Annotated in this window: 50 protein-coding genes, 5 pseudogenes and 1 other annotated feature (1 of these 56 running past the window's edge); of the genes and pseudogenes, 32 read left to right on the top strand and 23 right to left on the bottom strand. The window is 34.4% G+C overall.

Annotated features, from left to right (window positions below):
- Positions 1–71: 71 nt before the first annotated feature.
- Positions 72–1,061, bottom strand: a complete 990-nt coding sequence (gene trpS / locus CN288_RS18135; protein ID WP_026590455.1) for a tryptophan--tRNA ligase — start codon at positions 1,059–1,061, stop codon at positions 72–74.
- 209 nt (positions 1,062–1,270) lie between these two features.
- Positions 1,271–1,486: a binding site (T-box leader), on the bottom strand.
- A gap of 107 nt (positions 1,487–1,593) precedes the next feature.
- Positions 1,594–1,974, bottom strand: coding sequence for a DUF3899 domain-containing protein (locus CN288_RS18145; RefSeq protein WP_026590454.1), 381 nt, complete (start codon positions 1,972–1,974; stop codon positions 1,594–1,596).
- A 110-nt stretch (positions 1,975–2,084) separates the two neighbouring features.
- On the opposite strand from CN288_RS18145, the gene CN288_RS30065 reads away from it, so the two are divergent.
- The 6 genes from CN288_RS30065 to CN288_RS18175 all read left to right on the top strand — a co-directional run bounded on the left by CN288_RS30065 (position 2,085) and on the right by CN288_RS18175 (position 8,010).
- A complete protein-coding gene (locus CN288_RS30065) occupies positions 2,085–2,297 on the top strand; it encodes a hypothetical protein (protein WP_026590453.1) in 213 nt (70 codons plus the stop codon).
- Complete coding sequence (locus CN288_RS18155; protein WP_098302782.1) at positions 2,294–3,949, top strand: peptide ABC transporter substrate-binding protein; 1,656 nt, start codon at positions 2,294–2,296, stop codon at positions 3,947–3,949. Before CN288_RS30065 ends, CN288_RS18155 begins: the two co-directional genes overlap by 4 nt.
- A gap of 126 nt (positions 3,950–4,075) precedes the next feature.
- Positions 4,076–5,005, top strand: a complete 930-nt coding sequence (gene opp3b / locus CN288_RS18160; RefSeq protein WP_026590451.1) for an oligopeptide ABC transporter permease — start codon at positions 4,076–4,078, stop codon at positions 5,003–5,005.
- Positions 5,002–6,018, top strand: coding sequence for an oligopeptide ABC transporter permease (gene opp3C, locus CN288_RS18165; RefSeq protein WP_026590450.1), 1,017 nt, complete (start codon positions 5,002–5,004; stop codon positions 6,016–6,018). Before opp3b ends, opp3C begins: the two co-directional genes overlap by 4 nt.
- A gap of 20 nt (positions 6,019–6,038) precedes the next feature.
- Positions 6,039–7,082 (top strand): ABC transporter ATP-binding protein, encoded by a 1,044-nt coding sequence (locus CN288_RS18170; protein ID WP_098302783.1) that lies wholly within the window; start codon positions 6,039–6,041, stop codon positions 7,080–7,082.
- A complete protein-coding gene (locus CN288_RS18175) occupies positions 7,075–8,010 on the top strand; it encodes an ABC transporter ATP-binding protein (protein WP_026590448.1) in 936 nt (311 codons plus the stop codon). The genes CN288_RS18170 and CN288_RS18175 overlap by 8 nt, the downstream gene beginning before the upstream one ends.
- Positions 8,011–8,154: 144 nt before the next feature.
- On the opposite strand, the gene CN288_RS18180 is transcribed toward CN288_RS18175, so the two are convergent.
- Positions 8,155–9,546 (bottom strand): MATE family efflux transporter, encoded by a 1,392-nt coding sequence (locus tag CN288_RS18180; protein ID WP_090693270.1) that lies wholly within the window; start codon positions 9,544–9,546, stop codon positions 8,155–8,157.
- A gap of 596 nt (positions 9,547–10,142) precedes the next feature.
- Here CN288_RS18180 and CN288_RS18185 point away from each other — a divergent pair.
- Positions 10,143–11,792 (top strand): peptide ABC transporter substrate-binding protein, encoded by a 1,650-nt coding sequence (locus CN288_RS18185; protein ID WP_098302784.1) that lies wholly within the window; start codon positions 10,143–10,145, stop codon positions 11,790–11,792.
- Positions 11,793–11,826: 34 nt separating this feature from the next.
- Here the strand turns inward: CN288_RS18185 and CN288_RS18190 are convergent, their stop codons facing one another.
- The gene (locus CN288_RS18190; RefSeq protein WP_000225326.1) at positions 11,827–12,030 is read right to left on the bottom strand and encodes a hypothetical protein; all 204 of its coding nucleotides are present in this window, start codon (positions 12,028–12,030) and stop codon (positions 11,827–11,829) included.
- 594 nt (positions 12,031–12,624) lie between these two features.
- Here CN288_RS18190 and spx point away from each other — a divergent pair.
- Entirely contained in the window at positions 12,625–13,020 is a 396-nt protein-coding gene (spx, locus tag CN288_RS18205; RefSeq protein WP_000258267.1) for a transcriptional regulator Spx, read from the top strand.
- A gap of 201 nt (positions 13,021–13,221) precedes the next feature.
- Here the strand turns inward: spx and CN288_RS18210 are convergent, their stop codons facing one another.
- Positions 13,222–13,893 (bottom strand): TerC family protein, encoded by a 672-nt coding sequence (locus tag CN288_RS18210; RefSeq protein WP_026590445.1) that lies wholly within the window; start codon positions 13,891–13,893, stop codon positions 13,222–13,224.
- Between the two features lie 357 nt (positions 13,894–14,250).
- On the opposite strand from CN288_RS18210, the gene mecA reads away from it, so the two are divergent.
- The 4 genes from mecA to pepF all read left to right on the top strand — a co-directional run bounded on the left by mecA (position 14,251) and on the right by pepF (position 19,765).
- Positions 14,251–14,928: an adaptor protein MecA gene (mecA, locus tag CN288_RS18215; RefSeq protein ID WP_026590444.1), complete on the top strand. Its 678-nt coding sequence runs from the start codon at positions 14,251–14,253 to the stop codon at positions 14,926–14,928.
- Between the two features lie 79 nt (positions 14,929–15,007).
- On the top strand, positions 15,008–16,552 hold the full coding sequence (cls, locus tag CN288_RS18220; protein WP_090693262.1) for a cardiolipin synthase: 1,545 nt from the start codon (positions 15,008–15,010) through the stop codon (positions 16,550–16,552).
- Between the two features lie 97 nt (positions 16,553–16,649).
- Positions 16,650–17,891, top strand: coding sequence for a competence protein CoiA (locus CN288_RS18225; RefSeq protein WP_098302785.1), 1,242 nt, complete (start codon positions 16,650–16,652; stop codon positions 17,889–17,891).
- A 47-nt stretch (positions 17,892–17,938) separates the two neighbouring features.
- The gene (gene pepF / locus CN288_RS18230) at positions 17,939–19,765 is read left to right on the top strand and encodes an oligoendopeptidase F (RefSeq protein WP_026590441.1); all 1,827 of its coding nucleotides are present in this window, start codon (positions 17,939–17,941) and stop codon (positions 19,763–19,765) included.
- Positions 19,766–19,967: 202 nt separating this feature from the next.
- On the opposite strand, the gene CN288_RS18235 is transcribed toward pepF, so the two are convergent.
- The 4 genes from CN288_RS18235 to CN288_RS18255 form a co-directional block, all read right to left on the bottom strand.
- Positions 19,968–20,240: a hypothetical protein gene (locus CN288_RS18235; RefSeq protein ID WP_098302786.1), complete on the bottom strand. Its 273-nt coding sequence runs from the start codon at positions 20,238–20,240 to the stop codon at positions 19,968–19,970.
- Positions 20,241–21,006: 766 nt separating this feature from the next.
- On the bottom strand, positions 21,007–21,900 hold the full coding sequence (locus tag CN288_RS18245; RefSeq protein WP_026590439.1) for a ClpXP adapter SpxH family protein: 894 nt from the start codon (positions 21,898–21,900) through the stop codon (positions 21,007–21,009).
- A complete protein-coding gene (locus tag CN288_RS18250; protein WP_026590438.1) occupies positions 21,900–22,298 on the bottom strand; it encodes a globin domain-containing protein in 399 nt (132 codons plus the stop codon). Before CN288_RS18250 ends, CN288_RS18245 begins: the two co-directional genes overlap by 1 nt.
- A 201-nt stretch (positions 22,299–22,499) precedes the next feature.
- Positions 22,500–23,078, bottom strand: a complete 579-nt coding sequence (locus CN288_RS18255; RefSeq protein ID WP_098302787.1) for a CYTH domain-containing protein — start codon at positions 23,076–23,078, stop codon at positions 22,500–22,502.
- 144 nt (positions 23,079–23,222) lie between these two features.
- On the opposite strand from CN288_RS18255, the gene CN288_RS18260 reads away from it, so the two are divergent.
- From CN288_RS18260 to CN288_RS18275, 4 genes are read left to right on the top strand one after another with little or no spacing between them, the layout of a single operon-like run.
- Positions 23,223–23,594: a hypothetical protein gene (locus CN288_RS18260; protein ID WP_026590436.1), complete on the top strand. Its 372-nt coding sequence runs from the start codon at positions 23,223–23,225 to the stop codon at positions 23,592–23,594.
- Between the two features lie 30 nt (positions 23,595–23,624).
- Positions 23,625–24,263, top strand: a complete 639-nt coding sequence (locus tag CN288_RS18265) for a GTP pyrophosphokinase (RefSeq protein ID WP_026590435.1) — start codon at positions 23,625–23,627, stop codon at positions 24,261–24,263.
- 18 nt (positions 24,264–24,281) lie between these two features.
- The gene (locus CN288_RS18270) at positions 24,282–25,079 is read left to right on the top strand and encodes an NAD kinase (protein WP_026590434.1); all 798 of its coding nucleotides are present in this window, start codon (positions 24,282–24,284) and stop codon (positions 25,077–25,079) included.
- Positions 25,080–25,094: 15 nt separating this feature from the next.
- On the top strand, positions 25,095–25,982 hold the full coding sequence (locus CN288_RS18275) for an RluA family pseudouridine synthase (protein ID WP_098302814.1): 888 nt from the start codon (positions 25,095–25,097) through the stop codon (positions 25,980–25,982).
- A gap of 131 nt (positions 25,983–26,113) precedes the next feature.
- Here CN288_RS18275 and CN288_RS18280 read toward each other — a convergent pair.
- A pseudogene (locus CN288_RS18280) lies at positions 26,114–26,277 on the bottom strand (IS3 family transposase); the annotation flags it as partial.
- A 269-nt stretch (positions 26,278–26,546) separates the two neighbouring features.
- Between CN288_RS18280 and CN288_RS18285 the strand changes: the two are divergent.
- Positions 26,547–29,330, top strand: a complete 2,784-nt coding sequence (locus tag CN288_RS18285; RefSeq protein WP_098302788.1) for a dynamin family protein — start codon at positions 26,547–26,549, stop codon at positions 29,328–29,330.
- 119 nt (positions 29,331–29,449) lie between these two features.
- Here the strand turns inward: CN288_RS18285 and prpE are convergent, their stop codons facing one another.
- On the bottom strand, positions 29,450–30,190 hold the full coding sequence (gene prpE, locus CN288_RS18290) for a bis(5'-nucleosyl)-tetraphosphatase PrpE (RefSeq protein WP_098302789.1): 741 nt from the start codon (positions 30,188–30,190) through the stop codon (positions 29,450–29,452).
- 76 nt (positions 30,191–30,266) lie between these two features.
- Positions 30,267–31,427: an FtsW/RodA/SpoVE family cell cycle protein gene (locus tag CN288_RS18295; protein WP_098302790.1), complete on the bottom strand. Its 1,161-nt coding sequence runs from the start codon at positions 31,425–31,427 to the stop codon at positions 30,267–30,269.
- Positions 31,428–31,899: 472 nt separating this feature from the next.
- Here CN288_RS18295 and fabI point away from each other — a divergent pair, with 472 nt between their 5' ends.
- Complete coding sequence (fabI, locus tag CN288_RS18300) at positions 31,900–32,676, top strand: enoyl-ACP reductase FabI (protein ID WP_026590428.1); 777 nt, start codon at positions 31,900–31,902, stop codon at positions 32,674–32,676.
- A 442-nt stretch (positions 32,677–33,118) separates the two neighbouring features.
- Positions 33,119–34,288 carry a glycosyltransferase gene (locus CN288_RS18305; protein ID WP_098302791.1) on the top strand — a complete coding sequence of 390 codons (1,170 nt, stop codon included), beginning with the start codon at positions 33,119–33,121 and terminating at the stop codon, positions 34,286–34,288.
- Between the two features lie 279 nt (positions 34,289–34,567).
- On the opposite strand, the gene pseI is transcribed toward CN288_RS18305, so the two are convergent.
- Genes pseI through pseB form a run of 6 tightly spaced genes read right to left on the bottom strand, consistent with a single transcriptional unit; the run spans position 34,568 to position 40,292 of the window.
- Positions 34,568–35,617, bottom strand: a complete 1,050-nt coding sequence (gene pseI / locus CN288_RS18310; RefSeq protein ID WP_098302792.1) for a pseudaminic acid synthase — start codon at positions 35,615–35,617, stop codon at positions 34,568–34,570.
- 15 nt (positions 35,618–35,632) lie between these two features.
- On the bottom strand, positions 35,633–36,211 hold the full coding sequence (locus CN288_RS18315) for a formyltransferase family protein (protein ID WP_098302793.1): 579 nt from the start codon (positions 36,209–36,211) through the stop codon (positions 35,633–35,635).
- 17 nt (positions 36,212–36,228) lie between these two features.
- Positions 36,229–37,314 (bottom strand): UDP-2,4-diacetamido-2,4,6-trideoxy-beta-L-altropyranose hydrolase, encoded by a 1,086-nt coding sequence (gene pseG, locus CN288_RS18320; protein ID WP_098302794.1) that lies wholly within the window; start codon positions 37,312–37,314, stop codon positions 36,229–36,231.
- A gap of 5 nt (positions 37,315–37,319) precedes the next feature.
- On the bottom strand, positions 37,320–38,057 hold the full coding sequence (locus CN288_RS18325) for a cytidylyltransferase domain-containing protein (RefSeq protein ID WP_003195950.1): 738 nt from the start codon (positions 38,055–38,057) through the stop codon (positions 37,320–37,322).
- Between the two features lie 20 nt (positions 38,058–38,077).
- Complete coding sequence (gene pseC, locus CN288_RS18330; RefSeq protein WP_224796241.1) at positions 38,078–39,271, bottom strand: UDP-4-amino-4,6-dideoxy-N-acetyl-beta-L-altrosamine transaminase; 1,194 nt, start codon at positions 39,269–39,271, stop codon at positions 38,078–38,080.
- Between the two features lie 55 nt (positions 39,272–39,326).
- Positions 39,327–40,292, bottom strand: a complete 966-nt coding sequence (pseB, locus tag CN288_RS18335; RefSeq protein ID WP_018781145.1) for a UDP-N-acetylglucosamine 4,6-dehydratase (inverting) — start codon at positions 40,290–40,292, stop codon at positions 39,327–39,329.
- A gap of 667 nt (positions 40,293–40,959) precedes the next feature.
- On the opposite strand from pseB, the gene CN288_RS18340 reads away from it, so the two are divergent.
- The 3 genes and pseudogenes from CN288_RS18340 to CN288_RS30245 all read left to right on the top strand — a co-directional run.
- Positions 40,960–43,659 carry a glycosyltransferase gene (locus CN288_RS18340; protein WP_255259998.1) on the top strand — a complete coding sequence of 900 codons (2,700 nt, stop codon included), beginning with the start codon at positions 40,960–40,962 and terminating at the stop codon, positions 43,657–43,659.
- 161 nt (positions 43,660–43,820) lie between these two features.
- Positions 43,821–45,056 carry a surface carbohydrate biosynthesis protein gene (locus CN288_RS18345; protein WP_255259999.1) on the top strand — a complete coding sequence of 412 codons (1,236 nt, stop codon included), beginning with the start codon at positions 43,821–43,823 and terminating at the stop codon, positions 45,054–45,056.
- Between the two features lie 469 nt (positions 45,057–45,525).
- A pseudogene (locus CN288_RS30245) lies at positions 45,526–45,660 on the top strand (sugar phosphate nucleotidyltransferase); the annotation flags it as partial.
- A gap of 262 nt (positions 45,661–45,922) precedes the next feature.
- Here the strand turns inward: CN288_RS30245 and CN288_RS18355 are convergent.
- Complete coding sequence (locus CN288_RS18355; protein ID WP_098302797.1) at positions 45,923–46,888, bottom strand: CgeB family protein; 966 nt, start codon at positions 46,886–46,888, stop codon at positions 45,923–45,925.
- Between the two features lie 28 nt (positions 46,889–46,916).
- Entirely contained in the window at positions 46,917–47,156 is a 240-nt protein-coding gene (locus CN288_RS18360) for a CGEA protein (protein WP_098302798.1), read from the bottom strand.
- Positions 47,157–47,933: 777 nt separating this feature from the next.
- Here CN288_RS18360 and CN288_RS29700 point away from each other — a divergent pair.
- Positions 47,934–48,083, top strand: coding sequence for a hypothetical protein (locus CN288_RS29700; protein WP_255260000.1), 150 nt, complete (start codon positions 47,934–47,936; stop codon positions 48,081–48,083).
- A gap of 281 nt (positions 48,084–48,364) precedes the next feature.
- On the opposite strand, the gene CN288_RS29705 is transcribed toward CN288_RS29700, so the two are convergent.
- Positions 48,365–48,580 carry a hypothetical protein gene (locus tag CN288_RS29705; RefSeq protein ID WP_255260001.1) on the bottom strand — a complete coding sequence of 72 codons (216 nt, stop codon included), beginning with the start codon at positions 48,578–48,580 and terminating at the stop codon, positions 48,365–48,367.
- A 29-nt stretch (positions 48,581–48,609) separates the two neighbouring features.
- Entirely contained in the window at positions 48,610–48,840 is a 231-nt protein-coding gene (locus CN288_RS18375; RefSeq protein ID WP_176527697.1) for a CGEA protein, read from the bottom strand.
- 478 nt (positions 48,841–49,318) lie between these two features.
- On the opposite strand from CN288_RS18375, the pseudogene CN288_RS18385 reads away from it, so the two are divergent.
- Positions 49,319–49,598: pseudogene (locus CN288_RS18385) on the top strand (SDR family oxidoreductase); the annotation flags it as partial.
- Positions 49,599–49,709: 111 nt separating this feature from the next.
- Here the strand turns inward: CN288_RS18385 and CN288_RS18390 are convergent.
- Positions 49,710–50,915, bottom strand: a complete 1,206-nt coding sequence (locus tag CN288_RS18390; protein WP_141527983.1) for a glycosyltransferase — start codon at positions 50,913–50,915, stop codon at positions 49,710–49,712.
- A 595-nt stretch (positions 50,916–51,510) separates the two neighbouring features.
- On the opposite strand from CN288_RS18390, the pseudogene CN288_RS18395 reads away from it, so the two are divergent.
- The 8 genes and pseudogenes from CN288_RS18395 to rfbC form a co-directional block, all read left to right on the top strand.
- A pseudogene (locus CN288_RS18395) lies at positions 51,511–52,376 on the top strand (NAD-dependent epimerase/dehydratase family protein).
- Between the two features lie 147 nt (positions 52,377–52,523).
- A complete protein-coding gene (locus CN288_RS30075; protein WP_098302816.1) occupies positions 52,524–52,658 on the top strand; it encodes a glycosyltransferase in 135 nt (44 codons plus the stop codon).
- A gap of 204 nt (positions 52,659–52,862) precedes the next feature.
- Positions 52,863–53,486, top strand: a complete 624-nt coding sequence (locus tag CN288_RS18405) for a CmcI family methyltransferase (RefSeq protein WP_098302800.1) — start codon at positions 52,863–52,865, stop codon at positions 53,484–53,486.
- Positions 53,487–53,890: 404 nt separating this feature from the next.
- Positions 53,891–54,529 (top strand): annotated as a pseudogene (locus tag CN288_RS29710) (glycosyltransferase family protein); the annotation flags it as partial.
- 21 nt (positions 54,530–54,550) lie between these two features.
- A complete protein-coding gene (locus CN288_RS29715) occupies positions 54,551–55,222 on the top strand; it encodes a class I SAM-dependent methyltransferase (protein ID WP_255260003.1) in 672 nt (223 codons plus the stop codon).
- A gap of 575 nt (positions 55,223–55,797) precedes the next feature.
- Positions 55,798–56,466: a glycosyltransferase family protein gene (locus tag CN288_RS18415; RefSeq protein ID WP_098302817.1), complete on the top strand. Its 669-nt coding sequence runs from the start codon at positions 55,798–55,800 to the stop codon at positions 56,464–56,466.
- A 264-nt stretch (positions 56,467–56,730) separates the two neighbouring features.
- On the top strand, positions 56,731–57,480 hold the full coding sequence (locus tag CN288_RS18420; protein ID WP_098302802.1) for a sugar phosphate nucleotidyltransferase: 750 nt from the start codon (positions 56,731–56,733) through the stop codon (positions 57,478–57,480).
- Positions 57,477–57,671: the 5' portion of a dTDP-4-dehydrorhamnose 3,5-epimerase gene (gene rfbC, locus CN288_RS18425; protein WP_098302803.1), read on the top strand. The gene runs 372 nt beyond the window's last position; 195 of the gene's 567 nt are visible here — the first part of the coding sequence; it begins with the start codon at positions 57,477–57,479; its stop codon lies beyond the right edge, outside the window. Before CN288_RS18420 ends, rfbC begins: the two co-directional genes overlap by 4 nt.

Genomic DNA, 57,671 nt, shown 5'->3' on the forward strand with positions numbered 1-57,671 from the left:
CATTAATGGGGTTCACTTTAGGAAAGAACCTTAGCCACCCAGGGCTAAGCAGTCGCCTCCGCTTTTTGTTATTACCTACGTTTTCTGCTTAATCCCATTGCATTTTCAACTTTACGTAGTTGTTTGAATGCAACGTGGTTTGCTTTTTCAGCACCTTTGTCAAGGATTTCATCTAATTCAGGAGAGTTGATTAGTTCGTTATATTTTTCTTGAATTGGACGGATTGCTTCTACGACCACTTGGGCTAAGTCACCTTTAAAGTCGCCGTATCCTTTTCCTTCGTACTCCGCTTCTAGTTCTTCAATTGTTTTGCCTGAGAATGAAGAGTAGATTGTTAATAAGTTGGAAACACCAGGTTTGTTTTCTTTGTCGTATTTTACGATGCCGTCAGAATCAGTTACGGCACTTTTAATTTTCTTTTCGATTGTTTTTGGTTCGTCAAGCATACTAATCATTGACTTTGGATTTGGATCAGACTTACTCATTTTTTTCGTAGGCTCTGTTAATGACATAACACGTGCACCTACTTTTGGAATACGAATCTCTGGAATTGTGAAAATTTCACGGAAACGTTTATTGAAACGCTCTGCTAAATCACGAGTTAATTCCATATGTTGTTTTTGATCATCACCAACTGGCACAATCTCAGTATTATAAAGTAAGATGTCAGCTGCCATTAATGGTGGATACGTAAGTAATCCAGCTGGAATAGACTCTTTACCAGATGATTTATCTTTATATTGCGTCATGCGCTCTAATTCTCCAACATATGCGATAGATTGCATAATCCATCCTAGCTGAGCGTGCGCAGGCACCTCTGACTGTACAAATAAAGTTGATTTTTCAGGATCAATACCACAAGCTACATATAGTGCAGCTAGGCTACGGATATTTTTGCGAAGCTGTACAGGATCTTGGGCTACTGTAATTGCATGTTGGTTTACAATGCAGAAATAACAATCATGTTCATTTTGTAACTCCGTAAATTGTTTCATTGCACCTAAATAGTTCCCAAGCGTAATTGTTCCGCTCGGTTGAATACCAGAAAAAATAACTGACATAAGTAATTCCTCCTTAAATTGGATATGTATTGTTAAAGAGTAGGGAGTCGCTTTTTGAGTAATCTAGCTCCAGCGGCAAGAATGATCGGTGGCTTCGCATCTTCCTGAGAGGCAAAAAACGTCTCTACGTCAGGTGCTCCATCCCCCTCACATTCTGAACGAGCCGCTGCCGCTTTTTAAATACAAAAAAGCCCATTCATCCCAAATGATATAGGGACGAATGGACCGCGGTACCACCCTAATTATTTCACAGTTGTGAAATCTCTTGCATCCATTATAACGTTGGATATAACGCCAAAGCCTACTTCTTTCGGTTCGGTTTGGTGCTCAAAAGCCCATTCCATACTGTACAATTACTTGTTCTCACCAACCACAAGCTCTCTGAAATTGCTGCAATATGTACTCTTCTTTCTCATCGCATAAATATGAATTTATTATAAAATAGCTCTGTTTTTAACAGCTGAGCAAGCCGCCACTTTTTGATATAAAATGTTTTGCAAGTAATTATATCATATAGAAAATCGTTTGCAAACTACATCAAAATAGTGAAGCTAATAAGTGTAGAGATGAGACCTAACAGAATACCTGTAAGGCAGATAGGGTATGTCCATGTGAAAGAATACGTTTTATATATTCTTTCTTTTTTGTTTGTTGCTGGTTCTTCTTCTTCAATTAAAGATTCTACTTTTTTGTTCGTTCCAAATACTTTTTGGAACGCATATATCGTTATGTTGAAAAAACCACTTTGAAATAAGAATAAAAACCCCCCTATAATGATGAAAAAGAGCGCAATATAAAACATAATATTGACAAAATTCAACAAATATTGAGCTGAAGATAAGAATGCTCCAATACTAGAAGCGATTATTGCCAACGATATTAGTATACAAGTATGAAAAGAAAGTTTATTCAAAATATTCCCCTCCGTCAAAATATTACTAGAATTATTATACTATAAAAGTTATAATGAGTACTAGGAATAATTATTTGAAAATTATACGCAATTTCGTATTTTATTTCAATATGATGGGAGCAATGTTAAGTACTCCATTTACAAAAAATAAAAAAAATAAACATTTTATTAAAAATTTTAACAAAAAAACAAAAAACTATATTCACAATCGTCACATTATATGTATAATGAAAATTGTAGAAACTTGGAGATTATTCTTTCAATTCTGCTTTTTAGCAAGTGGGGGTACAGGAAGTGCACTTAGGGGAGGCAGTTCAACATGAAGAAAAAGACGTCGCTATTACTTGCATCGACATTGACTGCAAGTATGTTACTTGGGGCTTGTGGGTATCAAAAAGATGATGCCAAAGCAAAAGGGAAAGAAAAAGAGAACAGCAGTAGTAATGGAAAACAAATTGTTAATTTAACGGAACTATCTGAAATTACGACAATGGATGCGTCTATGACATCAGATTCCGCATCTTCAATGGTATTAAATAACACGATGGAAGGATTATACCGTGTTGGAAAAGACCAAAAGGCTACCCCAGGCGTAGCGGAATCCTATGAGAAACTAGAAGATGGTAAGAAATATATCTTCAAATTACGAAAAGATGCGAAATGGTCAAACGGAGATCCTGTAACAGCACATGATTTTGTTTATTCTTGGAAACGTGCAGTGAATCCGGATACAGGCGCTACATATTCTTATATCATGTTTGATATAAAAAATGCAGAGAAAATTCATAAAAAAGAGTTACCAGATACTGAATTAGGTGTAAAGGCAATTGATGACCATACATTAGAAGTAGAGTTAGACAATCCTGTTCCTTACTTTGTTGATTTAACAGTTTACCCTGTGTTCTACCCATTAAATGAAAAGTATATACAATCACAAGGGAATAAATTTGGTTTAGAGGCAACTACAACACTTTACAATGGACCATTTGTACTGAGTGAATGGAAACATGAAAGAAGCTTCCAGTTTAAGAAAAATCCGTCATATTGGGATAACAAAACAGTTAAGCTTGAAGAAGTTAACTTTAATATTGTGAAAGATACAGCAACGGCCGTTAATTTGTATGAGACAAATGCAATTGATCGAGTAGATTTAAAATCTGAATTTGTGGACAAGTACAAATCAAGTTCAGAATTTAAAGCAACGAAAGAAGCAGGAGTTGCATACTTACGTTTCAATCAAGGAAATAAATTTTTAGCAAATAAAAATTTACGTAAGGCAATTTCAATGTCCTTTGAACGTGAAAATGTTGCGAAAGTTATCTTAAATAATGGAGCTATCCCGGCGTATGGATTTGTTGGTAAGGATTTTGCTGAAGGGCCTAATAAGAAAGACTTCCGAGCTGAAAGTGGAAAACTTGTAGACACGAATGTAAAAGAAGCGAAGAAATTATGGGACACAGCAAAGAAAGAGCTTGGTACAGACAAAGTTGAATTAGAGTTGTTAAACTTTGATAACGAAGATTCTAAGAAAATTGGTGAATTCTTAAAAGGTGAGATTGAAAAGAATTTACCAGGAGTGACAATCAAGATTAAACAGCAGCCATTCGCACAAAAAAATAAATTAGAAGATGCGCAGCAATATGATGTTTCTCTTGGTATTTGGGGTCCAGACTACCCAGATCCAGTGTCATACTTAGATATGTTTGTTACTGGTGGTACACAAAACAAAACAGGGTATTCAAATCCAAAATATGATGAACTAATTTTAAAAGCAAAAACAGATACGAAAGATTTACAAGCTCGTTGGGACAATCTTTTACAAGTTGAAAAAATGTTAGTTAAAGAAGATGCGGTGATTGCACCAGTTTACCAAAAAGGAGCATCTTATATACAAAAGGGTATCGTAAAAGATATTGCCAAACATAATTATGGTGGTAAATATTCCTTTAAATGGGCATCTGTTGAGCAAAACTAATTTTTATTCCATCGTTTACAAGGGTATATGCCTATGATGGGCGTATGCTCTTATTTTAAAAAAATAAAAGTAAGAATATTTCAAACTATCTTATTGCTTTTGAGAAAAATGGGGAGGTGCTTGATTATGGGACGTTATGCATTAAAACGTTTCGTGTACATGGCTTTGACGTTATTTTTAATTACTACGTTGACATTCTTTTTAATGAAATTACTGCCGGGTTCTCCGCTTAAAAACCAAGAGAAATTATCTCCGGCACAAAGAGAGATCATTTTGGAAAAATACGGTTTGAATGATCCGGTACCAGTGCAATATGCGCGCTACTTAGGAAACTTAGTAAAAGGTGATTTAGGAGTATCATTCCAATATGATAACCGTCCAGTAACTGAGATGATTGTTGATCGTATTGGACCATCAGCACAACTTGGATTCCAAGCAATTCTATTAGGAACATTTATAGGCCTAATTTTAGGGATTGTTGCAGCACTTCGTAATAATACATGGGTGGATTACGGGGCAACCATAATTTCCGTACTCGGGATGTCGGTACCATCATTCGTATTCGCAGCATTATTACAATATTTTGTAGGGGTAAAACTTGGTTGGTTCCCAGTGGCATTCTGGAAAGGACCTGAATTTACAGTTATGCCTACGGTTGCTTTATCGATGGCGGTTATCGCAACGATTGCTCGTTTTGCTCGTGCAGAATTGATTGAAGTTATGCAAGCTGATTACATTTTAACAGCGAAAGCAAAAGGGATTAGTCAAGGAGTTATTATTATAAAACACGCACTTCGTAACGCATTGATTCCAGTTGTTACAATTTTAGGACCAATGGTTGCCGGGTTAATTACAGGAACACTTGTTATTGAACAAATCTATGCTGTACCTGGACTTGGGGAACAGTTTGTTAAATCCATTCAATTAAATGACTATACAGTTATTATGGGAACAACAATTTTCTATAGTGCAATCTTTATTTTAGTTATTTTTATCGTGGATATTCTATATGGAATTATTGATCCTCGTATTCGTTTAGCGGGAGGGAAAAAATGATGAAAGATTTACAGAAATTATCTCCAGATCTATTCCAAATAGCTAATCAAAGTAACATTGATAATGAAGTCATTGCCCGTCCGAGCTTAACGTTTTGGCAAGATGTGAGAAGACGTTTGTTTCAACATAAAGGAGCAATGTTTGGACTTGTATTGCTGATCCTTATTGCGCTTTTGGCAATTTTTGGACCGATGGTAAGTAAATATTCTTATAAAGATCAAGATTTAGGCCGTGCAAAAATGCCGCCGAAAATTCCAGTGCTTGAAAATGTTCATTGGTTACCATTTGATGGTACAGACCAATACGGCGTTGATCAATATGAGAAACGTGATATTAAAGAGTATTTCTGGTTTGGTACAGATGATCTTGGGCGTGATCTTTGGACAAGAACATGGGAAGGAACACGCGTATCATTATACATCGCTCTTTTGGCAGCGGCAATTGACCTAGTAATTGGGGTTGCATACGGAGGTATCTCAGCGTTCTATGGCGGACGAGTAGATAATATCATGCAGCGTATTATGGAAATTATTAATGGTATTCCGTATTTAATTATCGTTATTTTGATGGTAATTATTATGGGATCAGGTATTTGGTCCATTACACTTGCGATGGCCATTACCGGTTGGATTGGTATGTCACGGATTGTGCGTGGACAGATATTAAAATTAAAGAACCAAGAATATGTATTAGCATCTCGTACATTAGGTGCAACAAATACACAATTAATCGTAAAGCATTTAATTCCGAACGTAATGGGACCAATTATCGTTATGACAATGTTTACAATTCCTACAGCAGTGTTCGGTGAAGCGTTCTTAAGTTTCATTGGACTTGGTATTCAACCACCATTTGCATCGTTAGGTTCTCTTGTAAATGAGGGGTATAAATCGATTCAAACATATCCACATATGATGTTCATCCCTGCGGTTGTCATCAGTGTGTTAATTTTAGCATTTAACTTAATGGCAGATGGATTACGCGATGCGCTAGATCCAAAAATGCGTAAGTAAACGAGGAAGGAGAGGTAAAAATGAAAACATTGTTAGAGGTAAAAGATTTACAGGTCTCCTTTGATACACACGCTGGCGAAGTACAAGCTGTTCGCGGAGTTACATTTGATTTGAAAAAGGGAGAAACATTAGCGATTGTAGGAGAATCTGGTTCTGGGAAATCAGTTACTTCGAAAGCGCTAATGGGATTAATCCCTAATCCTCCAGGACGCATTAAAGATGGAGAAATTGTATTTGATGGTCGTGATTTAACAAAATTAACGGAAAAAGAAATGCAGCAAGTGCGTGGGAAAGAGATTGCAATGATTTTCCAAGATCCGATGACATCATTAAACCCAACGATGACAATCGGTAATCAAATTATGGAAGGTCTTATTAAACACCAAGGGATGAGTAAAGCGGATGCTCGTAAAGTTGCTTTAGAGCTTCTTGACCTTGTTGGAATTCCAAACCCAGAAGCGCGTTTAAAGCAATACCCACACCAATTCTCTGGTGGTATGAGACAACGTGTTGTTATCGCAATGGCGCTAGCTTGTAATCCGAAATTATTGATTGCGGATGAGCCGACAACAGCACTGGACGTTACAATTCAAGCGCAAATTTTAGAACTTATGAAGGACATTCAGCAGAAAACAGAAGCAGCGATTATTTTCATTACGCATGATTTAGGCGTAGTAGCAAACGTTGCGGACAGAGTTGCAGTTATGTATGCAGGTAAAGTTGTTGAAATTGGTACGGTTGATGAAATTTTCTACAACCCAAAACATCCGTATACATGGGGATTGATCGCATCTATGCCAAGTTTAGATGGTTCAGAAGCTGAGTTATATGCAATTCCTGGAACGCCTCCAGATTTATTAAAACCGCCAAAAGGGGATGCATTTGCACCACGTAACCCACAGGCGTTAAAAATTGATTTCGAAATGGAACCACCGTTATTTAAAGTAAGTGATACACATTATGCAGCAACATGGTTACTTCACGAGCAAGCACCAAAAGTACAACCGCCAGAAGTCGTTCAAAAACGAATTCTTCAAATGAAAGCAGGTGAACAACATGACTAATCAACGTGAGAAATTAATTGAAGTAAAAAATGTTAAGCAGCACTTTAATGTTAGTGGTGGTGTTGTAAAAGCGGTCAACGATATTTCATTTGATATTTATCGCGGTGAAACATTTGGACTTGTAGGGGAATCTGGTTGCGGAAAATCAACAACTGGAAGAACGATTATCAGGTTATACGATGCAACTGGTGGAGAAGTGTTGTTCGATGGTGAAAATGTACATGGTAAGAAGTCACGTGCAGAATTAAAGAAATTTAATCGTAAAATGCAAATGATTTTCCAAGATCCATATGCGTCATTAAATCCTCGTATGACAGTTGGAGATATTATTGCAGAAGGCATTGATATTCACGGTTTAGCAAAAAGTAAAAAAGACCGCATGGATCGTGTGCATGAATTATTGAACACAGTTGGTTTAAATAAAGAGCATGCCAATCGTTTCCCGCATGAGTTCTCTGGTGGACAACGTCAACGTATCGGAATCGCTCGTGCACTTGCGGTAGAACCAGAATTTATTATTGCGGATGAGCCGATTTCAGCACTTGACGTATCGATCCAAGCGCAAGTTGTAAACTTATTGAAACAACTGCAAAGAGAAAAGGGTTTAACATATTTATTCATCGCCCATGACTTATCTATGGTAAAATACATCAGTGATCGCATTGGTGTTATGTATCGCGGTCAAATTGTTGAATTAACAAGTAGTGACGAGTTATACGAGAATCCAATTCATCCGTATACAAAATCACTATTATCAGCAATTCCGCTTCCAGATCCAGATTACGAGCGCAATCGTAAGCGTATCGTATACGATCCATCTCAGCATCAATATGGAAATGAAGAGCCAAAGATGCGAGAAATCCGTCCAGGACATTTTGTTCTTTGTTCCGAAGCAGAATACAAGAAATATAAAGAAATCTATCAATAATAGAAAAGAAGCGGCCTGGGAGGTCGCTTCTTTTTTTATACATACAAATTAGAAAACTGATATAAACTCTTACTTTTTGGATGGGAGAGAGCATCAGCTCATGTAGGCGGTCAGATCCCCATACTTTATGAATTTCCTTTTGTATTAAGCTTGAACAGGTGCTGACTCTTCAGAAGTCTCCGGTTTAACAAGTGCATAATTTTCCCAAGCTCTACTTCTCCAGCGGAAGAACATGATGATCGCGCGCGTCCACTCATCAATGGCAATGGCTAACCAAATACCAGGCAGTCCCATATGTAAATAAAATACAAAAAAGTAGCCAAGTGGTAAACTCATTAAGACCATTGAGAATGCCCCGATTAAAACAGGATATTTTGCATCACCAGCAGCCCGCAAAGAATTAATGATTACAATATTCATTGTTCGCCCTGTTTCTAGCAGAATACTTAATAAAAGAACGGTTGATCCTAAAGTGATAATATCATGGTTATTTGTAAATAGTCCCATTAACTGTGTACGGAATGTTATGACGAGAATGACCATACACAACGTGACACCGATGGCCCATTTTACACTTTTCCACACGCGTATATATGCTTCATCTTTCGCATTTCCACCAACTAGACGCCCAACGATGATTGCTGTTCCCATTCCGATGGCGATAGCAAATAAATAAGTAAACATTGAAATATTTGTCGCGTATTGTCTTGCGGCCAAGGATTCTGTTCCTAAGTATGTCGCATAATATAAAAAGACAATTTGACATGCTTGATACATAACTTGCTCAAAAGCCGATGGGATACCAATTTTTAAGATTTTTCCTACATATTCTTTTGATAAAGTGAAGTAGTATTTTAATTTGACGCGGTATTCCATGACGCGATATAGTAGCCAGAAGAAAACAATGAGTGCGATAAGTCGGCTGAAAGCAGAGGAAATAGCTGCCCCTTGAACACCGAGTTCAGGCATACCGAACTTTCCGAAAATAAGTATATAATTTCCAGCAATATGAAGGATATTCATCCCTAGTGAAATGAACATCGCTTGTTTTGTAAATCCATGAACACGAATAATTGCGGCCAGTGAATTGATAATGGCTTGAAGAAAAATAGCTCCCCCGACAATCGATAAATAATTTTGGGCGTAAGTCAATACATCACCTTGTAAATTCATTGCAGTCATCATATGTTTTGAGAATAAAAGAAAAACTGCGCTTATAACGAGCCCGACTCCTAAATTTAAAGTGATTGCTAATGCGGATATTTTTGATGCTTCCATATATCGTTTAGAACCAAGATACTGCGATACAACAATAGCAGCCCCATTTCCGATTACTTCTAGTACTAAGATTGCGATATGAAGGTATTGATTCGCAGCTCCAACACCTGATACGGCGTCATCTGATAGTGCACTTAGCATAAAAGTATCAGCAATCCCCATTAACATAAAAAGAAACACTTCTAAAAAAATGGGCCATGTTAAGAAGAATAAATTTAACTGTTCTTCTTGCCCTTTTTTGGATGTAACCTCTGTCATATCATCCCTCACTTTACTGATATCTTTTTAAACAAAATGTATCTTAACACACTTTAGCAACACTTGCATTGATTTTGGAACTTGGTTAACAAATATATATTTCAAAGAAAAATAGGACATATATAGGTACAAATATAGAAGCGGTCGGATCCTTTTTTAGCCCCATGCCGAGTGAAGACAAAAGGAGAGAAGAGTGGAGATATCTTTTTTAGATCAGCAACCTATATAGAAAAATCAAAATGGATTTATGTATGGTGCATGTGAAATTATAATAAAAGTTTTGCAGACTTGATGAAAGGGAGAACTAACGTATATGAGAAGGGAATAATCATGCGAAAAATATTATATAATATAAAATTAATTATACTCTGATAATTTAGATAATTAAAAATGTGGTTAAATTTAGTATTTTAGGTGTTTAAATACGCAATATAAAACGTTTGCAAAAAATGTTGTATTAGCAGAAAATTTTAATAAGATAGGAAAATAAATATACAAAGAATGTATTTATGTGTATAATATGAATTATTAGAACATACATATATTTCTTTCTGTTTGAAAATGGAAGGGCTAACATTTTTGGGAGGGGTAGCAGAATGAAGAAAAAAGTACCAGTTTTTGTAGCATCGACATTAGCAATGAGTATGATTTTAGGGGCGTGTAGTAGTTATCAAAAGGACGAGCCACAAGCGAGTGCAAAAGGGGATAGCGGCAAGGCTAACGGGAAACAAGTCATCAATTTAACTGAAACACAGGAAATTCCAACAATGGACCCAGCATTATCAGCTGATGCAGTATCATCACGAGTGATGAATAATACGATGGAAGGGCTATACCGCCTTGATAAAGGAGACAAACTTGTCCCCGGTGTAGCAAAATCAAGTGAAAAATCGGCAGATGGGAAAAAATATACGTTTAAATTACGCGAAGATGCGAAATGGTCAAATGGAGATCCTGTAACAGCGAAAGATTTCGTATATGCTTGGCAGCGAGCGATTAATCCAGATAAAGCTGCAGTATCAGCATATATCATGTTTGATGTGAAGAATGCACAGAAAATTAATAAAAAAGAAATGGCGCCAGATCAATTAGGGATAAAGGCCGTTGATGATTATACATTAGAAGTAGAATTAGAACATCCAGTTCCTTACTTTGAAAATTTAATGATTTATCCACTTTTCTATCCAGTAAATGAAAAGTATGCAAAAGAGCAAGGGGACAAATTTGGTTTAGAGGCAAATACGACACTATATAATGGACCGTTTGTATTAAGTGAATGGAAACATGAAAGAAATTTCCAAATACAGAAAAATCCATCATACTGGGACAATAAAGTAGTGAAGCTAGACGAAGTGAACTTTAATATTGTAAAAGACATGGCAACATCGATTAACTTATATGATACAAAAGCGATAGATCGTGCTATTTTGAGATCTGAGTTTGTTGATAAATATAAAGGGGATAAAGAGTTTAAAACTGAAAATGAAGCTACTATATCCTACCTTCGTTTCAATCAGAAAAATGAAGCTTTAGCAAATAAAAATATACGTAAAGCAATTTCTCTTGCCTTTGAACGTAAACCACTTGTTGAGACGATTTTAAACAATGGCTCTACTGAAGCGACAGGATTAATTCCAAGCAAATTTATTACTGGGCCAAATAAAAAAGACTTCCGAGCTGAAAATGGGGAGTTAGTAAAAGCAAATGCGAAAGAAGCGAAGAAATATTGGGAAGCTGGTAAAAAAGAATTAGGAAAAGATAAGATTGAGATTGAGCTATTAAATGAAGATGTAGATTTATCTAAGAGAACAGGGGAGTATTTAAAAGGAGAGTTAGAAAAGAACTTACCTGGTTTTACATTAAAAATTAAGCAACAGCCATTTGCGCAAAAGCTTAAACTTGAAGAAAGTGGAGACTATGACATGACATTTTCTTTATGGAGTCCAGATTTCCCAGATCCAGTAACGTATCTTGATATGTTTGTAACAGATGGTGCGCAAAATAGAATGAAATATTCTAATCCGAAATACGATGAAATTATTATGAAAGCGAAGACTGACGGTAGCGATGTACAAGCACGCTGGAATAGTTTACTTGAAGCAGAAAAAATACTACTGGATGATGCGGCAATTGCTCCTGTATATCAACGCAGTTCAGCTTACTTACAACGAGGAACAGTGAAAGATATTTATAAACATAATTACGGCGGAGATTTAAGCTTCAAATGGGCATCGGTAGGAAAATAATTTAAAAAGAAGCAGGAGAAATTCCTGCTTCTTTTTAGTATGTTCGTTTTTTATAAATCCCTTTTCCGCCAACTTGCTTCCAGCCGGATTGTACTTCCGCACTTTTATCAACAAATTTCATTTTCTCTTTCCCGCCAAATAGCTTTTCGCCAATGCCATTTGTAATGACACCAATCAATGCTGTAATTCCAATAACGAGGGCAGCGACAATGGCAAAATCAATAAAAAAAGCAACCATATGGAATTCCTCCTTTTGCCTGTCCGTAACTTTATTGTATGAAAAAAAAGAAAGAAAAGAAAGAAAAGTTAGAAAATAAATTTATTTTACTTGAAAATAAGCTAGACAGTAACTAGGGGATTTGATAGAATGGAAAAGAACAAATGTTCTGTGTGCTCGTATGTCTTACATTTCACCTCTGTTTTATGATGAAAAGAGTAAGGAAACGATATCTTTAGCAACTGGTTGATTGGATGGACAGCTTCTATAAACATGTTAAGAAGTAGCACCAAAGGTATATATATTAATAAAGTAGAAGGATTTGTTCCATGAAAAATCCATGACAATTTTAGCTTAATGAAAGATGAGTTTTCCCATTGAGAAAGGAAATTTCCTGTATATTTCTTTCTCAATCTATTGTATAATGATTATAGAAGTTACTTATTTAAAGTAATTGTTGTTTAATAAGAGTTACTTGCTTAAAAGTTGTTGTTTACATGTAAGGCAATTTTTCATTATGTTGTAGGATAAGTTATAGTGGGGAATTGCTGGAAAATAGAAATTTAAACTGTAAGTAGTACAGAATTTGTACTCTTTAAGGAGAGTGAGTCTTGTATGGTAACACTATATAGTTCTCCAAGTTGTACGTCTTGTAGAAAGGCGAAATTATGGCTAGAGGAAAATCATATTCCTTATACAGAACGCAATATTTTCTCGGATCCATTAACGATTGAGGAAATTAAAGAAATTTTACGCATGACAGAAAGCGGAACGGATGAGATCATTTCAACTCGTTCGAAAGTTTTCCAAGAGTTAAATGTTAACTTAGAATCTTTACCACTTCAAGATTTATATAAGATGATTCGTGACTACCCAGGCATTTTACGCCGTCCTATTATGATTGACGAAAAACGCCTTCAAGTAGGTTATAACGAAGATGAAATTCGTCGTTTCTTACCACGTACAGTAAGAACATTTCAGTTACGTGAAGCACAGCGTCTTGTAAATTAATAATAAAAGTTTTGTATATGAAAACCTTCTACTGTAAAGTAGAAGGTTTTCGCATACATATATTCATTTGTATACAACCCATTTTGATTTTTGGCTATATAAATTGCTACTATGCTTGGGAGGATGCTCTCTTCCGCCTAAATAGAAAGGCTTTTCAGTTTGAGTTTATATAAATTTATATCAAATTAGAAAATACAAACTTCACTTTGCATTTCCTAATTTGATATGTTGCACAATAAATCCAATTGTTAATACTGTGAAAATAAAGAGGAAGGGCATACTTGTTGCAAAGATAGGGTTTTGCTGAAAAAAGTTTGTAAGCCGTGTTTCATGGGTGATCATTTTTCCAGCGGTGTAAGCAAGAACTGCTCCTCCGCAATAAATGAGAAAAGGAAAACGCTCCATAAGTAGTAAGATGAGCTTGCTTCCCCAAATAATAATAGGAATGGAAATTAATAATCCGATAATCACGAGTGTGAAATTTCCATGAGCAGCCCCCGCAATCGCAAGGACATTATCAAAACCCATAACGAGATCGGCAAATACAATTGTACGAATCGCTTGAAATAATGTCGTTTTTCCTTGTATAGAAGAAAGATCATCGCTATTATCAGTAAGTAAATTTACGGCAATCAGTGTAAGTAAGATGCCACCAATAAGCTGTAAGAAAGGAATATCGAGTAAGTAGACGGCAAGTATTGTAAGGAGAATTCGCAGTACGATTGCTAGGCCCGTACCAATAAAGATCGCTTTATTTCGTTTCGATTCGGGCAAGTTTCGGCTTGCAAGTGCGATTACAATTGCATTATCGCCGCCTAATACAACATCGATACCGACAATCATTAGTATAGATGTCAAAAAATCTAACTCCATTATTTTGCCTCCATTTATTCTGTTTTAATAAAGAGTACAGGTGTGGATATATGTATAGAATAAAAAAAGCCTGACCAGCTCTATTACAATTGTACGGTGCGAAGTGTAATTGTATGTCCATTTTTTTATTAATGAGGTTTATATGGTAAGTGTATATAATGGAATATATAAGAGTAAGGAATTATACTTGATTTGCGAACAATAATCTAGGCGAATGACTGTTTTTGTAAAATAAAACGATTTTATTTCCATTCTGGAGAATCTTATCATAAAATGAAAGTACAAGAATCTATTGATTTGTCATATGAGTGGGGAATCCCTTCATAACAATTCCAAATAGGAAGGGAGAGTTGTATTTTGGACATTGAAAGAATTAATGATCATACGATGAAATTTTTTATTACGTACATTGATATAGAAGATAGAGGGTTTAATCGTGAAGAGATCTGGTACAATCGTGAACGAAGCGAACAATTGTTTTGGGAAATGATGGATGAAGCGCACGATTATGATGATTTCTTTATTGATGGACCACTGTGGATTCAAGTACAGGCGCTTGATAAAGGCATTGAAGTACTTGTAACAAAAGCGCAGCTTTCAAAGGATGGACAAAAATTAGAATTACCAATAGGTCTAGATAAAATTATTGATATCCCTCTAGATGAGCGGATTGAATCACTATTTCAACAAGAATTAGAGGAAGAGATAGAGGCGGGGACAAACTTTAACGAAGATGGAACATTAGGCTTTTTAATTAAATTTGATGATTTTGAAGATGTCATTTCTTTAAGTCATCGTCTCATATTTGAAGATATAAAAGATGAATTGTATTCGTTTGAAGACCGCTATTATGTATATGTTGAATTCGATGAAGTGCTACACGATGAAGAAGAAATTGACCGTATTTTAAGTATTATTTTAGAGTATGGGGAAGAATCTACATTAACGGTTCACCGTGTAAGTGAGTACGGCAAACAGGTCGTTAAAGAACATGCACTTGAGACGATTCGCAGTCATTTTCCTTCTAAAACTTAGGCCGATTTCAATATTATGAAATCGGTTTTTTATATGCTGGGTATGACAATAGAAATGCTTCGTAAGTAGGGGGGAAGAAATGAAAAATACGCTAAAGTTACTTGTCTTTTTTCTAGGTTTATTCGCAGCGTTTGTTTCGTTACGCATGTTTATTGATGTAGCATTTTATTCGGATGTTATAGGCATAAAAGATATTTCGTTTTTAGGAATTATAAGTATCGTATTTACTGTTTCTGCATTTTTAATTGGGTGTGTTATTTTCTTAGAAAACAGGCATCCATCTAAAACACTGACGTGGTTAATTGTACTAGGCATTTTTCCTGTAGTTGGTTTTTTTGCCTATTTATTATTTGGACAAAATTTTCGCAGAAAACGAATGTTTCAAAAGAAGGCTCTTTTGGACGAACAAGCTTTTTTGCAGTACAAAGGGCATGATGATTATAACGAACGCATTTTGCAAAATCATAAACATCAAGAATTATTATTTCGTTTAGCGGATAGGCTTGGCGCCTTAAATATTTCATTTCAGACAGAAACAAAAGTGTTAACGAATGGTGATGAAACGTTTCAATCGATTTTAGCAGGATTGCAAAGAGCGAAGCATCATATTCATATGGAATATTATATTGTACGTGATGATAAGCTCGGTACACAAATTAAAGAGATTTTAATGCAGAAGGCGCAGGAAGGTGTTACCGTCCGTTTTTTATATGATGCGGTTGGAAGTTTCAAACTGTCAAATGCTTATATTGATGAACTAAACGATGCAGGTGTAGAAATGATTCCATTCTTTCCGGTTCGTTTTCCAATTTTAAACGATAAAATTAATTACCGAAATCACCGGAAAATCGTTGTGATTGATGGAAATGAGGGGTTTGTAGGCGGGCTAAATATTGGTGATGAATATTTAGGGAAAAATAAATATTTTGGATTTTGGCGAGATACACATTTATATTTACGAGGTGAAGCAGTTCAAAGTTTGCAACTCATATTCCTGCAAGATTGGTTTTATATGACAGGTGAAGCTGTATTAGCACCTGAATATTTACAGGCGAAAGCTGTTGATGGAGATCATTGGGGCGGTGTACAACTTGTTGCAGGCGGGCCGGATAATAAATGGGAGACAATTAAGCATCTTTATTTTGCAATGATTGCTTCGGCAAGGAAGTCCATTTGGATTGCTACACCATATTTTATTCCAGATGATGATATTTTATCTGCATTAAAAGTAGCAGCTCTTGCTGGCATTGATGTCCGTTTATTAATGCCGAGTAAACCAGATAAACGGACTGTATTTTATGCATCGAGGTCTTATTTTCCAGAGTTATTAGATGCAGGGGTAAAGATATATGAATATGAAAAAGGTTTCCTGCACAGTAAGATTGTCATTGTTGATTCTGATTTAGCATCAATTGGTACAGCGAACATGGATATGAGAAGCTTCCATTTAAATTTTGAGGTGAATGCCTTTTTATATGATACAAATAGTATTCGAAAGCTTGTTAAAGATTTTGAAGATGATTTACAAGTATCAAGTGAAATTCATGTGGATCGCTTTCATAGACGCCGTCTTCATAGGAGGATTGTGGAATCAGCGTACCGTTTACTATCGCCTTTATTATGAAGAAGAGGATATTCTTACAAGGATGTCCTCTTTTTGTTTAGAAAGGAATTTGTAATAAATTGTAGAATACAAAGCAATATAGAAAGGATGTGGTATGATGTTTGTCGCAAGGAGAGAAAATGGAGGGAAGGTTCACCTTCTTGAAAGCCGAGATGAAAAGGAACTGCTTGCAATGCGAAAGAAAGAGCGCTTTTTTTGTCCGGTTTGCGGGCGGGAGGTACAACTCAAGTTAGGTAAGCAAAAGAGATGGCATTTTGCTCATAAGAAAGTAAATCAGTGCCTCGTTTCATCTGAGCCGGAATCTGCTTATCATATGCGCGGGAAGGAACAGTTATATAAATGGCTTAGGTCACAAGGGTTTCATGTGAAAATCGAACATTACCTCCCAGGGATTCGCCAAAGACCCGATCTTTTTATTGAAATGAAAGAGAGACAGATTGCAATTGAATATCAATGTGCCTCTTTATCCACGGAACAGTTATTAAAACGAACTTCTTCCTATTGGAAAGCAGGAATACAAATCATTTGGATATTAGGTAGAAATCAAATGAAAAAGCACTCTGCTTACTGGATTTCATTATCCTCGTTTCACTTTCTCTGCATACAATCTTATCCTCAGCCTTTCCTTCTCTTTTTTTGTCCAAATACAAAATCATTTATGAAATGCGAACTGCTTACGCCGTTTTCTACAAATGTTTATTTTTCACACATCACTCATTTTTCGGTGCGCACCGTTACTTTTGAGGAGCTCTTTTGCCAAGCAGTCATTACGAAAGAACGATTGGAGCGGGAGTGGCAAAAGAAAAAGATTTATTTTCGAACGAATGTCCTTCCAATTTGGAATTATAGTCATAAATCACTTTTACACCTTTTATATCAATATCATCTTTCACCTTCTTGTTTTCCATCTGAAATTGGTGTTCCTCTTCCATCTGCATTTGCGTTTCAAACACATCCTTTTATATGGCAAGCTCTTCTTTGTATAGATTTCATTGGTAAATTTAAAACTGGAGAATACTTTTCATTACATGCCGTTTTTTCCTATGTAAATAAAAGACGTAATATTCAGCGGCGTACGTTACCTTATTTTTCGCAAAATGTATGGAGGTTAGCGATTCTAGAATATATAACGTTTTTATGTAAAGCAGGAATGATTGAAATGGTGAATGTGCATAAGTACCGAAAAATCAGGCAATTTATGATACTGAAAACGGAAGAGGAGATACAAGAATATGATGCGATTTGTTTGTCGCATGCATTATCGTTATTCGAAACAAAGTACAACATGAGAGAAGGAAAAGCGGATATAATAAGAGAGTACATGGAAGGAATTACATAACAAGAATCGAATTGTACTAAATAGAGATTCGAAGGAGGGTTTATAATATGGCTGATCAAAAAACAGCAAAAGCATTGCCGGACCGTAGTGAGATTGAGGAAATGAACACATGGCGCTTGGAAGATATTTTCCAAACGGATGAAGAATGGGAAAAAGAATTTCAAGCAGTGAAAGAGTTATTGCCGAAGTTAGCTGAATTTAAAGGGAAACTAGGTGATTCTGCTGATTCATTATTAGCGGCTTTACAGTATGAAGATGAAGTTTCGATGAGATTAGAAAAATTATATACATATGCTCATATGCGTTACGATCAAGATACAACAAATTCTGTTTATCAAGCGTTAAATGATCGTGCAAGCAACTTATATTCTCAAGCTGCCAGCAGCACGGCGTATATCGTTCCTGAAATTTTAACAATTGCAGAAGAAAAGTTACAATCCTTCTTACAAGAAAACAAAGAATTAAGTGTATATGAACATGCTTTAGAAGAAATTACACGTCAGCGTCCACACGTACTATCAGAAGCTGAAGAAGCATTGTTAGCTGAAGCATCTGAAGTCCTGAGTGCATCAAGTAATACATTTGGTATGCTGAATAATGCGGACTTGAAATTCCCATCTATTAAAGATGAGAATGGTGAAGAAGTAGAAGTAACACATGGTCGTTATACTCAATTTTTAGAAAGTGATGATCCTCGTGTTCGTCATGATGCATTCCATGCAGTGTATGAAACGTATGGGAAATATAAAAATACATTTGCAAGTACACTTAGCGGTGCGGTGAAACGCAATAATTTTAATGCGCGCGTTCGTAAATATGATTCGGCACGCCAAGCAGCGTTAAGCAATAATAACATTCCTGAAACAGTATATGACCAGCTTGTTAAGACGGTAAATGACAACTTACATTTATTGCACCGATATATTGACATTCGTAAACGTGCATTAGGTCTTGATGAATTGCATATGTACGATTTATATACACCGCTTGTACCAGAAGTGAAAATGAATGTGAAATATGAAGAAGCACAAGACATTCTACTCAAGTCATTAAACGTCCTTGGGGATGAGTATGTTGAAATTTTGAAAGAAGCATATGAAAACCGCTGGGTAGACGTATATGAAAACAAAGGAAAACGAAGCGGTGCATATTCATCTGGTGCATATGGAACAAATCCGTATATTTTAATGAACTGGCACGATAATGTAAACAATTTATTTACACTTGCACATGAGTTTGGTCATTCTGTGCATAGCTACTATACAAGAAAAGTACAACCACATGTTTATGGTGACTATTCAATCTTCGTTGCAGAAGTTGCATCAACTTGTAACGAAGCACTTTTAAATGATTATTTACTAAAAACGACAGAAGATAAGAAAGAGCGTTTATATTTACTAAATTATTATTTAGAGGGATTCCGTGGAACTGTATTCCGTCAAACGATGTTTGCTGAATTCGAGCATATCATTCATAAAAAAGTGCAAGAAGGTCATGCAGTAACGCCAGATATGTTAACGGAAATTTACTATGATTTAAATAAAAAATACTTTGGCGATGCTTTAGTCATCGATAAAGAAATTGGTATAGAGTGGTCTCGTATTCCGCACTTCTATTACAACTATTATGTATATCAATATGCAACAGGATTTAGTGCGGCAACAGCTTTATCAAAACAAATTTTAGAAGAAGGGCAACCAGCTGTAGAGCGTTATATTAACGAATTCTTAAAAGCTGGAAGCTCTGATTATCCAATTGAAGTACTGAAAAAAGCAGGAGTAGACATGGCATCTCCAGAGCCTGTTAAAGAAGCACTTCAAGTATTTGAGGAAAAGTTAAATGAATTAGAAGCATTATTATTTGAAGGGAAATAATAATGAAAGAAGAAGGGCGAGAGGGAAATTCTCGCCTTCTTTCTTTTTAGCCTTGTTACATAATATTGTTGATTTCAGTAAAAAGTAAGGGAACTCCTATTGATGGAGTTCCCTTGTTTTGTTAAGCCCTCGATTATTAAATAGAAAAATCGGTCCAAGTATGTTAAACGATCGTGTTGATTATTTATCAATTTCATCTTAACTACGTTTTTTGAAAGAGTTTCAGTTGTTTCATGTAGTCAACAGCTTTTGTTTTATTCTTTTGTTTAGAAACATATTCTGCCTCGTTTTTATCTCTATAATAGTGATTAAATGTATCTTCACAAAGAGTACCGTCTGAAATGGCTTTTTTAACGGCACAGTGTGGCTCGCTTGTATGTGTGCAATCAGAAAATTTACATCCTCTGGATAAACCTGCTATATCTTCAAATCCAAAATCTAAGTTTTCTTTCGGGTCTATCATTTCAAATCCCATTCTACTAAAATTCAATCCCTCACCTACTTTTAATAATATCTAACAATTGAAATCTTATCTTGCTAGTTCTCTAAAAGAATTTAATTTTGTAAATTCTGATAATTAAAGTGTATCATACGTCATTTCCGTTGAGAACAGATAGTTTTCAAGCATCATTTTACTAACTGTTGTATCGTCATTTCGAGCTCTGATTTGTTCAAAGAACTCTTTCAGGACGTATTGATTTGCTATGCTTAACTTTCTAATTTCTTAGGTGATGTCCTTCAGTGTCATGCGAAACAAACCGCTCTCGTACTTTTTGTATGAAGAACAATCGTCTGTTACTTTCGAATATCAACAGAGAAATTTAACATAGCGTTCTTTTTAAAAACCTTTAAAACGCTTTCTATGATTGAAATAAGAGAGGCTAACGAAGATGATTGCAAACAAAAGCGGCAAGGCAATAATCTTTGGGAATGCTTGTAATAGTGAAAGGATGTACAGGAAAAAAGAAATACAAGTACAAAAAAGAAGAAAGAAGATATGTGTTTTTTTCATCAAATCCCTCCTAAAAAGTTTCTTTTTATAGCTTATTCAGTAATGAAAACGTTTAGAATGTGACAGAAGTGTGAAATTCGACAAAAAGGGTTGTCATCTGACGTCGAATCTTGTAATATAATAGATGTGAACGAATTCACATACAAACATATACCCCTTTGTTTGAACGTGAAAATTTCTCCCATCCCCTTTAATATTTTTATAAGCCGTAAAGAAAAAGACCTGGTGTTTACACCAGGTCTTTTTCTTTTGCAATCCATTTCCAATAACGCTCACATTTTACTTCAACCATTCGTACTTTTCTTTTTAATGACAATTTTTTGAGCTCGCGTTCTATTTCTTGCTCCGAGCAGTCATAGATAAATGCAATTTCTTTAGATGACATAAATTGAGCCATCTCTAGCAATGTCTCTAGTGGTGGTAACGGAGCAGGCTCGATATCAAATTTTACAAGTTCTTTTAAGAGTTGTACGTATACATTATATGAATAAATGCCCGCAATCTTAATGCCTTCCTCATCTGAATTTGCATGGAAGAATACAAGAGAAGGGATTTCGGTGATGTGCATTTCATTTGTGAACTTTAGATCACATTGGAATGCTTTTTTTGCACTAATTGAATGCAAATCTTTTTTAAATTCTTCTACATCAATACCGCTTTGCTCTGCGCAAGCAAGTAGTAATTCTAAATCTGGTTTTGATACATTTTCAAGAAAAATGTATTCTTGGAGTTTCCGCAAAAATTTCGAACCTGCTTTTCGGCCTTGTAACTCAGCTGCTTTAATTGCAATAGAAACTAAATACGGTGTAGATGAGGCATCTTGCATATGCACTTTTCCATCACATGAAAAGCCTTGCAAACTTGTTGTTTTTTCCCACACAAATCGAATATTAGCAGGTTTATTCCATTTGTGTGGGGAGGCGATTGCCCCTTCCACTTTGCCGGTTAATATGTGCCGAATCGAAAAATATGTTCCGTATTCGAGCCATAACTTAATAATAACTGGTTCAATGTCCCAGCAATCTTTGCAGAGCGGATCAATAAACAAATAGGCTTCTACAGATTTATGTTCGCACTTGGAAAGAGAAGGAATGCGTATATGCTTTGCTTCCTGTTTATCCATTACGCTTCACCTGTTTCGTTTGGAGTGTTGACCATATGCTGCGCAGTTAATGTTAAACGTTCAAAAACAAATTCTCGAATCTGCCCGTGTACTCCCGTATCTTCCATCGCTTGTTCCATACATGCTAACCAGGCTTTTGCTCGCTTTGGTGTAATCTCAAAAGGGAGATGGCGTGCTCTTAGCATAGGGTGACCATGTTCCTCTGTATACAAATTCGGTCCACCTAAATATTGCGTTAGAAATTGCTTCTGTTTCCTGGCTGTTTCTGTCAAATCGTCTGGGAAGATCGGAGATAAGTCAGGGTGTTTACTGACATAGGAATAAAACGTATCGACTAATGTTGCAATGGCTTGTTCACCGCCAATTGCTTCAAATGGTGTCATCGGTTGCTTGTTCATCCTGTATAAACTCCTTTTTCCATCAAATGTATATCTATTGTAGCAATGGATTGTCACGAAGAGCAACTAAACAGCTTTCGTACAATCTCTTGCTTAAAATAAAGTGAAACTTTAATCAGTTAGGGTCTTACTGACCGTAAGAGCCCGATTGGTGAGGGCTAACCATCAGTGAGAAAAACGTTCGCTCATGGAAGTTTCACTTTAGCGTGCTTCGTTTTGTTTTGCAAGAAAAAAGCGTTGCACTTTATTTTTTGTATGACGAACAGGTATATGATATTTGTTTAACAAATTGAGGAAAGCCGCTTTGCCCGCTGCTTCATTTTGTACTTCATACTCAAGTTCATAATCATCGTGATTGTAATAGAAACTATGATCAAATACAAGTGTGCCGCCTTCGAATGTAGTTTCTGCTCGCTTTGTTGTTAAGCTTCCCATATAAGCTAAAGTAGAAACAGGGATTTGAAGTTTATGTAATTGATCTAGCACAGGGCCCGTAATGAGCTGATTTGTTTCCATCATTTGCATTGCTTCCTGCTTTGTTACAGATTGATGAGTTTCTAGTAATCCAACTTTAGCGGGTTGTTTTAAAGTGAGTGTATACGCTCCACCTTTATAGCGAATACGAAGAGCAGAGCCCGCTGTTTTTAAAGAGAACTGAGGTGTTTCAAAATAATGATTCACTTGCTCTGCAAGTGATTGAATGGAAAAGGCGTTACATAATACTTGAAATTCTTCTTCTGTGACCATATTTTTAAATTCAATTTCAATTTCTTGTGTCATGGTTTAGGCTCCTTCTTAAAAATAATTCTTTAGACATTATCGCTTTTTCACAAATTTGGTTCAATGTTTTATTTGTTTGCGTCTATGTTATGATACAATAATAGTGTGAAGTAAGACAGGAAGTTGATATGGAGGAGTTAGAGCATGCAGAATAAAATTCAAGTTAAGAGCGTAGAAGAAAGAGAAAATGCTCTTATTTTTTGTGCGGAAAATACTGAAATACAAGTGGAGGAGTTAACAGCACGTAATCACGTACTTGTAGACTCAGATCATTTATCATTTTTATATATTTTAGAAAACGAATCATCTTTCATTTATGTAAGTATTCCGCATACATGCTGGGAAGCAATGCAAGATGCAATGAAGAATGATAAAACGATGTTTGTTCGCGTAAATAATACTGAAATTGAGTTAGAGCAATTGAAGGAAGAAGTAGAATATTTAATTGAAAATATTGAAGGTAATGCAAATTATGGGGAAGAGCTTGTAACGGCTGTAGAAAAAGTATTTTTATAAGCAAATGGATTGACTTTGGTGGTGGTTGAAATGAATCGTAATTGGGAAGAATTTTTAGCGCCATATCACCAGGCGGTGGCAGAGCTAAAAGTGAAATTAAAAGGAATGCGTTCTCAGTTTACAATGTTAACAGAACACTCTCCGATTGAATTCGTAACAGGTCGAGTGAAGTCGGTTGCAAGCATTATTGATAAGGCGGAAAAGCGAAATGTACCGCTTGACCGGCTCGGAGAAGAAATGCAGGACATTGCTGGTCTTCGGATGATGTGTCAATTTGTTGATGAGATTAAGCCTGTTGTTGAATATCTTCGAAAACGGAATGACTTTGAAATTGTGGAAGAACGAGATTATGTAACGCAAAAGAAAGAAAGTGGCTATCGTTCGTATCATGTTGTAATTAGTTATCCCGTTCAAACGATTTGCGGAGAGAAAAAAGTATTAGTTGAAATTCAAATTCGCACGCTAGCAATGAATTTTTGGGCAACAATTGAGCATTCTTTAAATTACAAATATAGTGGGCGTTTTCCAGAAGATATTAAAGTACGTCTTCAGCGTGCGGCAGAAGCTGCATTTTTATTAGATGAAGAAATGTCTTCGATTCGTCTTGAAATTCAAGAAGCACAAAAGATTTTTTCGCGCAAACAAGAAGCGAAAGAGTCCGAATCATAAACTAAAGGGTGTTGGGCGATGAAATTTGCAATTATGTCAAAGGGAGATCAATCATCAAACGCACTTGCAAGTACAATGACCAATTACTTGCAGGATTTTGGATTTACAATGGATGAAGCAAAGCCGGATATTGTCATTTCTGTTGGGGGAGATGGCACGCTCTTACATGCGTTTCATCGCTATTATAACCGATTAGATGAGACTGCATTTGTCGGTGTACATACAGGGCATTTAGGATTTTATGCCGATTGGTTGCCTACAGAGGTAGAAAAACTTGTTATCGCGATTGCTAAAACGCCGTTTCAAGTAGTGGAATACCCGCTTTTAGAAGTCATTATTCGCTATGTGAATGGCGGTAAAGAATCGCAATATTTAGCAATGAATGAAGCGACAGTGAAAAGCGCAGAAGGTACATTAGTAACAGAGGTAGAAATTCGCGGGGAATATTTTGAAACATTCCGCGGGGATGGTCTTTGTATCTCTACTCCTTCGGGAAGTACAGCGTACAATAAAGCGCTAGGCGGAGCGATTATTCATCCTTCTATTGAAGCGATTCAAATTGCAGAAATGGCTTCGATTAATAATCGTGTGTTCCGTACAGTTGGTTCACCGCTCGTTTTACCGAAGCATCATACATGTGTTCTAAAACCAACTGCAGGAATGAATTTACAAATTACAGTGGATCATTTAACGATGGTGCATCAAGATGTAAAGTCAATTCAATACCGCGTTGCAAACGAGAAGGTAAGATTTGTTCGTTTTCGTCCGTTCCCATTTTGGAAACGTGTCCGCGATTCGTTTGTTGCGGGTGAGTAGAGAGGATTTATGCATTTGAGAAGATTTACATTAAAATGGTGTATGACAGAAGCAGAGAAGGGAATGCTCATCCGGGAGTTTCTAAAAGTGAAAGGGATCTCTAAAGCTGCTTTGACAGATATAAAGTTCCAAGGCGGGGCAATTGAAGTTGACGGTAAGCATGCGACAGTGCGGCACGTATTACAGACTGGGGAAGAATTACAAGTGTTCTTTCCAGTTGAGGAGAGAAGCGAAGGAATGCTTGCTGAAAATATTCCTTTACACGTCCTATATGAGGATGAATCTGTACTGGTGATGAATAAAGAGCCATACATGTCTACGATTCCGTCTAGGGAACACCCAGCAGGAAGTGTCGCCAATGCGCTACTTTATCATTATAATAAGCAGAATCTCGCAAGTACAGTGCATATCGTAACGCGACTCGACCGTGATACGTCAGGACTTATGCTGATTGCAAAAAATCGTTTCATTCACCACCTTTTATCAAAACAGCATCAGCAAAAGCAAGTGAAACGAACTTACGAAGCAATCGTTCATGGAGAATTGATAGAAGCATCAGGAACGATTGATGCGCCAATTGGAAGAAAAGATGATAGTATTATTGAACGAATTGTATGTGAAGACGGCCAAAGGGCAGTTACGCATTTTCAAGTGCTAGAGAGATTTTCTGATAAGACGCGAGTTTCATTGCAGTTAGAAACAGGAAGAACGCATCAAATTCGTGTACATATGGCATATTTAGGCCATTCGCTATTAGGAGATGACTTGTATGGAGGGAGTAAGTCGCAGATAGGGCGACAAGCGCTCCATAGTACGAGTTTAACGTTCTATCATCCTATTTTAGAAAAACAGATGACATTTCATGCGGATGTGCCGGAAGATATGAAAGAATTATTGAAATAAGCTGCCTTGAGTATTGAAGTGACCGAAAAAAGTTAGACAGGTTATTTCATTAGGTAGCTTTTGGGGCATGGGCCTGGGTATTGTACCGGGCTCATGCCCTTTCGTTTTGTCTTAATTCTTTTATGGTATGTATGATTTACTTTGTGTCCGCGATTCGTAAGTTCATCACGAATATGACGATAAACATAAAGCCCTTCAAGTTCGTTATAAATGGCTTGAATTACCCCTTTTAGTTCTCCATCTGGATCAGGACGATCGAATTTTTTATCCAATAATAATACGTGCTTCGTGGAATACATATTCACTATATATTGTTTTTATAACGAACTCTACATGGAATATTATATTCATATTAAGTTATTAGGAACACCCAATGTTGTTTCACAACTGAAAGGAATTTGAAAAAAAACTGAAACTTTTCTCATTAAAATTCAATCTTACTTAAAAAATGAAAGAAAAGTGAAATTTTCCAAAAGAAATTCTTTGTTAAAATAAAAAGCATAAATAAAAAAAGTGTTGACATATGGAGAAGAATGTACTTTTCAAGATGTAGTGGGGGAAAAAATGAGATTAGAAAAACAATTAATAAAAAAGACATATTATGAAACATTCCTAATGGAGAATGAAACAAATCCACCTCTTCAAGTACTTGGAGAAGCATATTTAAACGAACAAAAAAATGAGATTTCCGATGGATCTTATATTCGTTTTGCACAGGGTGAATTTTATTATCACCATCAAGATTTTGAAACAGCTATTTTTAAATGGGAGAAAGTCAGTAATGAATTAGCGCCATGGGCACAAAAAAATATTGCGGATGCTTATTTCGAACTTGACCAATTATCAGTTGCTGAAAATGTTTATACCTCGATTACTACTGATAACAAAATACTTATGACTGAAATTGTACTGCAATTACTGTCTCTTTACATCGAGCAAAATAATCTTGATTCAGCTTTCGGTGTTATTAAAGAAGCGGTTTCTTTAAATCCCGATTATCCAAACGTCACAACAATTGCACGTTCCTTTTATGAAGAACAGCAGGATTTTGACAGTGCAGTAGAGCTTGCTGTGAATGAGTTAATTCGAACAGAATCTTTTCCATGGTTTGAGGTTCTAAAAGAATATATCGATAAAGGATTTACTAAAAATCTTTCACCAGACTATTTTTATCAAGTATTAGCTACATTAAATAATGTAGATCAAGTACAATTTACGCAAATTGTTTCATCGCTTTGGCACAGCTATAAAAATGAACAAAATTACTTATTATGGCTTAAAACAATAAATGAATTTTTATTACATATTGAAATACATTCGTCCAATAGATGGGACGAAATTTCTGCTCTTTACGAAGAAACGTACTTTGAATTAATTCAAGGTCAATATATGCTAAGACAATTACAGGATATCATTCCTAACTTTTTAACAAATTGGTTAAAGATAGCCAATCCGTCTCATTCTGTATTTCCATCTGCAGCAGTATTGGCATGGAATGAGAGTTTCCCTTCCAAAATAGATTCAGAAAATATAAAACATGCGGCAAGCCTACTGTCATATTCTATTAATCATGTGAATGGCTTAGAGCATAGTTTACATCTTTTTGAATCTATTACACAGTGGGCACAAAAACATGATTTAGAAATGGGTCATCGATTTAGATGGTTAGTTGGTGAGCTTGCAGATTTAAGAACAAATCGCCTTTTAGTAACTGGAACTTCAGGAAATGGAAAAGCTTCATTTATTAACTCTATACTAGGAGAAAATATATTAGAAAACTCAATCTCAAATGTAGTTGTCTTTAAAAATGACGCTCATACAGAAATTAACGCGATAACAGATGCAGCAATTACAACAACTGAGAATTTCTCGGATTTCTATAACATGATGTCCATGCATCGCCAAACATATAGAGATAGAGCATGTGTTGAATTTAAATTACCATGTAGATTTTTAGGTAAAAATAAACTTACATTCGTTGTTGCACCTAGCTTTAATAGGAACAACGACACTAGAGATGAGATACTCGAATATTTGAATTCTGTAGACGAATTATTATTCGTATTGAATGCGGATTCACCTTTTACTGATAAAGAACGTGACATTCTATTAAGTATCCAAGAACATATACCAAATCTACAAATTCATTTCTTATTAAATAAAATCGATAACATTTATAGTGAAGTAGAAGTGAATAGAGTTATACATGATACGCAAGCGAGAATAAACGCATATTTTCCGTATGCGAGAGTTTTCCCTTACTCTTCGTTATATACAAACAGTCAACAACTAAATGATTTAACTGAGTTTATTCATTTTAACTTTAACCATAAAAACATCGATGCAGAACGTACTGAAAAGCTATTGTTTTTCATTCGAAAAACAATTACATATCTTTTGGATAAACGCGTCGAGATGGAAAATGATCTAGTGGATTCTATTAATTGGAATGAAGATATGTTAGTTAAACTAAATGGTTGTATTAATAACCTTACTGCTTTTGAGAAGGAAAAAATTCATTTAATTACAGAATCATATCGTACAATGAAAAACGAAATTACGAATGATCTTACAGAACATATTCCGAAACTATTGCAGAGTTGTTCTGATTTAATTAGTGAAGAAAGCGATTTTGGGCACATTGATATTGAACTAAATACAGCGATGAACGAAAGAGTTCAAAAATATCTAGAACAAACTGTGTTACCTAATCTTGCTCGCTCTATGCAAAATTGGATTGAAACTTCTAATAACGAGTTCCTTCAAAGTCAATCGTACTTAGAAGAAATCAGTGAAGGACTTAATTCTTTATGTGGAGAAAATCGAATACAGTTAGAATGTGACTTTAAAGTGCTTGATGACTGGCGCAGAGATACTGATAGAATGACAACTAGAATACAAATGGAAGAAGTAAATATCTTACGCCGATTTACACCAGCACAATTTTTACTGAAAAGTGCCGGTAAATTATTTGGAGTTCTTCCTAAAAATAAAGCTATGCTATATAACAAATACAAACAGTATTTAGAAAATGAAGATTATACAGATGTAACGGCTTCTATTATGAACAAATTTTTCTTGCAATTTGAGCTGTTTGAAAACGCACTAGAGCGGGATATTAATATATTCTTTAGAAATCCATTTGGCTCGTTGAAACAAGCTGTAGAAAACACTCATTTAGAAATACAAGAAAAACAAGATACACTGCATAAAATGAAATCAAATCCTGAAGTTTATCATGATTCTATAACGCTCTTTGAATTGAGATTACGTCAATGTGAAGTAATCTTAAATATAGGTGAGGATAATTCCTATACAGATTTAACTTTAGAAACAAGCATAGAATAAACGTAAAGTAACTCCAAAATCTACAATTAAAGTTGATTTTGGAGTTGTTTTTTGTTTCCTTTTCTTTTTTTGGCATTCTGCATTTAGACGGTAAATCCTTTAAACGCGGCAAGACTTTATTATGTAATTGCACGGAATTTTTCTGATACAAACGGCATCGAAGAAGGAACTGAAACAGTTTCCATCTCTGGATAACGCAGTCCTGTTAATTTCCCGCCAAATACAGCACCTGTATCAATATTTACCGTATGATTTACAAAACGGGGTTCTGCGACAGGTGTATGTCCATATACAATCCACGCTTCCCCTTCATAATGCTTCGCCCAATCACGGCGGACAGGTGAACCATCGGGATGTTTTTCTCCTGTAATGTCACCGTATAATACGAAAGTTTGGACTTTCTTATCAGTCCTTCCAATATAATCTTGGCGAATACCAGCGTGACAGACAATGAGTTTACCGTTATCTAATACATGGTAGAGAGGAGATTGTTCATATAAATCAATAAACTTTTTCTGCACTATTTTTTGCTCACGAGTAGGTAATGCTTCATATTCAGCGACAGTTGTTTCTAAACCATGTGATACTTGTACTTTACGTCCAATAAAATAACGATACAGTTTGTTGCAATGATTCCCAGGAGCATAATAGGCTTCTTTTTTATTCATAACAAGCTCCCACACAATTTCAATCATGCGAAGGGATGCCGGGCCACGGTCAGTAATATCTCCGACAAAAGCAAGCTGTCTCTTCTCTGGATGGACAGGAAGACCGCTATCCCAGTTATAACCGAGCTGCGCTGTTAATGATTGAAACTCTTCTAAACAGCCGTGGATATCTCCGATAATGTCGTACTTCATATTGTAACCCCCATTTCGAGTTTTTCTTAGTATACCTAAAGTGGATATAGAAAAAACCATATCCAAGTGGATATGGTTAGTCAAACATAAATGTTTTCGTTCGCGATCGTACGTTCAGTATGAAGCCAATCGCAATCATATATGTTAGTAAGGAACTACCTCCATAACTCATAAGAGGAAGCGTAATCCCTGTAATCGGAAGTAATCCAATCGTCATCCCGATATTTTGGAATACTTGGAATGTAAACATCCCAATTGTTCCTGCACATAAATAGCTACCGAATGGATCATTACTTTCTAAAGCAATATGAATCATTCGATAAATAAGAAGGAAGAAAAGTGAAATAACAACACTTGCTCCTAAAAATCCGAATTGCTCGGCAATGTTTGTAAAAATAAAATCGGTATGCGGTTCCGGGAAATATACTTGACCATTTTCCCAACCCTTACCATGCAATTCACCTGATCCAGTTGCTAAAACAGATTGCCTCAACTGATATCCTTGTGTTTCGTATTCATATGGTGCTAGCCAGCCGTAAAAACGATCTAATTGATATTCTTTTAAAATATGTTCTTTAAAGAATGCTGTATGTTCAAAATAAATATACGTTAGCGTAGAAGCAGCTGCTACTACGATTCCAGCTAAGCCGAAAATAAAGCGCCAGCGTACACCTGAAACTAAAATCATTGCTGCAATCATTGCTGAAATAACCATTGTATTTCCTAAATCAGGTTCTTTCGCAATTAAAAGTAGCGGCGGTAAACTTGCGCCGAATATTTTCCCAAGTAAAATTAAATCCTCGCGTGGAGAGCGAAACGGATATTTTTCATTATGATTGACGATAATGCGGCCAATAACAATGATTAAAAATAATTTCATAATCTCGGAAGGCTGGAAGTTACCAAGACCTGGCACACTGTACCAAGCAGTAGCACCTTTAATTGTTACAGCTCCAGGGATTTTTAATTCAAGTCCAATAAGTAAAATCATCGCAAATCCATACAAATACCAAGCAATTTGCTTATATCGGTCAAAATCAATAACCATAATTGCAACAACTGCGATGGACCCAATGACATACCATTGAATTTGTTTTGCTACAAAGTTTACTTTTTGTAAGGCTGGTGGTAAAGATGGTTGAGCACTTGCAATGGCAAAACAACTAACAATTGCAATTGCGAGTACAATCAGGATCAATATGTAATCTATTCGATATTGGGAATTCTTGTCTTTCACCGTACGTAGTCCTTTCTATTACTCTTTGTGAAATGAAAAAAAGACGCTATTACCATATTAGCGGATTTTGAGTGGTTTGCAAATATGTTGTTTTGATTTTGATTGTGAGATGTTAGATTATATAAACATAAATAGAGATAAAACCTTTCTTTTTTAGATGGGAGAGAGGATCCGCCCGTGGATAGAAGCGGTCAGTGCCTATTTTAGCCCCATGCCATGTTTAAAATAAAGGAAGAAAATGAGTGCGGTTCCCCTTTTATCTTTCATATTCGCAATCTATATAGCAAGTACATGTAACATAAGAAAGATTGAAATTATATCATTGCAGGAAAGTGAAAGAGCAAAAGAGAAGTAAAGAACCAGTCATACTAATAATTTTGTTTTGCCTTATTTTGAATTTGTGATATGATATAAATATATTACCAGGTACTAATAACTGATGGTTATTTAATGAATTTAGGGGGATAAATAAATGAATCTTCTCAACTTAAAAGGAAAAAACATTATTGTAATGGGAGTTGCGAACCAACGAAGCATCGCTTGGGGAATTGCTCGTTCACTACATGAGGCAGGAGCAAATTTAATTTTTACATATGCAGGTGAGCGTCTAGAAAAGAACGTACGTGACCTAGCAGAATCATTAGAAGGACAACAATCACTTGTTTTACCATGTGATGTAACAAACGATGAAGATATTGCACGTTGCTTCCAATCGATTAAAGAAGAAGTTGGAGTTGTTCACGGATTAGCACACTGCATCGCATTTGCAAATCGTGATGACTTAAAAGGTGAATTCGTTGATACATCTCGCGACGGCTTCTTACTTGCACAAAACATTAGCTCATTCTCATTAACAGCAGTTGCAAGAGCGGCGAAGCCATTAATGACAGAAGGCGGCAGCATCGTTACATTAACATACCTTGGCGGAGAGCGCGTAGTATCAAACTACAACGTAATGGGTGTTGCAAAAGCATCACTAGACGCGAGTGTAAGATACTTAGCAAACGATCTAGGACAACACAACATTCGCGTAAACTCTGTATCAGCAGGTCCAATCCGTACGCTATCAGCAAAAGGTGTTGGCGACTTCAACAGCATCTTAAAACAAATCGAAGAACGCGCACCACTTCGTCGTAACGTAACACAAGAAGAAGTAGGTAACACAGCGTTATTCTTATTCAGTGATCTAGCAACTGGAGTTACTGGTGAGAACATTCATGTGGATTCTGGGTATCATATTTTAGGGTAATGAAGAATTAGAGTTGAAATTAGATGTAATATTTTAGGTGGAAATGCACCACACATGTTCATCAAACTAAGATAAGCTTATATCCATATAACATAAAGAAAAAACGCTATCCTTTTTGCNNGCAAAAAGGATAGCGTTTTTCTATTATGCTTCAGATGGGAGAGCAAGTGTTGAGGAAGTAATAAAAAGGATTACTTAAATTTGATAATTGTATATACGTATGAAAAATATAAAATGTCTAAGTAAACCGAACCGGATGTAGGTGATTTGCTCAAGATGACGGAAATAAACTTTAGTAATCATTCATCTTATTGTAGCGGTTACTTGAAACGAAAGGCATAATCTTGTCTTATTATTTTATGTGAAAATAAATGGTGGAATATTTTTGTTTGCGAAAATATATATTTATAAATTATTGAAGAAAACGAGTTGAAATGATAAGATGAAAAATTTAAATCAAGGAGGGAGAGCGGTGTCGAAGAGTGCTGGTGCTCCAAAAAAGAAAGGCGTTTTATTTGTGATGAATCCTATAGGTGGAGGAGTGGAACATTATCAAAATATGTATATTGAACAGAATCGGCATAAGTATAGAATTTATAAGATGACGTTTAGAGCTGGAATGTTTTGTATAGAAGATATGAATCAGGAACACCCCCTGTACTATGATTTAGAGTTTCATAATTATGATGAAACGAGTTTTCGATCGCTACTCAAGTCAATGGATATTGAACTAATTTATATCAATCATCTCATTAAGTTCCCTATATTTAAGTTTATAAACCTTATTCAATATTCTGGGATTGAGTATATTTATTTTATACACGATTTTTTTTGTGTATGTCCTCTAGTTAACTTGATTAAAAGAAATGGCCCTTACTGCAATAATGAAACAGATGTGAATATATGTAAGGCATGTTTAGATGGAGGGAGAGAAACAGATATTCAAGCTTGGAGAAAAAATTTCGAGTTTTTTTTATCAAATGCCCAGAAGGTAATCGCTCCAAGCAACAGTGCAAAAGAAATTATAAAAAAACATTTTCCTGACATTATTATAGATGTACAGGAACATCCTTTATCTCCTAATATTTACTATACATATACCTCTGAATTTGTAAATGAAAAACAGCTTAATGTTGCCTTCGTGGGAAATATATACAAAAATAAAGGATCACACATTTTATATAAACTTAAAATGGAAATTGAAAGAAGGAAGCTACCTTTTTGTATAAAAGTAATTGGGTTAACAGATAGGCACAAAAGAAGATTTGTCAGTCCAAGCGGACATTTTGTTGTAACAGGACCATACGATAATAGGGAATTTTCTAATCTTTTGGCAACACATAAAATAGCTATCGTTATAACTTCTTCGATATGTCCAGAGACATTTTCTTATACAACTAATGAGGCTATGTTTTCAGGGTATCCTGTCATTGCATTTGATATGGGAGCGCCAGCGGAGCTAATCAAAAAATATAACGGGGGATGGATTTTGAAAGAAGTGAGTGGTAGGAGTGTCTTACAATTGTTACAAAAGCTCTTAGTAAATCGCAGTGAGATTTTAGAAAAAGCGGGTAATCTATCAGTAGTCTGTCAAAATAAAGGGATTTTCTAATCTTTTCAAAAGATGCATTAAGATATTATGGTGTTTTGTAACTCGAATTCAAAAATGATAATTGTGTATGTAGAAGAGTCGCATTAAATCGTGCTATCTTTTGATAAAGATGTTTTTAGATGCTTTTTTAATCATATTAAGTGAAGGGGGCTGTTTTACAGGAAATAACAATAGCCCCCACAGGAAATATTTCATAGGTAAAAAAGAACGATGAAATTTATGCGAGAATTTGATTTACAGAGATAGGAAGTTTACTTTATGTTTTTAAGAGGCTTTTCGTTAAAGCAAATCCCAACTTACAGGTGTCCCCTTAGCAACATCTTTTTTCACTTTTTTTCCTAGTAAAATAGGGAGGTATTTTGGTGCTAAACCATAACCAGGTCGAATAGCTTTTATATTTTCTGTTGTTAAAAGATCCCCAGCTTTCATATCTTGTGCCACATATAGAGAACGTCGAAACTTTAATGAGCTTTTTTCCATATCAGTCGGTCCGTAATAAATCTTCCCTAGTGACTTCCATGCCCTTTCTGTTTCAATAACAAGAGAATTTAGTTCATCTGCTTCCATGGAAAACGCCGAGTCTACTCCTCCATCAGCTCTAGATAAAGTGAAATGCTTTTCGATTACAGTTGCACCCATTGCAACACTTGCGATTGCAGCTCCCACCCCTAATGTGTGATCTGATAAACCTACTTCACATTGAAATAATTCTCTCATATGGGGGATTGTATGAATATTAGTGTTTTCTGGAGAAGCAGGGTAAGTACTTGTACATTTCAATAAAATAAGATCTTTACAGCCCGCTGATCTAGCAGCGGTGACAGTCTCATCTAATTCTGAAATTGTAGCCATACCTGTTGAGATAATAAGAGGTTTTCCGGTAGAGGCAGCTTTGCGGATTAAAGGAATATCAGTATTTTCAAAAGAAGCAATTTTATAACAAGGGACATTGAGAGATTCTAGAAAATCAACTGCTGTTTCATCAAATGGGGTGCTGAATGGGATGATACCTAATTCTGTACATTTATCAAAGAGTGGTTTGTGCCATTCCCATGGTGTGTAAGCTTGTTGGTATAGTTTATAAAGTGTGTTTCCTTTCCATAAGCTGTTTGTATCTTCTATTTTAAAATCTTTGTTATCTATATCAAGTGTCATAGTATCGGCTGTGTAAGTTTGAATTTTTAGAGCATGTGCGCCAGCTCTTGCTGCAGCTTCAACTATTTGCAATGCACGTTCTAATGACTGGTTATGGTTTCCGGACATTTCAGCAATGATAAATGGTTGGTGGTGGCGACTGATTTTTCTTCCATTAATTTCAATTTCATTCATTTTATCTTCTCCTTTTTAACCATTCATTTTTGCTTTACCGATTATATCTTTTACTGACGTATTCCATCCATTAGTAAGTAAATGCAAATATATTTTTTTATCTTTTAATCTATGATAACTACCGCCAGAAGGTTGCGGTTTCCTCATAACTTTTCCACAATAAATGAATTTCCAATTTTCAATGAAAAGTCGTTCTATTTCTTGGCATAGTCTATCGTAGGAGGTTTTTAATGTATCATTTTCTTTGTAGGGAACTTCCGATTGAGCGATAATATCTCCAGTATCTAACCCGTCATTCACATAATGAATTGTAACCCCTTTAGGTGTATCTTCAAGGAAACTCCATAAATTTGGATCAGCTCCCTTATTCCAAGGAAGATAAGAGATATGCAAATTAATAATTTTGTTATTAAATTTCTCAATAATAGAAGGAGGAATCATATATCTGTATCCATAGCTGACGATAAAGTCAATATTAATAAGAATAGGTGAGTGAATGTCTATTCTATTTTCATAGAAAACAACACTATTTCCAGATGATTTAAGAAAACTGTACAAATTATTACATTTAGATCCTAATAATAGAATGTTCATAATATCTTCCTTAACATTTAATATTGTAAAATCTTTGATACTACACGTGTTTTTCCAAAAGCGTCTACAATCTCCAATGCTTTTCGAGAAGATTCCTCTAAATCAAAGTTTTCGCTCCTAACAATCTCAAGGGCATTACAAATATCCTTCTCGTAAATTTCTTCTGATTTTCCAATGTAAAAATCAATCCCTAAATCTCCTACTGCTTTACATATTTCAACTTGATTATGCGCTACTGAAATTAATAGTGCGGGTAATCCTAAACAATATCTTTCCCAAGTGGTTGAACCTCCAGCACATATGGCTAAATCCGCTTCATTCATTAATCTAGACATATAATCAATATTATGATGAAAGACCATATTTGGATGCTTTTTGCATAAATTTTGGATGGAATTTTTTTGAGGATTTGATCGACCGATAACTACATGAATAAGAAGCTGCGTATATTCTATTGCTTCTAGAGTTTTGATTACTTTGGAAGTTTCATTAGTGGGATCACTTCCACCAAAAAATATGAGTATTGTTTTAAGGGGATTTGTTCTTTTTCTTACATTTTTTTGTGCTTTTAAAAATTCCGATCTTAGCAATGCATATTTGGGGCCTAATAATTTTATACAATTTATAGGGATTAATTCTTCGTATCTTTGATCTATGTTTGCATAATAATTTTGATCTAGCAGTAGATCACATATATGTAACCTATCTGCTAAATCATCTATAACCATTATATAGTGGGCGAACTCCTTTAACTTTTCTTCCCACTTTTTATCTAAAGCATAATGATCTACAATGAGCCAATCAGCAAAGCGAATGCTTTTACGTATCATTTCTATTGTTTGTTGAGCATCAATTTCCCAGCTCGTTTGAAGCCATTGAGCATGTGTAGTATTACAATTATTTCTTACTAACTTCATTTTGGGTAACATATATACTGTGTGTCCCTGAGATTTTATAAAGTTACACATATGACCGTCTAATTCCCTAGATATAAAGGAGATCTGATGTCCTTGATTTTTTAACTCTTCTGCTAAGGTTAAACATCGCATAACATGCCCTGTTCCAATCTCTATAGAAGCGTCAACACGAATGAGTATGTTCATGTAAACTATATCCCTAATTTTTTTTGTTCTATATGGCTATTAATATAAAACAGGTCTGGTTCTTGTTTTAATAAATTTAAAATATCAATGAAAGAAAATTGGGGATTAACTGGATATAGTTTTGTAATAATTTTTTTTATAAAGATAAAGTCTTCTTTCGTATCTACAGTCCATCGATGTTTACTTTCATCTAAGTGATTCTGAACATTGAACAGTTTAAACGTTTTAGGGGTGTTATATATATATGCAGTCACATGCTCGCGATAGGATGGCTGATTTGCTTCTTCATATGTTTGTTTTAAAATTCGGTAGGGCATAACTTCTGTATCTAAACCTCTTGGATAAGTACGGATTAATGTGTTAGATACATAATCATATTTATTTTGATGTTCTAAATAGCAATTAACTATCTTATCAATAATATCAGGATCAATAACGGGACAATCTGAAGTTAATCGAACTACAACATCTACAGAAAATTGTGTTGCAGCTTCATAATAACGTGATAATACATCATCTGCTGATCCACGATAATAAGGAACAGAAAGTTGTTCGCAAAGCTCAATGATTGGATTATCATTTTGATTTGTAGTAGTCGCTACAATAATTTGGTTAATTGTTTTTGCCCTTTTTACTCGTTCAATTTGATATTCTAATAGTGTTTTATCAAGAACTTTCTTCATTATCTTCCCCGGAAGTCTAGTTGAGCCCATTCGAGCTTGAATAATAGCGGCAACTTTCATTTCATCACCTTTTTATTCACTTATTTTTTATAGAAATTGATTACCTTTTTAACTGCTTGAATGACATCATTAGCGTCTTGTTCACTCATTTCTGAAAATAATGGTAGAGTAATGATACTTTCATATAATTTTTCAGCATTAGGACAAATACCTTTTTGATAACCTAATTTTTGATAGTAGGGTTGTAAATGAATTGGAATGTAGTGAACATTGACACCAATATTTTCTTGCTGTAACGCTTGAAAGATTTCTTTCCGATCAACTTTTAGCATTGGTAAATTTAACTGAATGATATACAAATGCCAACTTGAATCAACATGATCTAATTGTTTTGGAAGAATAACTTCAGGTAAATCTTTTAGTGCCATATTATACATTGATACATATTGTTTTCTTTTAGCAATAAAAGAATCTAATTTTTGCAGTTGTGATAATCCAAGAGCAGCTTGAATATCTGTCATCCGATAATTATAGCCAAGAAATTGCATTTCATAGTACCAAGGTCCATGATTTTCAGTTAGGTTATTAGGGTTACGGGTGATTCCATGGGTTCTAAACTGAAGAAGTTTTTGATAGTAGTCTTCATTATTTGTTGTAATGATTCCTCCCTCGCCTGTTGTAATATGTTTGACGGGGTGAAAACTGAACATGGTCATATCACTAATTGAACCAATTTTTTTCTTTTTGTAAGTAGAGCCTAATGCATGAGCTGCATCTTCGATTACTGTTAGGTTATATTCTTGGGCAATTTTTGAAATTTTTTCAAGTTCAACTGGCTGTCCAGTAAAATGTACAGGTATAATTGCTTTTGTTTTATTTGTAATCTTATCTTTTATTAAATTAGGATCAATATTGTAAGTGTCGGATTTTATATCCGTAAATACCGGAACTCCACCTTGGTAAAGGACACAGTTAGAACTGGCAGCGAACGTCATTGATGTCGTGATGACTTCATCATCATGGGATATCCCCGCTGCAAAACAGGCGCCATGTAGGGCGGCTGTTCCACTTGAAAATGCTACGGCGTATTTCGCACCTACATATGCTGCCACTTGATTTTCAAATTGTTTTATTGTTGGACCGGTTGTAATAAAATCACTTTTTAAAACGTTGATTACGGCTTGAATATCATCTTCATCAATGGATTGCTTGCCGTATGGCAAATAATGATTCCGTACGGGTTTTCCTCCATGAATTGCTAAACAATACTTCATGATCCTTAATACTCCCTTATATGTTGTTTTGACTTATTTAGACTGTTTTTTTATCTTATTCACTAATTAACCGTTTTAACTCTTCTTTTGTTAACCAATGTTCATTTTTGTCGCTTGTATAACTAAAACCTGCTGGAAGCGGTTTGCCTTCACTTATATACGCTTTATCCCACCAATTAAATTCTGGTTGAATGATATAATAATCTTCAAATTCTAAAGTATGACGGGCATCATCTTCAGTTATCATAGCCTCATGAAGCTTCTCTCCTGGACGGATGCCTATAAACTCAATTTTACATTTAGGTGCAATTACTTTTGCCAAGTCTGTTACTTTCATGCTGGGGATTTTAGGGACAAAAATTTCCCCGCCCTTCATTCGCTGAAGGTTATCAAGAACAAATTGTACTCCCTGATCAAGTGTTATCCAAAATCGTGTCATACGTTCATCCGTTATAGGGATTTTTCCGGTTTTTTTTATGCTTTTAAAAAATGGTACTACACTGCCTCTGCTGCCTACTACATTTCCGTATCGTACCACTGCAAATCTGGTGTCCTTTTTCCCTGCATAAGCATTTGCTGCAACAAAAAGTTTATCTGATGCTAATTTCGTTGCACCGTATAAGTTAATTGGAGAGGCAGCTTTATCTGTGCTCAAAGCAATGACACGTTTCACACCACAATCCATGGCAGCTTCAATTACATTCTGAGCGCCATAGATATTTGTTTTAATTGCTTCAAACGGATTGTACTCACATGCACCGACATGCTTCAAAGCAGCTGCATGAACTACAATATCCACCCCAGCAAAAGCACGGTATAAACGAGCTTTATCACGTACATCCCCAATAAAAAAACGAATACGCGAATCTGTATACTCTTGAGCCATTTCGTATTGTTTCAATTCATCACGACTAAAAACAATAATCTTGTTTACACCAAGTTCTAGGGCTTTTTTTATAAATCTCTTTCCGAAAGAGCCTGTTCCACCTGTAACTAAAATTGTTTTTCCTGTTAAATCCATTTTTTTCACAGCCTTTTTTATTGAATCCATTTTCACTATCTATTACTATGAATATTTTGGGAAAACGTTTGGGTATCATCTCTACATTTCCTTATAATTTTCCCGAAATGGTGAATAAGCCTAGATTGAAGTCTACTTTTAACTGTTTTGTAATTTGTTTCTTGGTTCAGGAAATGATAAATATGTTAAATAATTTTTTATATTATTGAGAGGCTAGAGATCAAAATCTTCGTTTTTAGATATAAGAGGTATCTTCAGGTTTTCTAATCAAAAAGTGTTACCTGTTCATAAGCTGTTCAAGCTCAGAGAGGGATTATGTATTTAATATAGAGATAATGCACCATCTTTTTTCAAGCTAGACTATGTAACTATACAAAAAGACAAACAAAACATAGCATAGTAAAAGTAAAAGCCTAAATCTGCTTTCTATTGTTCGATCGCATAGTTTATACCACTAATTAGTAATTAATAAAAACATCGATCGTGTACAACTAGTTGATTAAAGAACTTAAATAATAGAAATGTATCTTTAGTAATAAAAACACGTAATTCAAAGAACTTTGAAATAGATGTTGAATGGTGCAATTAATTAATAAAAAAATATATATTTTTTAATTTTAATAGTTATTTTTGGGTTTTTTGAATTATATAAGCGAGGGTGAACAATGTGTTTCAAGGGTTTTTAAATTTTAACGGGCAAGAAATAGTAATGACCAAGGACTTGTTTAGAAATATTAAAAATGATTTTACCTATGAATTTTGGATAAATCCTCAAAAGGAAATTCAATTAAATGAGGAATCGGATCAGGGAAAACATGGAATTTTTGGTCAAAGATATATTATTGGTCCAGGGCATCCTGTAATTGAACGAAAAGATGAATCGGGTGCCGGAGTATCGGTTGGAACGAATGGTATAACGGTATATGAACACAGTTTTAATTATTTACCACCTCTACTCACATATGAAATAAAAATAGATGATTGGACTCATATAGCTATTGTTTATGAAAATAAAACTCCAAATTTATATGTGAATGGAAGTTTTGTAAAAAGAGGATTAAAAAGTACTAAGACTAATGTCTTTGCCTCAGGAAGTATTGGAGGATGTGGAGCATACGGATATTTTGAAGGGGAAATGAATAGTTTGAGGATTTGGGGTTATTCAAGAAACGAAAAAGAGATTAAGCTCCATATGGATAAATGTCTAAATGGTGACGAACAAGGATTGATTTTAAATTGGAACTACGAAAAGCCAACATATATCCAATCTATTTCGAATACAAATGAGGAAGCTGATAAACCATCTTTTTTAAATGATTCTATTCTTAATCAATTTAGTTTAGAAACATTAAATGAATCCAATTATATTGAATATAATAATGAATTACTTGAAGATACTGAAGTGGATGTGATTATACCAATATATAATGGCTACGAATTTACAAAGAGATGTATAGAAAGTATATACAATAATATAGACATTCGTTGTAATTTATTTTTGATTAATGATGCTAGTACAGATCAACGGATATATCGTTTTTTGGAAAGCTTGAAATCTAACAAATTACCTCAAAGCTTAAAAAAATTAGTGGTTATACACAATGATAAAAACTTAGGATATGTACAAAGTATTAATAAAGGCTTACTTTTAACAACGAATCACCCCATCTTATTAAATAGCGATACAGAAATTCCACCTCATTGTTTTCGGCGCTTAATCAACCCTATTTTAGTAAATGATAAAATTTCATCCGTTACTCCTTTCTCAAATAGTGCTACGATTTGTTCCTATCCTAATTTTGTTCAAGATAATGAATTGCCCTACAATATGACTGCAAATGAAGTCGATGCTTATTTTTCAAAATATGTCATTAACAAAGGGATAGTAATCCCAACAGGTGTAGGCTTCTGTATGGCATTAAATAGAAATATTATTCATGATATCGGAATCTTTGATGACGAGGTTTTTGGAAAGGGGTATGGCGAGGAAAATGATTGGTGTATGGGAGCACGTCATAAAGGATATCAAAATATATTGATTCCAAATGTGTTTGTTTATCATAAACATGGTGTAAGTTTTAATCAAATAGATGGAAGTAAACAAGAGTTAATGTCAAGTAATTTAAAAAAACTACTTAACCGATACCCAGATTATAATAAAATCATACAAGACTTTATAAGGCTGGATCCAATAAAAAATATAAGAGAATTCATGAAAAGTATAATGGTTGCCGATAAATATTCTTATAGAAAGGGCAGATTATTTATCGATCATGGCTTAGGTGGCGGTGCCTCAATCTATCAAACTAACTATATAAAAACATTAGAAGATGATGAGAGAATATACACGTTAACACCTGGGACAGATTATGTGATTTTAACTGATCATAATCATTCCGAACCAATAAATTATAATCTTGAAATAAGTAAACTAACTGAAATGAACTTTAAAAAATTATTAAGTGCCCTAAACATTGATTTGATTTTTATTAATCATTTATTTAAGTATCCCATTGAAAAAATGTTTCGTTTAATAAAACACTCACTTGTGGATTATTATTTTTATATTCATGATTTTTATTGTGTTTGCCCAAGCTATAATTTAATAAATCATCAAAAGAAGTATTGTAATGCTGAAACAAATGTAGATATCTGTCAGGGATGTATTGCAAAAATATTTCCGAAAGAAGCTATTCATATTGAAGGTTGGAGAGAAGCGTTTCATTCTTTTTTAATGGGTGCGAAAAAGGTAATTACCCCTAGTCATAACACGAAAGATATTATTCTAAAATACTATAAAGATATTGAGATTGAAGTAAGAGAGCATGTTATTAATCCAAAAATATCATATTCCTTTAAGGAGGAGTTTTTAAATAAAAAAGTTTTGAATATTGCTTTTATGGGAGCCATTGATTATCCGAAAGGATCAAGTATTATATATGAGCTAAAGGATTTAATTGTTAAAGAAAATTTACCAATAAATATAAAAGTGATTGGTATAACAAATATTCATTTTAATCCACACAAAAGTGCTGAAGGAAAGTTTGAAGTCACAGGAAGATATCAAGTGGATAATTTATCTGATATATTAGCTCAAAATGAAATAGCATTGGTTATTAATCCGTCCATTTGCCCTGAAACATATTCCTATACAACAAGTGAAGCAATGTTATCGGGATACCCCATTATTACATTTAATCTAGGCGCCCCTGCTGAACGAGTAGAAAAATATCAGTGTGGATGGATTCTTGACAACATGAATAGTAATGAAATATTAAATTTATTAAAAAACTTATTAAAAAATAGAGAACAAATCCACGAAAAAGCAAAGAAATTAAGAGATTTGCGGGAAGGAAATGAATTTTAGGATAAGATCCACATATCTAATAGATTTGTATTGAAAATAGGAATTTTTTATGTAATAAATGCCATTATTGTCTTTGTGCTGTCTTTTATAAGAAAGAATATAATAAATGATACTGAAGACAAGGTTATTTTCGATTGAAAAAATAAGAAGGGGTGATGATTATGTCACAAAAGTTTCTCTACTTACCAATTGAATCAAAAACAAGGGAATTAGACGCAAAATTACTCTTAACCTATTATGCAATTAAAGAAAATTATCGAATTATTCTGGGAACGCACACGCCTATTCTCTCTCACTTGGAGTTATTACCTAAGGGCATCATTTGTTCAAAGGGAACTCCTTACGGTGATGCAAGGAAAGAATATATGACTCGTGCATACAAACTAGGCTATTCTATTGTTGAATTGGATGAAGAAGAAGGATTATTCCTTAATAGTAATAATTATAGTCGTCTTGGAAAAGATGATACGTATGTTAAAATACTTGAGCATGTATATTGCTGGGGAGATGCTCATAAAGAAATAGTTACAAATACTTTTCCTAAATTTAAGGGGAAATTTCATTTAACTGGTCATCCACGGTTCGATTTACTCAAGAAAAAGTTCCGGGGGTTATATAATGATGAAGTGAAAATGATTGAACAGCGGTTTGGAGACTTTATTTTAGTAAATACAAGATTTACGCAATATAATCACTTTATAAGAGGGTTCAATCCTAACGAACATTATATAAAGAAGGTATACGAACATTTTATCCAATTAATTAAAGAATTAAGTGAGAAATATCCGAATCTCAATATTGTTGTTCGTCCTCATATTCATGAAAATGTAGATAGTTATCGAAAAGAATTGTCGGATTATAAAAATGTGTTTGTTGCCCATGATGGTAATGTGGTTATGTGGATTTTGGCCTCAAAAGTCGTGATACACAATCGTTGTACGACAGGCATTGAAGCTTTGTTACTTGATAAACCAGTCATTGCTTATATGCCAATTAATTATGAAAAAGAGAAAAAATATTTACCTAATGCAGTTACCTATAAATCAGTGAATAGTAGTGAAGTATTCAACTTAGTCGACTTCTGTTTATCTAAAGGGGAAATAGGTGAAGGGAAAAAAAGTCTATCAAAAAATTATTATGGGTCCATGGATGTAGAAAATTATGCTTATCAAAACATTATCCGTTTATTAGATACAATCAGTTTCACGGGTGAAAGTTCCATTGAGGAATCTTCAGTAAGAGCGCTCTCTACAATAAAAGGGGATCATACGTTGACTTCAGAGGAAGAAATAAAAAGTTTCTTTGAAAAATTGGATTTAATAGAAATGAATAAAAATGAAGTGAGTGTTCGAACATTAGCTCCTGATTTATTTGAAATAATATCTAATAACAGTTGAGTCCTTTTTCTATGGGGCTTAACGTAACTTCCTTAGTTAGATAAAAATCCTTGGTAACAAGGGTTTTTATTATTTCATAGAATGAAGAATCAAAGTTTCTAAAGCGTGTTTTTGTATAATAAATTAATTATAGCATTTAGTTTTGAAACCGTTGTTAGAAAGAAATTTACGATTGTTAATTCAATGAGCCATTTTTAAAGGCATCTTAGTAGCCGGAGATTTTCGAGAAAATAATAAGGGGATTTTATTCATTGGGTATCATGCGCTTAGCAAGAAAAGTATTTATGCAAAGATGAAGAATAAAAATGGGTCATAAGGAATGGTATTAATACTGCAAAGAAATTTTATTAGTACAATGGGGGGATGTGGGAGATGACCTTTAGATACTTCAGAAATATGAATATTACTCTATTTTTACTTAAAACATTGGGGTACGTTTCAGATTGTTAGAGAAAAAGGGAGTAATTTTATGAAAGGGATTATTTTAGCTGGAGGTACAGGATTGAGATTATATCCTATCACTAGAGTGACCAATAAACATTTGCTACCTGTTGGACGTTATCCAATGATTTATCATTCAGTTTGTAAGCTAAAAGAATGTGAAGGTTGTATCTAAGTTTTTTGGTACATTTTTTATATGCTTGAAATCGTTTCGTTTATATATTCCTAGAAAGATAGGTTAATGAAATGCTTTATAAAAAGAAAAATCATCGATAATATGACCGATGATTTTTCTTTTTTATAATGTGGAAAGTAAGATTTGTCTCCAATAAGTTTTGGTTTAAACACAGATTGTTTAGAGTGTAATGAATGGATATTAGATATTATTTTTTTTGATGAGTTATATTCGTTGTAGAACATGATTTTTATGATTGAATAATCTTCATCATTTCTTTTATTCTTTGGCGAAATGTATGCTGTCCTATAACTGTTTTTTGAGCTTTTTGAGCAATAATCTCCTTCTTTTTTTTATCATTCATATAGGTAATCACTTTACATAGGCAATCTTCATAACCCTGATAAGATATCATTTCTTCTTCAGTAAAGAAAGAACGAAGATTAGGTTTTTCCTCTATTAATTGAAAAGCTCCACATGCTGCAATATCAAACGTTCGATTATTAATGCTTTCGTTCATAACCTTGGACGTATTCTGATTATATAAGAAATTGTTACTTCGATGAGGGTTTAATACAATGCTAGCTCCGCTATAAAAATAAGAAACCTTTTCTGGATTCATCCATGTATCTTCAATCATAACCCTTGCATTGTTTCTCCAGACCTTTTGTAGTCTATTACGCCATCCTTTTCCAATTAGTGTTAGGGCATAATTTGTATTCTTTAGAAGGAAATGAATAAGGTTTACCCTTGTCTGATATGGATATCCTACAAGAAGCAAGTCACTTTTATATACATGCTCTACTGAGCGCGGTTTAAAAATGGAATGATTCGTACCTAACGGTAAATAGTGGGCATTCTGATGAACGAGTTGGTACTGTTTTAAAGCTCCAGTATCGATGGTAAAGATATAGTCGAACCTATCAATGATTTGATAAGTCTTATCAAAATAATAAGGGTCTTCAGTCATCCAACAAGCCAATTGAATACCGTTCTCTTTAAAATACTGGATAGCTTGTATAGAGAGATTGTCTCCTAATATTGTTAGGACTACTTGTGGCTGAAACGTGGTAACAATTGACCTTATATTTTCTATTGGCTCTGATGGATGAAAGCAGGTCCATTTATATCCGTTATCACTAAGCGCAGTTTTCATACTTTGATCTAAATAATCATAAATACCAAGATAACCAGAAGAAATATACAATAACTTCATTACATATCACCAATTGTATTCATCATTTTTAATCTTTTGCTGTTATGATGCTTTCAACCTGCTTACAATTAATTTGTATAACATTTGTAACGTTTGGAGATGGTAGAGCCTCTTCTTCTAATGTAACGATACCAGTTTTTTTATTAAAGTTTGTTAATTTGGCTGGTCCATAAACAAAACCTGATTTACCTACAACTGTTATAATCGTTCCAAGTGGTATGTTGGAGAATTGACGGCAGATGCTATTTTTACATATCCATAGAAACATAAATAAATCTTCCTCCTTTGTTAATATTTGATAACATATATACTATTATATGCAAATAGATAGAGTTTCGTGAAAATAGTACTTTCATAAATTAAAATGTTTATTTTTAAGGATATATTCACTAGCATGGCGCATGAAAAGGTATGATTGGGAGCGGTATAATGTTCATTTGAGTAGTATAGGAAATTCAGCAGTTATTAATAAAAGAGGGAACGGGATTTGAAAATAAAGTGAAGAAAATGCAAGGAATTGTCATAAAGTAACATGAAAAAATAGGTAACACAGTGTTATTTCTATAAAATCCATATAAAGATTTATATAAAAAAATCCATTTTGATCAATTTTTTCAAAATGGATTTTTTTTATGCAATGTAAATAGGAGAAGGTGTTTTTGGTTACATTTTATTGAAAAGCTATATTGGTGTAAGATTTATGAATTCCGCAATCGGGCACGATTCTTAAATAAGAAGGCGTTTTATATAAAGGGCGTTATTTATATAAACAGCAAAAAGTTTAAAAAAGCTACTTGAACCTAACACGGTGTCAGGTTGTATAGTAATGTTGCCGGCAAAATTAAATCGTACGAAATGAGGGGTTGATTATGGGTGGGGAAACCTGGAAATATAGAGGGCTAGCTAAGCAAACCGGACTTACGGTACGGGTGCCCCATCATTATGATAAGATGAGATTGTTTTCTCCCTCGCAGTCTTCCGATAAGGGAAAAAGGATATTGCAAAGCTGCAACAAGTTATGTCACTTAAACAGTTAGGTTTTACTTTGGCTGAGATTAATGAGATGATAGAAAATCCAAATTTGAATCTGGTCGAAGTCGTAAAAGTACAACTAGAAAGTGTAAAAGAGCACATTCGGATACAAGAACAATTGTACAGTCTATTACGCCAGCCTTTTCCAATGAGTGTGATTTGATAGTTAGTGTTTTGTTAAAGGAAATGGAAGAAATTTACCCTGGTGGGATATGGATATCCTACAAGAAGCAAATCACTTTTGTATGCATGTTCCACTAACCGAGGCTTAAAGATAGTAGGATCTGTCCCTAACAGTAGATGATAGGCGAATGGATTGATAGTGCTTTAAACCTTCAGTATCGATGGTAAAGATATAATCAAATCTATTAATGATTTGAATAGTCTTATCAAAATAATAAGGATTTTCAGTCATCCAACATGCCAGCTTTATACCACTTTTTTTTAATATTGAATAATTGATACAGAAAGACGGTCTCCTAATATTGTAAGGGCTAGCTGTGGTTGAAACGTGGCAACAATAGATTGTAGCTTTTCTATCGGCTCCGATGGATGAAAGTAGGTCCATTCATAGTCATTATTGTTTGGCACAGCTTTCATGCTCTCATCTAAATAATTGTAAATACCAGGGTAACCGGAAGAGATATACAATAGCTTCACTATACATCAATAATTGTAGTGGTCATTTTTTAATCATTTATTACTATGATGCTCTCAATATCGTCACAGCTAATTAGAATAGTAGTCGTAAAACTTGGAGAGGGCAAATCTTGTTCTTCTAATATAACTATGCAAGTATTTTTATTAAAGCTTGTAAACTTGGCTGGTCCATATACATAACCAGATTTACCTACAACTGTTATAATAGCTCCTTGGGACATGTTGGAGAACAAGCGGCAGATACTACTTTCACATGCCATGGGAAAATGTTCCCTCCTTCTTATTCATTAAGTTAATATTTAATAACACTTATATTATATGCTAATAGATATATTTTTGTGCAGAGAACATCCTAGTGAATACACCCTTTTAGACCAATTCAAATTTATGCTTTTAGTTTATATTACCTAATGCAGATAATTGAAAGGTGAGGGAGTATGTCTTTAACATGTCCTGCTAGTGGCCATATGTTTTCGGGAAAGTTTCATACACTACTAAAGAGTAAAAATTCAATTGAGAGATTATATATATTGATGAATTCTATATGAATCAACTTACTATATACAGGATTGGTTTTGAATTCAAAGGTTGTAATCATTTTTATTTGTTAAACAAGTCTGTATTAGTGGGTAAAGCAATTAAAAGTGTACGTAAATGAACGGGAACTTTTTATTATAGATGACAATTCTAATAAAGAAACATTACATGTCATTAAAAAGTATTTGGGTGCTTTAAGACTCGCTAGGCACAAGTATAAGGTATTTAGCAAATGACCTAGGATAGCATACATAATATTTGTGTGTCCCCTGTGTCAGTAGGAAAAATCCGTACGTTATCAGTAAAAAGGATTGGTGATTTCAACAGCATCTTAAAACAAATCGAAGAACGTGCACCACTTCGTCGTAACGTAATATAAGAAGAAGTTGGTAACACAGCGTTATTCTTATTCAGTGACTTAGCAAGCGGGGTTACTGGTGAGCACATTCATGTGGAGTCTGGGTATCATATTTTAGGGTAATAATTGAATAGAAAATGATTATAAAAAACAACTCTCATGCCGTATTTTGATAGGTATGAGAGTTGTTTTTTGTTCCAAATTCGTGGATCAATGCATTTTATAGTCGTGGCATTAATAAAACTTAGAGTTACTTTCAACAACTCTTGCTATATCCAGTGGTAATTGTTTGATTTTAGATTGAAGACGTTTCTGAGCAGCACGACCTAAGTGGCGTTTGTTTTCGATATAGTACGCACATATGGAAATTTCATAATCAAAAAGATAGTCGTAGACATGGTAATCTACAAAAAGAATATCTTCTTTTGGAAAAGGAATTTCTTTTCCATGTAATGCATACATCAAACTTATGTTATTTTTAGCTTTCAGTCGATACATTCTTGCAAGGTGGGATAACGGTTCGGCTCTACAGGGTCTATACTCCCAAGCATTCTGAAGATAAGTAGTGGCAAGAGCAAAAAATTGTTCTTCCTGATGGATGAAGGTATCAATTTCGGATTGATCAACCTTTGAATCATTTTGTTCTGACTTTTCGATTAATTGAGTGCGTTGGAAAGCAGCCGTATTTGCCAAACGTTCATAACAGAGACCTATTCGTAAGAGGGCATAAAATACTTCTTCCGCCCATCCGCCCGCTTCAACTCTTTTTTTATACCATTTGATTGCTTCATCTAGTTCATTGAGAATGGATAATGTTTGTGCTAAGTAAAACATGTATCTGATTTTTAAATCGGGCGGGGTTGCTTCATCATGAATTCCTTCTAATAGCAACCGTTTATCTCGTTCGAATTTATCACTCTTACTCCCACCATCTCCTTGATCATTGATAATCAGACTATCGAGTCTTTCAACTGTATGAAAGTAAGTAAGCTGTTCAGCCTTTAATTTAGAACGATCTAAATCCCAATATTCATGTGTAACTCCAACGGATCGCCATGGTAAAGATGTTTTAAGAAGACGAGAAAGCCAATATTTAAGATGACTATCATATTGCATAGTTAAATAATGGTCCTTATCTAAGCTACACTTATCAAAATGAGGTTTAACTTCTAAAACCATATCAGCATCGAGCAACAACAAATAATCTGCCTCTGGATAAGTTTTTTGAGCCAAAGATACAGCTAAACTTCGATTATATCCAAAATTTTTAAAGGGTTCATGATGCACAGTACCAGGTATATTATTTTCTCTGCACCAGTTTTCAATAATTTCAGGTGTTCCATCAGTTGAACCTGTATCACAGATAGAAACAAAATCAACGATAGATTTCGTCGGATTTAAACATCTTTCTATAATTTTTGATTCATTTTTTACAATCATGCAAAGACATATTTTCTTTTGCAATTTTAGGTATTTTGTTGTTTTTGATTTGTTTTTAGCCACTATTTTCCCCCCTATTTTGTTCAAAAGGTTTTATTCGTTTAACAACATCTGATTTCATATACTTTGAACAAATGCGAATAAAGAGTTATAAGTTCTCTAAAGTATGGCTAGTAACTTTCAATCTTGCAAATTCTCCCCATTTTAATCATTTGCCTTGCAATCTATTGGGGGTGCTATGGGGTATGTGCAACTTCATATACGTAATTCATTACAATGGTAAAGCATGTAAGTATTTTGTTTTACTTTATGCGCGGAAACCATATTAGGCATGCGCTAGATTTATCATATGCAGTCGGATTTAATTTTGTGAGTCTCTTTAAGCTGGCATTCAAGAGTTATAAGGCTTACTGTATCAAAAAAATATAGTCAACATAAATTGTAACAACATTGATTTTATAGAAATAATTATTTAATTAATCGGAAAATCAACCATTTTTAGTTGTTCTACGTTTAAGGAGATATAACTTTTTGGGGGAGGTGATATTTGGAATTTCTAGTTACAGGTGGAGCTTGCTTTATTGGTTCACATATTGTGGAATCCTTATTGGAAAACAATATAGAGACAGTGGTTATTGATAATTTAGTTACTGGACATAAGTATAATATTCCATCAAAAGTTGCCTTCTACAATTTTGATATACGGGACTCAAATATCGATGGAATTTTCATGACTGAAAAACCAAATTTTGTGATACATCAAGCGGCACAAGTATCTGTACAGGAATCTGTAAAACAGCCATTTTACGATTGCAGTGAAAATGGCATGACTACTGTTAATATTCTCCAAGCTTGTATAAAGTATAATGTAAAAAAATTATTTATGCATCAACTGCTTCTGTATACGGCAATCCCCAATACTTACTTATTGATGAGAACCATGATCTTAATCCTGTATCATTTTATGGTTTATCAAAACTGACCAGTGAAGCATATATTTAATTATTTGCAAAGCTTTATGGTTTAAAATATACAATTCTTAGATATTCCACTGTTTATGGTGCAAGGCAAAATGCAGATGGAGAAGCTGGTGTCATTTCCATTTTTATAGATCGTTTATTAAAAAATGATAGTCCAATTATATATGGTAAGGGAAATCAGACACGAGATTTTATTTTTGTTAAAGATGTAGTGCATGCTAACTTCTTAGCATTAAAAAATGCGGACAATCAAATATGTAATATAAGTTCGAATCAACAAATTTCTGTCAATGAACTGCTGGATACAATTTATAATTTAATGAAAATAGAAGATAAAAGAATATACAAAGAGGAAAGACCGGGGGATGTTATTCATAGTTATTTATCAAATGATAAATCTGGAAAATATTTAAGTTGGTACCCGCGATTTTCATTACTTCAAGGGTTGGAAGAGATCATTTCTTTCTTCCGTAAAGAATAAAGTGTTTGTATACAATAAGTTAAAATTCATTTTGTATTGTATTAACCAATATGTTAATAAATGGGATTTTTATGTTATGTATAAGGAATAAAATAAACTTTAACATACTAAGAGAATGATTAAATGAACGATAAAAAAGCATGATTTATATCTTGGGGTAACAATTTTGAAGAGTATAACACGGTATTACGATATATTCATTCCTTAAAAATTCCTGATGGATATGAAATTGAAACAATAGCTATTGAAAATGCTGCTAGTCTTACCTCTGGATATAACTAGGCAATATAGGAAATATGTCACTCAGGTATAGGTTTTGTATGAAATAATTTAGTGGAATCAAAAAGATTACAGTAGGTTTATAATACACTAGGAAGATTGAGCATATATGGAATGAATTAATTCATAATTCTTCTTTTTAAACATATTATGTTTGGTGTCACACACCTTTATGAGAAAATGAAAAATTAAAAGGAGGTGTTTTATATGAATGATTTTATTCAAGAGTTTCATAAACATTACTATGATAGCTTAGTATGGTTCAAAAACACCAAATGGTTAGGTGTTCCAATCCACAAATGTCCATTGGATTTATTTTTATATCAGGAAATAATTTATCAGATTAAGCCTGATCTTATTATTGAATGCGGGACATATGATGGAGGAAGCGCGCTGTTTTTTTCATCAATGTTGGACTTAATTCAAAAGGGGCAAGTTCTCTCTATCGATATAGCACCTCAGCTTAATCTTCCTACTCACCCACGATTAACTTATTTACGAGCATCTTCGACATCCTCTGAAGCTATAGAAAAAGTACAAAGCATGATTAATCCGGAAGATGTGGTCATGGTAATTTTGGATTCTGATCACAGCAAAAATCATGTGTTAAATGAATTGAAATTATATAGTAGAGTAGTTAATACAGGAAGCTATTTAGTTGTAGAAGATACGAACATAAATGGCCATCCTGTATTACCAAATTGGGGGCCAGGGCCAATGGAAGCAATAACAGAATTTTTAAAGGAAAATAATGAGTTCGTCATAGATGAAAGTAAACATAAGTTTTTTGTAACCTTTCATCCTAACGGTTTTTTATACAAAGTAAGATGAAATATACATTAAAGAATATGTAACTTAATTAAAAATGTGGTGTATCTTATATGTAAAAACTATATTTTTTAGAAATAGATTAGGAGAGAATAATAAATAATCTTTTAGAATTATGTCTCTTTGGATATAAAAGAGGAATGTGTAAATAAAATGATAATAGTTAAGTTGTCTAATCCTCCTTTTTTTTATTAACAAAAAAAGAGGTATTACGTAAACTGAAGTTAGGCTTTTTTCAAGAGAGAAGCTAGAGATTGAAATTTAGTTAGTATTGTAGGTTGTAGGGTTAAAGTCTGTGAATATTCTATAATTTATTTTGTATTTCATTACCAAATGTATGGATTTATAAATTTCATGTTTAATGTTCAAAGGGTAAAATAAATTTGACTTGTTAAGGTGATGATTAAATGAATGATAAGAAAATATGTTTCATATCCTGTGTTTGTGATTCTGCTGAATACAGTATAGCTTTAAGTCATCTTCAACAATTAGAAATACCTAAAGGCTATGAAATAGAAATTATTTCGATTGAAGGGGCCCAGAGTATGACTTCTGGCTATAACCAAGGAATGAAAAAAAGTGATGCTAAATATAAAGTATATTTACATCAAGACGTTTTAATTATTAATAAAAAATTTATATTTGATATACTTGAACTGTTTAAGAAAAATGCTAAATTAGGAATGATTGGAGTAATTGGTTCAAAAACAGTACCAAAAGGAGTATGGTGGGAAAGTAATCAACCTTATGGAGTGGTCTATCATACTCCAGCAGGAAAAGGACAATTGTCTTTAACCGGAAGGTATAATGTAGAAAATGAGTATGAAAAGGTAAAAGCCATTGATGGATTAATCATGGCTACGCAATATGATCTTTCTTGGAGAGAAGATTTATTTCAAGGATGGCATTTCTATGATATATCTCAATGTTTTGAATTCATTAATCATGGTTATGATATAGGAGTCCCTAAGCAAGATGCACCGTGGTGCATACATGATTGCGGTATTATCAGTTATGAGGGATTTGAAAAAGAAAGACAAATATTTCTTGAAAATTATCCAGACTTAATACATCATGAATGGAAAAAAAATAATAATGTTTTAAGTGAAATAAATAATTATAATCCTACTGTGATAAGCATGTCAGCATGGGCTGGACATCTAAATTTTGGATATGATTTAGTAAGATTTATGAAGCCTAAAAAAATTGTTGAATTAGGTACACACTATGGAGCCTCGTTTTATAGTTTCTGTCAGGCTGTGAAAGACGGGGATTTATCAACTAAATGTTTTGCAGTTGACACTTGGAAAGGTGATCAACATTGTGGTTCTTATGGAGAAGATGTTTATCAAACTGTTAAAGGAGTGGTCAATAAATTCTATCCTAATATAGCGACTTTAGTTCGGAATACATTTGATGAGGCTTTAGAGATGTTTCAAGATGGAACAGTTGATATTCTTCATATTGATGGGTGTCATTCTTATGAAGCAGTTTCACATGATTTTCAAACGTGGTTACCTAAAGTAGCGGATGAGGGGATTGTTTTATTTCATGATATTACTGTGATGGATAAGGGATTTGGTGTTTATAAATTGTGGAATACTTTAAAGAATCAATATCCTTCTATTGAATTTAGGCATTCATTTGGATTAGGGGTTCTTTTTCCAAAGGGACATAGTGAAATTTTTAAAACTGTCTTAGAGAACAAAGAAATATTACAGCGAAATTATGAAATGTAAAATAGAATTTAATTACTGTGGCTTTCTCATAACTGATGAGAAAGCCCTTTCTTATGAAGGGGCTTCAAAAATTTAGTGAATGGTTATTTTTTACACAATAGGGTGATGAAAAAACTTTCTTTATTTTCCGTTTTCAACTATATCGCTTGTACGAAAGACATATATATGTAGGTAGTAAATATAATGTGTAAGGAAAATAAAAGATATGAGTTGTTTAAAGGCATTTGGAGATTCATATGATTATTCTGAAGTAGGATAAGTTAGAGCGTAAAAAGCAGTGTGTAGCGAGTATTTTTCTTTACATAAAAGACGAAATTAAATAATTGTTTATCAAATGCAGCTAAATGATGGTTAGAACAGCAGGCGGATCTAATTTTGCCGTAATCAAGGTTTTGAAACGGTTGAGGAAAATAAAATATTACCTCTAAATAATAATGGAGCTGTTACACTCTGTTTGCTTTTAAAATTACATGCAACCTTAAACAGTAATAAAGGTACTGGGACTGTTGCTTCATTTACAAATTATATTTTCAACTAGTTCTTAAACTACAAATTTAAGGAGGTTGAATTTGGAAATGGCTGAAAATACATTTTTATTTGTTACTTGTGTAAATGATGACCATTTATATGAAAAATGTAAGCGGCATATAAAATTTTTGTATGTTCCAGAAACGTATACTATAGAATTCTTAGCGGTTCGTAATTCTCAAAGTATGACACAAGGATACAATGAAGCGATGCTACATGATGCCAAGTATAAAATTTATCTACATCAAGATACATTCATTATTTCCCCCTATTTTTTATTTAACGTATTATCTTTATTTCAAAATGATTCTTCGTTGGGAATGCTTGGAATGATTGGATGTAAAAACATCCCTAAGAGTGGGATATGGTGGGAGGGAACGGAGATGGTTGGGAAAGTTATTGAGGAGAGAAGAGGAGCTTTTCGCACTCTTACGTTTGATCAGCACGAGCATCGTTTACCTTATGTGCCCGTGCAAGCGATAGATGGTTTGTTAATGGTTACACAATATGATTTACCTTGGCGGGAAGATCTGTTTACGGGCTACCACTTTTATGATATTTCGCAGTGTTTAGAGTTTCTTAAGAAAGGATATAAAGTAGGGGTAGCAAGTCAATTAGAATCATGGTGTATACATTATTGCGGGGATGACTTTGATGCGCTTTCATATGAAGCGTATAGAAAGGTATTTATACAAGAATATATGCCCTTTTTATAAAACCATAGATAGTAAAGTGAGAGATTAAATGTGCCAATATTTTTAGATGATAGAACAGAAGAGCGTATAAACGGTTTAGTATTTCTTTAATGGAAGATAAGCCCCTTTACAAGCAAGGAATGAGATAAAGAGGAATATAGAAAAGCAGTATGCACATATATAGGGTATGCAGAGAGTTTGTAGGATCCAACTGATAATGTATGGAGATTGAAAGTTGTAGTGTATGAACCAAAAATAAAAATGTTTTGAAGGGGGAGGGATAAAATGAAAGGGATTATCCTTGCCGGTGGAACTGGATCTCGATTGTACCCGATTACAAAGGTCACAAATAAACATTTGCTGCCCGTCGGTCGTTATCCAATGATTTATCACTCTGTATATAAGCTTCGGGAATGTGGCATTACAGATATTATTGTCATTACCGGGAAAGAACATATGGGTGATGTAGTCAGTTTTCTTGGTAGTGGAGCCGATTTTGGGGTGTCCTTCACATATCGCGTACAAGAGAAAGCTGGAGGAATTGCTGAAGCGCTTGGATTATGTGAGACGTTTGTGGGGAATGAGAAGATGATTGTCGTTTTAGGTGATAATGTTTTTTCTGACAGCTTGAAACCGTATGTAGAAAATTACAGAAAGCAAGGGGCAGGAGCAAGAATTCTTTTAAAAGAAGTAGCTGACCCGCAGCGTTTTGGGGTCCCTCATATTCAAGGTGGTAAGATTGTATGCATTGAAGAAAAACCAGCTTCTCCAAAAAGTAACTATGCTGTAATCGGGATTTATATGTATGATAGCAGTGTGTTTTCCATGATTAGTCAGTTGAAACCTTCTCAACGAGGAGAGTTAGAGGTAACCGATATTAATAATGAATATTTAGCAAGAGGTGTGCTAACCTACGATACACTACAGGGGTGGTGGACGGATGCCGGGACGCACCCTTCACTGCATAAAGCGAATACATTAGCGCAACATGTAGATTTTGGTGATGAGTTTAATGGAGGGGGAGGGAAGAGTTGAAGACGATTTCTGCATCTCTTTCTGATGTTAAGTTAATTGAGCCAAGTGTGTTTCATGATGCGCGCGGGTATTTTAAAGAAAGCTATAATGAAAAGGTACTGCAGCAATTCGGCATCCATCACAAATTTGTACAGGATAATACATCGTATTCAAAGGAAGCAGGTGTGATAAGAGGGCTGCATTTTCAGCTG

This window comes from Bacillus sp. AFS023182, from assembly GCF_002560575.1.
GTDB lineage: Bacteria > Bacillota > Bacilli > Bacillales > Bacillaceae_G > Bacillus_A > Bacillus_A arachidis.

Excerpts from the sequence above, each read along its gene's own strand:
- trpS (WP_026590455.1), bottom strand. The coding sequence starts at position 1,061 with ATGTCAGTTATTTTTTCTGGTATTCAACCGAGCGGAACAATTACGCTT.
- CN288_RS30065 (WP_026590453.1), top strand. The coding sequence starts at position 2,085 with ATGATGGGAGCAATGTTAAGTACTCCATTTACAAAAAATAAAAAAAAT.
- CN288_RS18155 (WP_098302782.1), top strand. The coding sequence starts at position 2,294 with ATGAAGAAAAAGACGTCGCTATTACTTGCATCGACATTGACTGCAAGT.
- opp3b (WP_026590451.1), top strand. The coding sequence starts at position 4,076 with ATGGGACGTTATGCATTAAAACGTTTCGTGTACATGGCTTTGACGTTA.
- opp3C (WP_026590450.1), top strand. The coding sequence starts at position 5,002 with ATGATGAAAGATTTACAGAAATTATCTCCAGATCTATTCCAAATAGCT.
- CN288_RS18170 (WP_098302783.1), top strand. The coding sequence starts at position 6,039 with ATGAAAACATTGTTAGAGGTAAAAGATTTACAGGTCTCCTTTGATACA.
- CN288_RS18175 (WP_026590448.1), top strand. The coding sequence starts at position 7,075 with ATGACTAATCAACGTGAGAAATTAATTGAAGTAAAAAATGTTAAGCAG.
- CN288_RS18180 (WP_090693270.1), bottom strand. The coding sequence starts at position 9,546 with ATGACAGAGGTTACATCCAAAAAAGGGCAAGAAGAACAGTTAAATTTA.
- CN288_RS18185 (WP_098302784.1), top strand. The coding sequence starts at position 10,143 with ATGAAGAAAAAAGTACCAGTTTTTGTAGCATCGACATTAGCAATGAGT.
- CN288_RS18190 (WP_000225326.1), bottom strand. The coding sequence starts at position 12,030 with ATGGTTGCTTTTTTTATTGATTTTGCCATTGTCGCTGCCCTCGTTATT.
- spx (WP_000258267.1), top strand. The coding sequence starts at position 12,625 with ATGGTAACACTATATAGTTCTCCAAGTTGTACGTCTTGTAGAAAGGCG.
- CN288_RS18210 (WP_026590445.1), bottom strand. The coding sequence starts at position 13,893 with ATGGAGTTAGATTTTTTGACATCTATACTAATGATTGTCGGTATCGAT.
- cls (WP_090693262.1), top strand. The coding sequence starts at position 15,008 with ATGAAAAATACGCTAAAGTTACTTGTCTTTTTTCTAGGTTTATTCGCA.
- CN288_RS18225 (WP_098302785.1), top strand. The coding sequence starts at position 16,650 with ATGTTTGTCGCAAGGAGAGAAAATGGAGGGAAGGTTCACCTTCTTGAA.
- pepF (WP_026590441.1), top strand. The coding sequence starts at position 17,939 with ATGGCTGATCAAAAAACAGCAAAAGCATTGCCGGACCGTAGTGAGATT.
- CN288_RS18235 (WP_098302786.1), bottom strand. The coding sequence starts at position 20,240 with ATGGGATTTGAAATGATAGACCCGAAAGAAAACTTAGATTTTGGATTT.
- CN288_RS18245 (WP_026590439.1), bottom strand. The coding sequence starts at position 21,900 with ATGGATAAACAGGAAGCAAAGCATATACGCATTCCTTCTCTTTCCAAG.
- CN288_RS18250 (WP_026590438.1), bottom strand. The coding sequence starts at position 22,298 with ATGAACAAGCAACCGATGACACCATTTGAAGCAATTGGCGGTGAACAA.
- CN288_RS18255 (WP_098302787.1), bottom strand. The coding sequence starts at position 23,078 with ATGACACAAGAAATTGAAATTGAATTTAAAAATATGGTCACAGAAGAA.
- CN288_RS18260 (WP_026590436.1), top strand. The coding sequence starts at position 23,223 with ATGCAGAATAAAATTCAAGTTAAGAGCGTAGAAGAAAGAGAAAATGCT.
- CN288_RS18265 (WP_026590435.1), top strand. The coding sequence starts at position 23,625 with ATGAATCGTAATTGGGAAGAATTTTTAGCGCCATATCACCAGGCGGTG.
- CN288_RS18270 (WP_026590434.1), top strand. The coding sequence starts at position 24,282 with ATGAAATTTGCAATTATGTCAAAGGGAGATCAATCATCAAACGCACTT.
- CN288_RS18285 (WP_098302788.1), top strand. The coding sequence starts at position 26,547 with ATGAGATTAGAAAAACAATTAATAAAAAAGACATATTATGAAACATTC.
- prpE (WP_098302789.1), bottom strand. The coding sequence starts at position 30,190 with ATGAAGTACGACATTATCGGAGATATCCACGGCTGTTTAGAAGAGTTT.
- fabI (WP_026590428.1), top strand. The coding sequence starts at position 31,900 with ATGAATCTTCTCAACTTAAAAGGAAAAAACATTATTGTAATGGGAGTT.
- CN288_RS18305 (WP_098302791.1), top strand. The coding sequence starts at position 33,119 with ATGAAAAATTTAAATCAAGGAGGGAGAGCGGTGTCGAAGAGTGCTGGT.
- pseI (WP_098302792.1), bottom strand. The coding sequence starts at position 35,617 with ATGAATGAAATTGAAATTAATGGAAGAAAAATCAGTCGCCACCACCAA.
- CN288_RS18315 (WP_098302793.1), bottom strand. The coding sequence starts at position 36,211 with ATGAACATTCTATTATTAGGATCTAAATGTAATAATTTGTACAGTTTT.
- pseG (WP_098302794.1), bottom strand. The coding sequence starts at position 37,314 with ATGAACATACTCATTCGTGTTGACGCTTCTATAGAGATTGGAACAGGG.
- CN288_RS18325 (WP_003195950.1), bottom strand. The coding sequence starts at position 38,057 with ATGAAAGTTGCCGCTATTATTCAAGCTCGAATGGGCTCAACTAGACTT.
- pseC (WP_224796241.1), bottom strand. The coding sequence starts at position 39,271 with ATGAAGTATTGTTTAGCAATTCATGGAGGAAAACCCGTACGGAATCAT.
- pseB (WP_018781145.1), bottom strand. The coding sequence starts at position 40,292 with ATGGATTTAACAGGAAAAACAATTTTAGTTACAGGTGGAACAGGCTCT.
- CN288_RS18345 (WP_255259999.1), top strand. The coding sequence starts at position 43,821 with ATGTCACAAAAGTTTCTCTACTTACCAATTGAATCAAAAACAAGGGAA.
- CN288_RS18355 (WP_098302797.1), bottom strand. The coding sequence starts at position 46,888 with ATGAAGTTATTGTATATTTCTTCTGGTTATCTTGGTATTTATGATTAT.
- CN288_RS18360 (WP_098302798.1), bottom strand. The coding sequence starts at position 47,156 with ATGTTTCTATGGATATGTAAAAATAGCATCTGCCGTCAATTCTCCAAC.
- CN288_RS18375 (WP_176527697.1), bottom strand. The coding sequence starts at position 48,840 with ATGGCATGTGAAAGTAGTATCTGCCGCTTGTTCTCCAACATGTCCCAA.
- CN288_RS18390 (WP_141527983.1), bottom strand. The coding sequence starts at position 50,915 with ATGATTGTAAAAAATGAATCAAAAATTATAGAAAGATGTTTAAATCCG.
- CN288_RS18405 (WP_098302800.1), top strand. The coding sequence starts at position 52,863 with ATGAATGATTTTATTCAAGAGTTTCATAAACATTACTATGATAGCTTA.
- CN288_RS18415 (WP_098302817.1), top strand. The coding sequence starts at position 55,798 with ATGGCTGAAAATACATTTTTATTTGTTACTTGTGTAAATGATGACCAT.
- CN288_RS18420 (WP_098302802.1), top strand. The coding sequence starts at position 56,731 with ATGAAAGGGATTATCCTTGCCGGTGGAACTGGATCTCGATTGTACCCG.